Consider the following 57,543-nt stretch of genomic DNA (forward strand, 5'->3'; position numbering starts at 1 on the left):
GCATGACACGCAACTCGATATTCAAACGAGTTACTGGGAACAAAAGCTAATTAACGAGCAACCTATGCGGACCGAGTCGCCGAAATTGAACAGAAAACCGCTGATAAAAGGCAATCCATTCAGTCAGCCTATACCTCTGCATCTTTAAGCATGATCTCAACCCTAACCAGTGATGCTGCCAGTATGCTATCGGCAATGGCGAGGAGGGGAGTGCAGCATATAAAGCTATGTTTCTCGCGAGCAAAGCAGCATCTATTGCTCAGGCAATCGTGAATACCGAGGTGGCGGCAACAGAAGCCCTGAAGCTTGGTCCCATTCTTGGTATTCCTGCCAGCACAATGATTCGAGGTATTGGTTACACGTCAGTCGCCCTTATGGCCTCAACAACCATTGCCGGTATGGCACATGACGGTATTGATAATGTTCCCCGCGAAGGCACTTGGTTGCTCGATAGAGGCGAGCGCGTTGTTGATGCACGTACCAACGCGGATTTGAAGGGGTATCTATCCAGCAAACTAACCAGCGCCGGAGACAGCGCAACCACTAACAATGGTGGCAACGTGATTATCCATCAGAATATATCCGTCTCTGGCAGTGGTGATAAGGCGCTAGCGTCGGCGATGGAGCAAGCGGCCAATAAAGGGGCTACCGATGGGGCTTCACTGGCCGTCAGCAATTATTGCAGGATTTCCAGACTCGCGGACAGGCACGACGATTATTGGGCGTTTAATCCCATTTAATAAAGATTATTGCAGGAGATATTTATGCAAGAGAAATTCGTTATTAAAAATACCGCCGGTTTATATATCGGAAATATGATTATCGGCACTGATGTAACGTTTGTGCTGAAACTCGAATTAGCGAAGACATTTGCTAATGATGTAGCAGCAAATGATTTTATCGAAAAGAGCGGCCTGGCTGATGTTGAAGTTAAAAAGGTCAATGTAATTACTACGATTGAAGAGGTGTGATTATGAATGATACTAACAACGCCATTTTAAAATCCGCCGCCATTGGCGATGGTGTTATCCATGCGAATAAACTGCGTGAAACAGAAGAACAGCGCCGCATTACAGCGATTGAAGAGCGGGTTGTTGCGCTTGAATCTGCGCTTTCGGGAGGAACTATTACTGCAACCCGTATATTGAAAATTGAAGCTAATGGTTGCGCAGGATAACCACGCAACCGGTTTATTAATTGATGTCTTTAAAATTTGTGAGGAAGTTAGCTAGATTAAGCACGTGTTTGTCATCTTTTTGAAGCTTTAATTGTTCAAGTAATGCTTTCTTTTCAACGGGATTAAATCTTGTGAAAAATAAAGCAAGAGTGAACCTCAAAGCCAAGATCTCTTCACCTAAAGATTGAAGAGAGGAACCATCAATAGAATCGGCAAACTGAATATCTTTGTCACTCATTTTTATTTCCTTAATCCGAAGGTAATCAGCCATCTCCTCCGGGGTAAACGCCTGCGCTCATACGCGGGCGGGCTGATGGGTTCCCTTGTGCTGTGCGTAATGTTTTTGCTTTTACGTTAGCCCTACAACCACGGGCTGTATAGCCTGATATTTGATCAGTTTTTCAAGCGAGGAAACATGCCTGACGTTATCGACTGGCCAGATGCTCTTGTTCCTTCATCATTAGGCTGGCGGCTGGAAAGCAACTCAAAATCATTCCGATCGCCATTCAACGGGGCGACGCAAACAGTTCGTTATCCCGGCTCCCGCTGGCGCTGCACTCTGTCATTGAACAATATGCCTGACGATAAATCCCGACGCGTAGAGGCGCTGGTGGCGTCGCTTGATGGTGAATACGGCAGAGTTAAATTGTGGGACTACGGACGGAGAGGCAGAACGCCAGCAGGATCGCCGTTGGTCGCTGAATCCGGGCAAACAGGAACAGAACTGAATACATACGGCTGGACGCCCGGCACAATAGTTCTGAAAACAGGTGATTACATCACTGTTAATGATGAATTGAAAATCATTGTGGCCGATGCCGTCAGTGATGGAAACGGTTTTTCTGTTATCAATATTGCGCCCATGCTGCGATCCTCACCGCCCGCCGACTCCCCAATAGAGATACAGAAACCCTACGGCATTTTCAAACTGATTGATAACGATCAGGGTGTAATGAATCGCGTTCCTGGTGTTTTTACAAGTACCAGCATTGAACTTGAGGAGGCGTACTAATGCTGTATTCACCATTTTCCGAGGAAATGGCCGATCTGCTGTCCAGGGATCGTGTAACGGCAGCGGTCGCCGGGAAGATTCATTTTAAATCTGGTACCACTTATGCCCATACCGGCACCGGACAGTTAACGCTGGGTGGTGAAGTTTATTACGGCGTTGGCATGTTTGGCTCTATTGATGACGTAAAAGAGGAGCATACAACCAGCCCGACACAACTCAAATTAACGTTAACGGGACTGGACACCAGCCTGATTGCAAAAACCATGAATGAGTCATGTGTGGGCCGCAATGCTGAATTGTATATCGTGGCATTGAGTGATGAGGGAGTACCTCTGGGGTACGAATTGATATTCAAGGGGCGGATATCATCAACCGGTATCAATGCCGGAGATAATAATACCGTTCAATACACCGCATCAAATGTCTTCGAAGACTGGCAGCGACCGTTTCCCGGACGATTTACCGATGAATCTCACCAGTCGGCATATCCCGGCGATCGGATATTCCGTTATGTCGCCCAGATGGCCGAACGCTCTATTTACTGGGGCAGTAAAAAAGACGCGCCGGGATTCACCTATCAGTGAGGTAGTTATGCGCCGTTATGATTGGCAAAAACAATTGATTGACGTGATCCTGGCCGCTGAAAAGCGGCCTTTTTCATGGGGTAAAAATGACTGCCTGCTGTTTGCCGCTGATTGCGTAGCCGCCATGTGTGGGCAGGATTTCGCTGCCCAATATCGTGGAACCTATGACAATGAGGTCGGCGCGAAAAAAGTATTACTGAAAACACACGGAACGCTGGAAAAAGCGATTGGCTCCTGCCTTACAGAAGTGCCGGTAAAACAGGCCCAGCGCGGTGATGTGGCAATTATTAATAACAATGGTAGCCGGTGTGCGGGGATCGTCTGGATCGGCGGCGTTTTTGCGATGGGTATTAATGGTGTGGTGCTGATGCGTGAACGTCCATTGAGCGTGTGGAGAGTTGAATAATGCCTGCTGCTATCCCGATTGTTGCAGCGGTTGCTGCTGGCGCGGCGGCTGCGGCTCAAATGTATGTTGTTGCTGCGGTAATCATGATCGCCGGTACGGTCGCATCAATGCTGCTGACAAAAACGCCAGGTGTTGACAACTACCGTAGCCAGTCAGAGCGTAAACAAGTATTGCGAGCCGCTGCCAGTCCTAAAACTGTTGTTTATGGCAAAACCATGTCGGCAGGGACACTGTTCTTTTCTGAAGAGCAATCTGGTGAACAAGACGATGGTGAATTGCTGTACCTTGCTATAACTCTCGCTGGCCATCCGTTATATCGAATCGGCGACATCTATCTTGCAGACGATCTGATTGGAACTTATGGCGGTAATGTCGGGTATGAATTTCATAACGACCGACAGACGGCAGACCCGTACTTGCTGGAAAATGCCCCGTCATGGAAAGACGATATGATCGGCAAAGGAGTCGCCTGGCTGCGCGTCACGCTGAAATTTGACTCTGAAAAATTTCCCAGTGGGATACCGAATATTAAGGTCGAGAAGTGGGGCTGGGAGGTTTATGACCCTCGCACTGGTGACACCGCCTGGAGTGATAACGCGGCGCTGGTCATCCTGCATTACTATCGTTATTACTTGAAAGTACCCGATTCGGAAATTAACTGGGAACAGTTTGAAGTTGCCGCAAACATTTCAGACGAATCAGTCATCCGTGGTGATGGTAATACTGAGCGCCGTTACACCATAAACGGCGAGTTTGATCTGAGCGAGAACAAATCAGCAATTCTTGATGACATGCTGGCATCATGTGCAGGCGAGCCAACGTACATCGGCGGGCGTCATGGCTTGCTTGTCGGCGCATATTACGGCCCGGCCGTTGAGGAAATTCACGAAGGGCAACTGGCGGGCGATATCGAGATCATGCCGGAGGTTTCCCAGTCTGACCGGGTAAACACGATTAACGGCACTTTTATCGATCCTGAACAATCCTATTCAGAGGCAGATTTTCCGGCCGTGTCGGTGCCTGAATGGGTTGCAGAAGACGGCGTTGAAATATCTCAGGATATGAAGCTGCGCTTTGTTATCAGTGAGTTCCAGTCTCAGCGCCTGGCTGATATCAAGCTGAAGCGTGCACGCGTCGCGCGTACAATTAATCTGCCAATAAATTTGAGCGGCTACCGCTACCGCCCAGGTATGTACGTTAAATTGTTTTTGCCATCGCTGGGTATTGATGGTGTTGAAATGCGTGTAGCTGACTGGCAGTTCAGTATTCAAAACGGTGTAAAACTTACGCTGAAACAAGAGGGCGCGGATGTTTGGAATGATGCGATTGGCAAACTGATAGATCGTGCTCCGCTGACCAACCTCCCTAATGGTGCGCCGGGTGCGCCAGAAAACCTATCTTATTCTACACAGATCATTGCAGACGTTGTTCAGGGACTGTTGACATGGACGACGCGGGAAACAGTTGCACACTACAATGTGCTGTTTATCCAGAATGGTGAGACGATCTACACCGCTCAGGTTCCCGGCACGCAATGCCGTGTGACTGGACTACCGGAGGGTGAATACATAGCGGAAGTTCGCGCAGTCGCGATGAATGGTGCCCAATCTGTTCCTACCTCCATCACGTTTAAAATCAATTCGCCGGCCGCGCCAGATCGTGTTGATGTAACGCCGGGGTTATGGTCTGTTGAGTTGCATCCGCGAGTTATTGCAGGACTTCCAGTTGGTACCGTGTTTGAGTTCTGGTTTTCAGTGGATCGTTTGAGCGATATCAGCTTGGTTGAAACCAATGCCAACTATCTGGGGCGGGGGGCGTCATACACCAAAGTTGGGCTGAAAGAGGTCGGGAAGGTTTACTGGTTCTATGTGCGTAGCGTGAATTCATATGGCGCATCTGCATTTGTAGAAGTTGGCGCCAGTGTTGACAGCGATGTGGCACCGATATTTGAAGAAGCTGTCGAGGTGGTTTTTGAAACAGACGCGTGGAAATCTTTAACTGGTCAGGTTGACGAGCAGGGCAATAACATCAGTCAATTGAAGGATGGTGTAGATGCCCTGGCACTTGGAGTTATCGAAAACACACTAAACATTACTGAAACCCGTAATCAGCTGAATGACGCAGTTGAGTCTATCAGCACAAACATTACGAACACTCGCACAGAACTGGAAGCCGCTGATGCATATCTGACTCAGCGCGTTGATGGATACATTGCTGAAAATGATGGACGTGTGGCGCAGGTCATCAATGATGTTACCACTGTAAAAAATGAGCAAGAGGTACAGGCTCAGGGACTGGATGCCGTTGTTGCCAAATCTGATGATAACGCAGCGCTGATCGCCAGCGAAACAACCGCACGTATTGCCGGTGATGAGGCCAACGCACAAGACATCGCTACGACGAGAGCGACATTAGCGGACAATACCGGCCGGATCACGTCTGTTGAACAAGCCCAGGCAACAACCGATAGCGCCGTCGCTGCTGTAAAGCAGGACATCGTTGCACAGGCAGGGCGTATTGACGGTCATGACCAATCCATATCTCATTTAACGACTGAGCAGCAGTCTCTGGCAAACCAGCAAGAGACAACGGCCAGCGCGGTAACGGGCCTCACGTCTGAGTTCAACAGCAATAAAGCTGATGTTAATCAGTCACTGCAAACGCTGGCGACGAATGACGCGGCGCAGGCACAGATGATTAACGGCCTACGCGCTGACACTGATGATAACAGCGCTTCTATAACTGAGTTGTCTGAAACGGTGGCTGGGCATGACAGCAGCCAGGCCAGTGTTAAACAATCATTAGAGGCGCAGGCGCGGGCTCAGATTCAGGATGCGTTAAACGGCACGGAAGAAGCGCAGCAGCGCCGCCAGAATGTTGCCAAAATCACCACTCAGCAGGAGGTGCAAGCCGATGAGCAACAGGCGTTGGCACGGGAACTGACGCAGATTGAGACGGAGTTTAACGGCCAAATTGCATCAACTAACGCAGCATTGCAGCAAGAGTCGCTGACGCGCAGCACAGAAACAGCGGCGCTCAGTCAGCAGACAAATGCGCTTAGTGCTCGCATGAGTAATGCCGAGTCCGATATTGACGGAACCGCTGATGCGCTATCAGCAACACAGGCAACGGTGACGCAGCAGGGGCAGACAATCACGTCTCAGGGCCAGTCTATCAGTCAGATGTCTGCAACTATTAACGGTGTTAGCGGCGTTGCTAATGACGCACAGAGTAAAGCAAACGCTAACGCTACGGCGTTACAGCAGACGAACGCGACGGTCACTCAACACGGAAACACATTAACGGCCCAAGCTACACAGATTAGTCAGATTACGGCCAGTGTTAATGGAGTATCAGCGGAAATCAATGACGTCAGCAGTATTGTTAATGGCATTGATAATCAACTGAGCGCGTTCCGTACAATTAAAATCGCCGTGGATGCAAATGGTCGTCAATATGTCGCCGGTATCGGTCTTGATGTCTCTAATTCAACTGCAGGGATGCAGAGCAATATTATTTTGCTGGCTGACAGAACATCAATAATGACCAACGCCGGTGGTACGCCGACGATGATATTTACGACGCAGGGTGCTCAGGCAATTTTGAATAGTGTGATCATCGGTGATGCGACAATTAATTTTGCAAAAATCGCCAATGATATTCAATCATCGGTCATGGGAGCGAATGGTCAGCCGCTATGGAAACTGGATAAAAATGGTTCCCTTACCATGGTGGGCCCCAATAGCGGTGATGGCTATCTGACAATAAACGGTAATCTGCTACAGGTATTCGACGGAACAGGGTTCTTGATAGCAAGATTTGGGATATGGAGTTAATTTTATGCCATCAGGCTTACAAATATTTAATAAAAACGTTGCTAACCCTAGCATTCCGATACTGGATATTACGTCGCGCTGTCTTAATGTTCTTGGAGAGATTAGCACCGGTCTATGGGCCGGTCGTAACACGTGGGATCATCCGCCTACTTACTATGAATCGAGCAATTACACTAGTGAAAATATATTCACGTGGAGAACGATCACAGTGCCTGAGTTTTCACTCGGCGACCCCTATTATAACGTTAGTCTGAAGCTGTACGATGCAATTTTTAATCCTAACAATCAACCGGTCCAGAATTGGTTGATACCTGGCGTTTTCTCAAGTGTGGCCTCCTTGCAGGCGTGGGCTAGGGGCGAAAATCTGAATATTTACCACTCTATTTGTACTCCTGACGTTGAAATCACCGGAACTACACTCAGATATAGATATATGCCAGAGTGGAGGGATAACATTCCTGGCGACTATAACGGTATCATGATAGGTGGATTTAGAATAACGTATGGGGTTATCTGATGCCTGGCGGAACTCAAGTATTTAATAAAAGCAGAACGTTACAGCTCACAAATAATGACTTACCGTATGTTTTGTTAAAAAGTATGAGAATTACCAGTACAGCTCAATGGAATAATCAGGATCAAATAAGTTCATTGTCTAATCCAAAATTTACATTGCCTCAAAACATTCAAATTTATAGCGATATTATTTTTTTTATACGTGCAAATGGCTTTGATGCAAGGTGTACTGTCGATCCCTACGGCGGCGTATTTAAATGGCATGACTTAGTGTTACAACCTGGTCAATACATTGACATATATGCATTTTCGCGATTTAGACCAACCATACAAAGCACTCGTGGTATGCAATTATTTTATCCGGGGAAAGGATTGGTTTTCGATGGCTCATGGTATCTTCTGAATATTGAAAAAGTGTACACCATACCAGCATATAAACCGGATTACTCAGCTAACGGAGGAGTAACTACATATAATATAGCAACCGAATACACAGATGCTAATTACGCAGTTGGCCTGTCCACATTTAAACAAATTCATCATAAGTTTAGCGGTGCCGGCGGTCTTTTATCTACGCAGTTACAGAATTGTGTGTGGATGCAAGGAAATACCATAAAAGTGAATTACGTCCCTTTATACTCTGACGTAACAGGAGGATGGACGGGAATAATAGGGTTTGCGCAAAGTAGTGCAACATACGCCTACGTGATTAACACTACAAATTTACCTCTTCCATATAGCATCAATTAACTAGCCGCCTTGTGCGGTTTTTTCGTCTGGAGAAAAATTATGCCAACTTATCGGACAGGCACCGCCACGCTTACTAATGGCTCAAAAACAGTAACTGGTTCGGGAACACAATGGGCTAATGCAATTAACGGCGTATTTCCGGGAATGATGTTTATTGGTCCAGATGGGAAAATAAACATTATTGCCACTGTCGCGAGCAGTACGTCATTAACGCTGGAGGATAATTACACAGGTTCCACGGCCAGTGGGCAGGCGTACAAAATCATTACGACATATGAGGGTGATATTAGCCAGTTCTCAGCACGTTTTACTGCGCTGTTAGCGCGTTTTGAGGGTAATTCTGACGTTCTCTACACCTGGCTGACGTCTACTGCTGCGACAATGACGTGGACGAAAGCTGATGGCACGACTGAAACAGTAGCGACGTTATCAGCGATAACAGCAACTGTTCCAGTCGCTCGTGGGGGAACTGGTGCAACGACAGCTGCGCAGGCTCGCGCAAACCTGGGTTTGGGTTCAATAGCTGTTTTGAATTCTCCTTTGCCGAAAGCGAATGGAGGCTCAGGCACAGTACTGGGGGCGTTCGGTAATCTGGAGCCGCATGCAGAAACAGATATGGCATCATTACTTGCATATCTGGCATCAGCGGATCAGAGAAACAATCTGGCCGGGTCTGTTTCTGTAAACAATGTCTGGAAAACAGTACTTAGCGTTAGACATAGGGCGGGTCTTACCGATGGGACTGCCTACGGGTGTGTACTCGTAGATGAAGGTATGACAACGGTGGGATACGGAAATAACTTCGCCCTATATAAACAAGTAGCAAATACGTGGCTCGCGCCAGTGTATTTGTGGCATAGCGGCAATTTAGTTAAGCAAGCTTCGACAACTGATGCTACAGCGGGCGCTGTCATGATTAACGGTGCTTGGGGGCTTGGTTCCGCCCCTCTTACGTTCCCCAACGCAAACAATGCGATGAATCTTTCGACAAGTAGCCCGTTGTTTATTCGTTCATCTGCTGTCTCGTCAGAAAATTCTAATTGGCCGACCTCTGCTATAGCATGGAGAGGAATACAGATCCCGTGGGATAGCGCAGCGAGATCTCAAATTGCTATCGGATATTCAAGTAACGATGTTGGATTATATGTAAGAACGAGAACGGCAGCAGGGAATGAAAGCCCGTGGTATCGAGCACTAACAAGCAATATATATACTGTTGATGCAAACGGATTTATTAAAACTGCCTCACCGGTGGTTAAACTTTTTAGCGATGGTTCTATTGAAGCAAACGATGAAGCAACAGGCGTAACGGCAGAGAAAATAGGAATTGGTGAATATAAGATATCTGGGTGCTTGGGATTTAATTCTGATCCGGCGTGGGGAGGCATTGATGGCGGCATCGAAATCCCTCTTGATGCCAATAAACAACCTCTCATCTGGGTTAATTCGACTGTTGACGCTGACGGCTCAATAATCATCTGCACATATCATCGCACACATCCTGATGCGCCAGAATTTGCACAAAATAACATCGAGGGTGTAGAGAGCGGCCAGCCGATCGATATTCCTGCAGGTCGCTGGATTGATGTTCGCGTTCAGATGCCTGGTTCTGATGAACCAGAGTCATTGCTATCTGAGCCATCAGAATCAATGTCTGAATAATCAGGCTCTGGCGCTGCTGGCATAGATAAACGTAGATCTATCCAGCGCCCGACTGGAATATCCATCAATTCCCCGGGCACAACATTTCCCGTCTCAACATCAAACCGGCGCTTACTGACGTGTACAGTAATATCGCCGTTCTCCGCTGTTTCTGTTTCAACAAAACAGAGACGGTTGCCGTTCACGTCTTGCGGGATTTCAATTGTCCAACCTGATTCCGCGAGCCCTAAGGAACCCGTAACGAGATAAACGCCCGTATCTTGGCGCTCCGCCGTTACTCCTTCTGCCTCATTATTTACGGCCCCACACCCAGCTATATTAAAACCAACTGACCAATTGTCTAACATTTGTTCAGGGGTGTTAGCAAGACGCAATATTGGTGATGCTGATTTTAGGAACCCATTCGAATCGACCGTGTACTGATTGGATAGCAAAACATTTAGCCACCCATTATTCATACTGGATCTACGTGTATGGACTCGCATACGCACAGCTGCGAGCGATGTAGCGCACAATACAACAGTAGTCGCTGATGCTGAGCCATCAACATTAAAAGCCGCATGATACCCTGTCCACGCCACATCATTAGTGGGAAACCCGGTATTGCCACCAGTAGATCCGATAAACCCGCATTGAGGGGAACTAACAAACGCATCGAATGATGAGGATGTCCTATTAATGCCTCCGACACCCCAGGCACCATTTATCATCACCGCACCGGCTGCCGTATCAGAAACTGAAGACTGCTTAACTAAATTGCCGCTATGCCACAATGCTACAGGTGTTGACCAAACGCCATTCCACTGCTTGGCTAACTGGAATGAGTTATAATTATTTTGATTCAATCCTGCATCAATCAGGGCAAATCCGTAGTTGTATGCTGATGCTGCTACACTCCCCCCTCTGTGCCTGACGCTCAAAAATGATTTGTATGCTGAGTTGACGTTAGCTGATCCAATTGAAGAGTTTCCTGTGTTAGCCAAACCGGCATAAAATTCTGCATCGTCAGCATAATACGTTGTTCCATCTGTATTGGTCCCATCAATATTTGTTGGGGAGCCTAGTGTTGTTCCAGAGCCGCCGTTAACTTTCGGCAAAGGAGAATTCAAAACAGCTATTGAACCCAAACCCAGGTTTGCGCGAAAAACGCGATAAAAATACAATCAGTAATTTCAAGGAATTGCGAAATGCTGATCGGCTATGCGCGGGTATCAACAGGGGATCAAAACCTCGATTTACAGAAAAATGCGCTGGACCGCGCAGAATGTGAACAGATATTTGAGGACACGGCCAGCGGAAAAAATGCTAAGCGCCCAGGTTTGCGCCGCGCAATTCGGCGCCTGAAACGAGGCGATACGCTGGTGGTCTGGAAACTGGATAGGCTGGGCCGCAGCGTGCGTGACCTGATCACGATGGTTTCTGATTTACAGTCGCGGGGCATTCACTTTCGCAGCCTGACCGACAGCATTGACACATCAACGCCAGCTGGCCGTTTCTTTTTTCACGTTATGAGTGCGCTGGCTGAGATGGAACGAGAATTAATTATTGAGCGCACACGCGCTGGTTTAGCCGCAGCAAGAGAGCAGGGTAGGATCGGGGGCAGGCGCCCGGTAATGACGCCAGATGTTATTGAGCATGCCAGGCAGATGTTGCAGAACGGCGCAACACGGCGTCAAGTTGCGGAGATTTGCGGCGTGACGGTGAAAACGATTTATAAATATTTCCCTGCCGGTAATTGATCGCTATAACCGATCAATTAACCCAAATCGATCTGTATAAACGTTTATAAAATATACAGATCAGGTGCCATGATTGTGGTGATGAAAAACTATAAAAACGGCACTAGGGGAAGCGCCCATCGGTAACTCGATGGGCTTTTTTATATGTAATCAAGCAAAAAACGACAGGCGGCCAGCGATGATGTCGAGCGCGTCTTCAAGAGTAGGAACAGGATCAATATGAATCGCTGGCGCTTCGTTTTCCCCGATGTGTACCGCGATATAAAAACCGCTATCTTCTATAACCACATATGAGCCGGCGGGGCATGCTGTTAGCATGTCGTCTTCGTCGAGTATGCAGATCGTCGTTCCGTGATAATCGATTTGTCTCACCGTGTTTCAGCTCCAATCTCATGCATTACCAGTCATTAATTTCATTAGTCTCAGGACACCAATAGGACACCTTGTTTTTATAATTAATTGTTTTTATTTGTATATATCATCTATCGAGCATCGGCGCAATGGAGAAACGTTGGTGACGGTATTTCTGCGGATTATCTGTATTCATGCTGGTTCAGGCTGGTTTTTTCCGTGGTTATATCTTTGATGGTTCTGTCGTATTTTCGCTTTATCCGCACCGTTGCATCGCTGCCATTGCATGGGGATCTGAAAGAGAAAGACACTATTAACGCTTACTATAACATAGAGAAACGCTCGCGTGACGATGGCGGCGCCCTGCGCCGGATGTCGGGATGGAAAAGGAATGACTTCAATAATCAATAGGATGTTTTCTATGGAAAGCGCGCATATGGAATAGCCTCTTATGGCTATTCGGATATTCTGTTTTTCATCACGAAAGATAATAAAAATATGAAATGACAGCCATGACGGTTTTTAACCCGGAATGACGCATTATCATAACCTGCCGGCATGATTGGCATAAATTGAAAAAAAGAAATTGTTGATGAGGAAATAAAGGTTTTTAGGCGAAAGTAGTGATTTACCTTTTTTGTCCTCATCTTGAGGTAATACTCATGATAGCGCTGGTTGATATTGAGCGATATTAAGTAGATATAGAATTAACAACGTCATCCAGGAAACTGAAAACTCGTGGCAACCTTCTATTCGCATGACTTTTCCTGGCGCTTTTCGAACGAAAATTTTATGAACTCTTTTGAATGTCTTTATCTGATATTCTTTGAAAATAATATCCGCAGTGCGGACAAATCATAATGATATTTTTACGAAATCTGGTTTGGCTTTGCTCTGATTTCTGAGAGCATTTGGGACAGGTGACGTCAACTGATGTGTCACGAAACATCTTAAAACCATTAAAGATAGACATATCTTTCACCGGTAGATGTATGGGTTGTAAGTATAGGCGGTTCTGTTAATGATAGCTCGTAATGGTTTATTTATTGTTCGGTTTTGCGCGGGAATATGGCGGCGATAAAAAATTCCGAGACTGACGGCAGAAAGGCATAAAGAGCAAGTCCATGATGTGATAACGAATAAAGAGAGAACCCGCGGCGTAAAATTTTCGATCGCTGTAAACTGAGCGAAAAATACCACAGAACAGCCAATATTCGACTATGCTTAAAACGGTGTCTTCTATCACCAGGAAGCTTATTCTCACTAAGAAGGAACTATTTATGTCTATGTTCAAGAAAAGCCTTGCCGTTATTTTCTCCGCGCTACTCTTATCTGCCGTTGTTGGGTGTAATACCACGCGTGGCGTTGGTGAGGATGTTGAAGCCGGCGGGAACGCAATACAGCGCAGCGCGCAGTAAACGCGCAGAGCTTCTGTGCCGGGAGCGAGTTATACCGCTCTCGCTAAACGTCTCATGATTAATTTCATCGTAATCATTTGATTTTTTGACCCGCACCGAGTTTGTTTGCTAATAAGCATTGTAATGCAATCACCATCTCCATTCTCTGAATGGCCGCGTAATATGCATATCCTCCGCCGCAGGGGGAATACCATGATTAAATCACTCAATCTCGGCCTCCTGCCAAAACAGCCGAAATAAAAGACGGACAGGGTTAAGCTAACCCTGGCTGCAATATTTGCTGTAAGCGGGCAGGGATATTTTGCGCATACTGTTGCAACTGGGCGATAACAGTATCGACCAGCGCGGAAGCCGGACGGTGCAGCGGACGAATTATGCTGACGGTAAAAGGCACATCAATACTGAAAGGGCGTACCACCACGCCGGAAGCGGCGTAGTCCAGCGCGGTCAGCGGATTAACGATCGAGATGCCCACGCCCGCGCGCACCATGGCACACACCGACGCCGCGCTGTGAGTCTCCAACACCATCTGACGAGAGACGCCTTCCTCCCTAAACAGCTTATCCAGCAATTGACGATAGCTGTCGGCGCTCGACAGGCTGATAAAAGGTTCGCCGGCGAAATCGGCGGGGGAGAGTACCGTTTTGCTTGCCAGAGGATGCCGGGCGGGAAGGACGCAAACTTCGTTTAGCATCATCAGGGTCTGGCGTTCGGTACCGGCGGGCGTTACGCTATTTTCGGTGAGCCCCAGATCGTGTCGCTGGGCGGACAGCCATTCCTCCAGCAGCGGCGACTCCTGCGGAATAATGTGCAGGTTGAGCGACGGGTAGCGGGTCAGCAGCGGTTTGCACACGTCAGGCAGCAGCGACTGCGAGAATACCGGCAGACAGGCGATCGAAAGTTGCGCCTGCTGAAAGCGGCGAATATCCCCGGCGGCGTTGATAATCCTGTCCAGGCCGTAATAGGAGCGCTGAACTTCTTCAAACAGCTGCAGACCCTGGGCGGTTGGATAAAGCCGCCCGCGCTGGCGTTCAAACAGCGTCATCTGAATCAGTTTTTCAAAGCGGGCCAGCTCGCGGCTGACCGTGGGCTGAGAGGTGTTCAGCAGCGCCGCCGCTTCCGTCAGATTGCCGGTGGTCATTACCGCATGGAAAATTTCAATATGTCGCAGCGACACCGCAGCCATGGCGCATCCTGTAAGGTTAAAAAACCATATCAAAAATGAATAGAGTATCGATATATAGATATTTTATTACCAAATTGGTCATTGTCATACTGCATCTATTAGTTAGCCCACTTTTTACTAAAAGATTTTTCCGGGAAACACGATGCCACACGATCTGAATGATACCACCCATGCGCTGAATGCACGGAATCTGCGCCAACTCCCCGCTCGTTTCGGCTGCCCGGTCTGGGCCTATGATGCGCAAACCATTATGGATAACATCGCCAAACTGCGTCAGTTCGATACCATCCGTTTTGCGCAGAAATCCTGCTCCAATACGCATATTTTGCGTCTGATGCATCAACAGGGGGTCAAAGTGGATTCCGTGTCGCTGGGGGAAATTGAGCGGGCGCTGGTCGCCGGATTTGTACCGGGAACCGCCGATCACCAGATCGTTTTTACCGCCGATCTGTTGGATCGCCCAACGTTACAGCGGGTCACGGAGCTGAATATTCCGGTGAATGCCGGCTCGGTGGATATGTTGCAACAGCTTGGTGAACAGTCGCCGGGGCATCCGGTGTGGCTGCGCGTGAATCCCGGCTTTGGTCACGGCCACAGCCAGAAAACCAATACCGGCGGCGAGAACAGCAAGCATGGCATCTGGTATGGCGATTTGCCGCAGGCGCTGGCGCACATCCAACGCTATCGGCTGAAGCTGGTGGGTATTCATATGCATATCGGTTCCGGGGTGGATTACGCGCATCTGGCGCAGGTCTGCGACGCGATGGTGCAGCAGGTCATTACGCTGGGCCACGATATTGAGGCGATCTCCGCCGGCGGCGGCCTGTCGATTCCTTACCGCGATGGCGAAGAGGCGATCGATACCGAACACTACTATGGCTTGTGGAATCAGGCGCGTGAAAGAATTGCGGCCCATCTGGGGCACCCGGTCGAGCTGGAAATTGAACCGGGCCGTTTCCTGGTGGCCGAATCCGGTGTACTGGTGGCCGAAGTCCGGGCGGTGAAAGAGATGGGCAGCCGTCATTTTGTCCTGGTGGACGCCGGCTTCAACGATCTGATGCGTCCGGCGATGTACGGCAGCTATCACCATATTTCGCTGCTGCCGGGCGACGACCGCGATATCAGCCAGGCGCCGATGCGCGACAGCGTAATCGCCGGGCCGCTGTGCGAATCAGGCGATGTCTTTACCCAGCAGGCCGGGGGCGGCGTTGAAACTATCGCGCTGCCGGATGCGCAAGTCGGCGATTATCTGGTGTTCCACGATACCGGCGCTTACGGCGCGTCCATGTCATCCAATTACAATAGCCGCCCGCTGTTGCCGGAAGTGTTGTTTGAACAAGGAGAGCCGCGGCTCATCCGCCGCCGCCAGACGCTGGAAGAACTGCTGGCGCTGGAGAAGGTTTAAACGTAACGCGGCAAACCGGCGCAACCTAAAACGTTCACCCGTTTGCCGCAATGATGATCACCTTGAAAAAGGCGCAAGGATGAACATCTTTCACGATGTTTTCCGTATGGCATGAACAATCTTCTCGATGATGACAACAAATACCAACGCCACAACACTATTAACGGCCAGTGCCGTTATCAGCAACGCGAAATCGTAATCACCGCCAGTACATTGAATGGATGATGCTCGGCACATCCGATCAATGGACATAAGAATGCTATCGGCCAGGTTTAACAAGATCCTGCTTCTGACCAAACAAATGGTGATAGCGACAAAGAGAAGAGGATAGAGGATTTTTTTACCTAACATAGCATGGCCCCGTAACTGAACCTTTTACCGTCACCGTTCCATATGTCATCAGATTAGCGCCATTAACCTTGCGCTTTTGTACCCTGAGTAAGGAATTACGAAATGACGTGAATTCGGTACTGCGGAAGAAGGTGATACAGCCCCATGATGTACCGGAACCATCCGACCTTAGCGGATGAATCCTGAAGTTTGAGCGTTGGACACCGCTGATAAAGGTATTGTCATCAATGCTTCCATCATCCCTGTATAGAGCAAACCATGTGCTGTGATCGTTTCCTGTTGCAAAATCCTTTGCCCATGTCAGCAAACGGGATTTCCACGGTCCTTCGGGACGATCGACAATCCAGTATCGACCATTAGGAATCGCTGAGTGGTCTATGAATGAACATTCCGCACGGTTGGTGAACGGCATGTCGCCACTGAAAACTTCAAAAGCGCCGATGCCTGGGCATTGTAGATAAAGCTTCTTCCTGTCGGTTGAAATCTGGTCGAAATCGAGTAAGCAATCGATCATAATTCCCTTTCCTTACGGTATCCATCTAATTTTAAACAGGATATCACTCTTTCAGCTCGGTTTTTTCCCAGAAATACGCGGTTATCGCCATTTTTTTGCCATTGCTGATGTGCGCCTCTCTTGTTAACTAGGTCGAGATATTTCCGCCCTGAGCCTGCATGTTGATATTCAATTGGCCACCGGTGGTCAAGGTTAAACTCTGACCGGCGAGAGTTGCAACTCTTCTCTGCTGCCGAGTGCGATAAGCGGGAAAATGTCCGGATGACGCCATGAATTTTACGCAAAGGTTCACGCGTATCTGGTAGGCCGAATGTATTGATTTTCGGAGGATTGAAAGCGAGGATTGCCGTACGATTGAGTATTCGTGCGGGATTGAGATCGTCGGCCTCACTGGTAAAGGTAATTCGATAATTTTTACTTAACTTTTTCTGTGCAGTGAAGTGCAATAAAGAAAGTGGAACGGTAGTGTTTTCTAATTTGAAATGATAGCGTGAATGTGAGTTGATTTCACTGCTAAGGCTATTAATTATAGCTCTATCCATTCTGTGATTCCTTTTCATATCCATTGAAACCAATAAAATGCGGGCTATCATACGGGTGAAAAAACAATATGTCATTATCTAAACAATTAACTATTTTTTATGATAACCCGAGTTTGCGGTTGAAGACTGCAAGGCTAATCTTCTTGCCGTAGTTGCGTTATGGCGCGTGTGGCGATGACGGTGGAGAACAAGTGGGAGTTATATCGGCGGCGGCCTAAAATATCCGGCATTTTCGCCACGTTTATACCATAAAAAGCCGTAGCGCATATCATTAGCCCCGGTTTATTACATGACGCCGAAGATATTTACAGTTGGTTTCATTTCGAGCAGAACTCTTTCGATTAGGCGCTGGTTTCTTTTGCTCGGTATCTTTAGAGTATCAATTCCCAGAGGTATTGATTGGTGATATATCAATGTGCTCTGTACATTGACGCATTTGATTACACCAACCTACGCGGATGCGTAGGTTTTTTTTTGCCTGTCTTTTTTATCTTGCCGCCCGCCTGGCTTCTTTGCTTTCTTGCTCCGGGCAATGGGTTAGCTGGGATTTTACGAATTTTCACGTTGGTTGTTTTTTAATCAAACATTACTTGCATCACAAATAGAAAAGAAACCGGCCTGCTCCCTTGTCACGGAATTGACCGTTTAAATAGCTGGTGCTAATTTCTTCTCATGCATAAGGCTTGTTACCGTTCGGCGGGCAAAACTTAAGTGCAGAGACTTAGCGTATGTATTACATCACTGTATTACATAGTGTCTGGTTCTGTATTTTGGTTTTGCCCGTTTTTATTTATAGGGGACAAGGGTGATGAAGATAAGGCAGATCCTGAATAATAATGTCGTCAGCGTATTGGACGATCAGGGTCAAGAGCTGATCTTAACCGGTTGCGGGCTGGGTTTTAATTCAAACTGCGGCCAGCAGGTAGATGCATCACGTATTGAAAAAATATTTCATTTACAAGACAACGCTATTTCAGCGCGTTTTAAAGATCTGGTTGATCAGGTGTCGCTAGAGGTCATACAGATCACCGACGACATCGTAGAGATGGCAAAAACGCAGCTGCAGCAAAAACTTAGTGAAGGCATCTATGTCACTTTGGCCGACCATCTTAACTTCGCGCTGCAGTGTCAGCAGAACGGCGTCACGATCCAGAATCCGCTGCAATGGGAAGTTAGCCATTTTTATAAAGACGAGTATGCGGTAGCTGAAAAAGCGTTAGATCTGGTGTTTGAACAGTTTCAGGTGGTATTGCCCAAGTCCGAGGCGTGCAGTATTGCGCTGCATATCGTCAATGCTGAATTGAATGACAATATCGGTAATATAAAACAGATTACCCAGTTGATTTATCAAGTGCAGAATATCGTTAAATATTATTTCCGTGTTTCGTTGGATGAATCCGGTTCTAATTATCACCGTTTTATTACCCATCTTAAGTTTTTTGCTCAGCGGGTGATTGATGGCGCAACGCTGGAAAATGATGATGGCGATTTATTTAATATGGTGCAACAGCGCTATCAAAAAACATTAGGCTGCGTTGAGTATATCAACGCCTTTATTAATAAAAATTATCAACACAACATGAGCAATTCGGAGAAACTCTATCTGACCATACATATTGATAATATGATCCACAGTTTACACCATTCCAAATAGGCTTGTTACTGTTAAATCAGGCAAACCCCAGAGGAAACAAAGCGCCGCGGTAAATCATACCGTGCGGTTGTTGATGAAATCTTATGATTTCTTTCTGGACAGAGGAATAACCATGAATTATCAGGACACGGCAAAACGGATCGCTGAATTAGTCGGCGGAGAAAAAAATATTCAGCACGTTTTCCATTGTATTACCCGTTTACGTTTTCAGTTACGGGATATGGCTCAGGCCGATAAAGCTGCGCTGCAACAGCTTGATGGCGTTATTGGTATTAATGTGGCCGGCGATCAGTTTCAGGTGATTATTGGTAATGAGGTCGCGGATGTTTACCGTGCCCTTATCCAGCGCTATCCCGCATTGTCTCAGAAAACGGATAATCCGCAGCAAGGAGAAAAACGTAATCTGATTTCCACCATGCTGGAGTCGTTATCCAGCATCTTTTCACCGATTATTCCGGCGATTGCCGGCGCCGGGATTCTAAAAGGGGTGCTGTCGCTGTTTATCGCGTTACAGTGGGTATCGCCGACCAATCAAACCTATTTGATCCTCTCCGCCATCAGCGACGGAGTATTCTTTTTCATTCCGCTGGTGCTGGCGTTCAGCGCGGCCAATAAACTGGGTTGTAATCCGTATGTGGCGGTAGCGCTGGCCGCCACCCTGTTTCACCCTACGCTGCTAAAACTGTTTCAGCAGGGTGGTTCGATTTCATTTATCGGGCTGCCGGTGTCGCCGGTGTCTTATTCGTCCTCGGTGATCCCGATTCTGCTGGCGGTGTGGCTGATGTCATACGTTGAGCGTGCCATCGATCGAGTTATGCCGGGCATGCTCAAGACGATGTTTGTCCCGCTGTTTACGCTGCTGATCGTCGCGCCAATTATGCTGATAGCAATTGGACCTCTGGGGATCTTTGCCGGCAACTATCTGTCGACAGGGGTAGTTTGGCTGGTGGAAAACATGGGGCTGCTTGCCGGGTTGATTCTGGGCGGCACGCTTTCCCTGATTATTATCACCGGTATGCACTATGTGCTGATCCCTATCGTGATTAATAACATCAGCAAGATGGGATTCGATCCGTTAAAAATCATCTTCTATGTCGCCAACCTGGGGCAGGCTGGGGCGGCATTCGGCGTGTTCCTGCGCTCGCGTAATAAAAAAGTGAAATCGCTGGCGTTATCCACCAGCCTCACGGCGGCGATGGGAATTACCGAGCCTGCCATGTACGGTATCAATATCCGCTTCAAACGTCCGTTTGCCGCCGCGTTAATCGGCGGCGCCTGCGGCGGCGCTTTCGCTATGTTCTTCGGGGTGAAAACCTACGCCTTCGCGTTAAGTGGTTTGCCGGGGTTGCCCGCGTTGGTTGGCCCCACCTTCCTGTATGCCCTGGCGAGTCTGGCTATCTCCTTTAGCGCCGCGGCGATCGTCACCTGCCTGCTGGGGTTTGAGGATCCGGTTGAGCAGTCGGCGCCGGATCTGTCGGCAAGCGCTGAAGCGCCGCCGGTCTTGGCCGGTAGACCGGTGCAGGCGGGGCAAACCGTCGGCAGCGTAAAACCTTTGCTGCTCAGCCGACATGAGGAACAGCTCTTTGCGCCGATAGACGGACGTATGGTTTCCCTTGATCACTTAAGCGACCCGATCTTTGCCGACGAGATGTTCGGCAAGGGCATCGCCGTTTATCCCGCCAACGGCGAACTGGTGTCGCCGGTTAACGGACGAGTGGAGTCGGTGTTTGAAACCTGTCACGCCCTGGCGCTGAAAAGCGATACCGGCGCGGAAATACTGATCCATATCGGCATTGATACCGTCAAACTCGGCGGGCGGCATTTCACCAGTCATATTCAACCGGGGCAGATGGTCGAGGTCGGCGATCCGCTGGTGAGTTTCGATCTGCCGGCATTGCTGGCGGAAGGCATCGATCCCAGCGTGATTGTGGTCGTTACCAACACCGAATGTTATGGCGAGGTCAGCTCGCTGGTCGAGGGCGACGTCCATTCACGCGAAGCATTTCTGAAACTGACCGCCGCAGCGGCATAGGGGCGACAACATGACATTTTCAAAACAATTTCCCGATGATTTTCTCTGGGGCGGGGCAACGGCGGCCAACCAGTTGGAAGGCGCCTGGAACGAAGGCGGCAAAGGGCTCTCCGTTTCCGATGTTTATACCTTTGACAGCAAAACGCCCAAAGAACGCTGGCTCGATCAGTGGTTATTCATGACCCATCGCCAGGTGGCGCAGGCGCAGGATGCAAACAGCGCGAAGTATTATCCCAAGCGCAAGGGCATCGACTTTTATCACCGCTATAAAGAGGATATCGCGCTGTTCGCCGAGATGGGTTTTAAATGCTTTCGCATGTCGATTGCCTGGACGCGCATTTTCCCGCGCGGCGATGAAACTGAGCCGAACGAGGCGGCGCTGGCGTTTTATGATGATGTGCTGGATACGCTGCTGGCGCACAACATTCAGCCGATCGTCTCCCTGTCTCACTATGAAATGCCGCTGTGCCTGGTAACGGAATACGGCGGCTGGCCGAATCGTCAACTGGTGGACTTTTACATACGTTTCGCCACCACGGTGTTCGAACGCTATCGGCATAAGGTGAAATACTGGATGACGTTTAACGAGATCAACTGCGTGAAACATCACCCTTATGTCAGCGTGGGCGTGATTGAGGAGGATCACCCGCACCTGGAGCAGGACAAGTATCAGGGCGCGCACCACCAGTTTGTCGCCAGCGCGCTGGCCACCAAAGCCTGTCATCGGATCATTCCCGGCGCGCAGGTGGGCTGCATGATCAGCTATCAGATGCTGTATCCCCACACCTGTCACCCGGACGATCTGCAAGCCTGTGAAGAGCAGCAGCGGGTATCGCTGTTTTTCAGCGATGTGCAGGCGCGCGGCTACTACCCGGCCTATACCGATCGCATGCTGGCGGAAAAGGGCGTGGTACTGAAGAAAGCGCAGGGCGATGACGAAATCCTGCGCCAGTATCCGGTCGATTTCGTGTCATTCAGCTATTACATGTCCAGTACCGTCAGCGCGCATCCGGAAGCGCTGGAGGGCGTCACCGGCAATTTGATCACCGGCGGCATCCGCAATCCCTACCTGCCCAGCAGCCAGTGGGGCTGGCAGATCGACCCGAAAGGGCTGCGTCTGGCGCTGAATCAGCTCTACGACCGTTATCAGAAGCCGCTGTTTATCGCGGAGAACGGGTTGGGCGCCGTCGATACCGTCAATCCTGACGGCACCATCGACGACGATTACCGCATTGACTACCTGCGCCAGCACATCGAGCAGATGAAAGAGGCGCTGGGCGATGGCGTCAAACTGTTCGGCTACACCTGGTGGGGGCCGATTGATGTGATCAGCGCGGGCACGGCGCAGATTTCGAAACGCTACGGTTTTATCCATGTCGATCAGGATGATGACGGCAACGGCTCGCAGCGCCGTTCGCGCAAGAAAAGTTTCCACTGGTATCGGCGGGTGATCGCCTCCAACGGCGAACAGCTGGCGGATTGAAAAAACAGGCGCGCGGCGGGTCAAACGCGCCTGGCCGCCGCCTCTATGCTGAATGTGATGATGAGGTATTCGTATGGCACGTTTTCCGAATGATTTTCTGTGGGGTGGGGCGATTGCGGCCAATCAGGCCGAAGGCGCATGGAATGAAGACGGCAAGGGGCCGTCCATCGCCGATGTGGTGCGCGGCGGCGTAATTGCCGGACAGGCGGATGACGCGATCGATTCGCACCTGTACTACGCCAGCCATCAGGCGATCGATTTTTATCACCGCTATAAGCAAGATGTGGCGCTGTTCGCCGAAATGGGTTTCAAATGTTTTCGCACCTCGATTGCCTGGTCGCGCATCTTCCCGCAGGGGGATGAGGCCACGCCGAATGAAGCGGGGCTCCAGTTCTACGACGACCTGTTCGACGAACTGCTGAAATACGGCATTCAGCCGGTGATCACGCTGTCGCACTATGAAACGCCGCTGGCGCTGGCGACGCGCTACGGCGGCTGGGAAAGCCGCAAGCTGGTGGAGTTTTTCAGCCGTTACTGCGAAACGGTATTCCGCCGCTACCGGCACAAAGTGAAATACTGGATGACCTTCAACGAACTGAACAATATGAACCGCATGTCGTTCGCCACCGGCGCGATACGGCCGCCGCAGGAGCGGTTATTGCAGATGGTCTATCAGGCGAACCACCATATGTTCGTGGCTAACGCCATCGCCAATAAGCTGTGTCATGAGATCATTCCTGACGCGAAGATTGGCTGCATGCTGTCGCTCAGCACCGTTTATCCCTATCGTTGTCATCCGGATGATGTGTTTGAAACCTATCAGTTGCGCCGCCGTTCGCTGTTTTACGCCGACGTGATGATGCGTGGGGGGTATCCGGCGTACAGCCGGCGGATGTGGCGCGACTACGATATTGCGCTGGTTATGGAACCGGGCGATCTAGAACTGCTGGCGGCCTACCCGTCCGACTATCTGGGGTTCAGCTACTATCGCAGCGCCACGCACAAGGCGGGCGAACTGGTGCTGTCGGATACCGGCGGCATCACCGGGCTGGAAAATCCGTACCTGGAGAAAACGGCGTGGGGCTGGCCGATTGATGCCAAGGGGTTACGGCTGGTGTGCAATGAACTGGCGGATCGTTATCAAAAACCGTTGTTTATCGTGGAAAACGGTTACGGCGGCGCGGATACTCCGGCGGCGGACGGCACTATTGAGGATGATGAGCGTATCAGCTACGGCCGCCAGCATCTTCAGCAAGTGGCGGAAGCGATCGCCGACGGCTGCGACATTATGGGATATACCTGGTGGGGACCGATTGATATCGTCAGCGCCGGTACCGGTGAGATGAAAAAACGTTACGGCTTTATTTATGTTGATAAAGACAACGATGGCAACGGCACGCTGGCCCGTTCGAAGAAAAAGAGTTTCGGCTGGTATAAACAGGTCATCGCGTCTAACGGCGAGCAGCTTTAGTGCTTAGGGTTGTTTTCGATACACCAATGCAGGGGCTATGACGGCGTTGACCGTTACCCGGCGTAAAAATTATGCTGAGGAGAGAGCAGACTTAGGGTGAGCCGCATGGACGCGGGCCGCCGCGTTGCATCCCTTGCTGTTATGCCTGATGGCGATCACGCTGCGGCAAACCGGAGAAAGCGGTTTGCCGCACCTGTGCATTTCGCTATCTGTCGCATCAGGCTCCGTTCTTTCATATCTCCATTCTGGCGCTGGAAAATACGAACTATCCTAATAAGTTACGATATCGGACGCCATATTCGGTTATTCTGGCGATAAGCCGATCCCTATAGTATTTTGAACGCAGATATTCATCGGTCTATACCCAATAGATTTCGAGTTGCATCAAGGCGGCGACCGACCGAATCCCCAGGAGCTTACTCAAGTAAGTGACTGGGGCGAGTAAGGGAAGCCAACGCAGATGCGGCTCGAAAGATGAAGGGTATATTAGGAGAAGACATGATCTATACCCTGTTGCGCTGGGTGTTCAAACGGCTGTATCGCATACGGATTGAAGGCGACAGCCGTAATTTTCAGCAGTCTAAACTGTTAATTACCCCTAACCACGTATCTTTTCTGGACGGCGCGTTATTGGCGCTGTTTTTACCGATCAAACCGGTATTTGCGGTTTATTCCACGATTTCCGAGCGCTGGTTTATGCGCTGGCTGAAACGCTATATCGATTTCGTGCCGTTGGATCCGACCAAACCGTTGGCCATTAAGGGGTTGATTAAGGTGATTGAGCGCGGGCAGCCGGTGGTGGTGTTCCCGGAAGGCCGTATCACCGTGACTGGCTCATTGATGAAGGTCTACAGCGGCGCCGCGTTTGTGGCGGCGAAATCCGGCGCAACCATTGTTCCCGTGCGGTTGGACGGCGCTGAATTCACGCCGTTCGGGCGTCTGGCCGGCGTTTTTAAACGCCGCTGGTTCCCGCAGATTACCATAAAATATTTGCCGCCCACCACACTGCCGATGCCGGCAGCGAACAGCGCCAGAGAGCGCCGTATTCTGGCGGGAGAACATCTGCATCAGATCATGATGCACGCCCGTATGGCGAGCCGCCCGCAACACACGCTGTATCAGGCTTTTCTGGCCGCGCAAACCCGCTACGGGCGCCGCGCCCGTTGTATTTCGGATATCGCGTTTAAGGAAGACAGCTATCAGGGATTACTGAAAAAGTCGCTGGGCGTATCGCGCATCTTGCAGCGTTTTACCCGTGAGGGCGAGCACGTCGGCATGCTGTTGCCGAATACCACGATTACCGCGGCGGCGATACTGGGAGCGTCATTGCGTAACCGGGTGCCGGCGATGCTGAACTACACCGCCGGGGCGAACGGGCTACAAAGCGCCATGAAAGCCGCCGCCATCAGAACCATTGTGACTTCCCGCCAGTTTCTGGAAAAGGGCAAGCTGACGGCGTTGCCACAGCAGGTCAGCGACGCCAACTGGGTCTATCTGGAAGATTTGAAAGATACCGTCACGCTGGCCGACAAGCTGTGGATCCTGTTTCATCTGCTGTTCCCGGCGAAAGCCATGCTGGCGCAGCAGCCTGACGATTCGGCGATGATCCTGTTTACTTCCGGCTCCGAAGGGAACCCGAAAGGCGTGGTGCATTCCCATGACAGTCTGCTGGCCAACGTTGAGCAAATCCGTACCGTGGCGGATTTTACGCCGCGCGACCGTTTTATGTCGGCGCTGCCGCTGTTCCATGCGTTTGGTTTGACCGTGGGTCTGCTGACGCCGCTGATGACCGGCGCCCGCGTGTTTCTGTACCCCAGCCCGCTGCATTACCGCATCGTGCCGGAACTGGTGTACGACCAGAACTGCACCGTGCTGTTCGGCACCTCCACTTTTCTGGGGCACTACGCGCGCTTTGCCCATCCGTATGACTTCGCCCGCTTGCGCTATGTGGTGGCCGGGGCGGAAAAACTGTCTGAGGGCGTGCGTCAAGTCTGGCAGGACAAGTTCGGCATTCGCATTCTGGAAGGCTATGGCGTGACGGAGTGCGCGCCGGTGGTGGCGATTAACGTGCCGATGGCGGCGAAACTCCATACCGTCGGGCGTCTGCTGCCGGAAATGGAGTCGCGGCTGATGACGGTGCCGGGCATCGAGCGCGGCGGGCGTTTACAACTGCGCGGACCGAATATTATGAAAGGCTATCTGCGCGTTGAGCGCCCCGGCGTGCTGGAAACACCGGCGGCGGAAAATGAGCAGGGCGAGCTACAAGCCGGCTGGTACGACACCGGCGATATCGTCGAACTGGATGAAAACGGCTTCTGCGCGATTGTCGGCCGGGTAAAACGCTTCGCCAAACTTGCCGGTGAAATGGTGTCGCTGGAGAGCGTTGAACAGTTGGCGCTAGGCGTGTCGCCGGGGGCGCAACACGCCGCCAGCGCCAGGAGCGACAGCAGTAAAGGGGAAGCGTTGGTACTGTTTACCACCGACAGTCAGTTAACCCGCGATCGCTTGTCCGCACAGGCGCGCAGCAGCGGCGTGCCCGAACTGGCGGTGCCGCGTGATATCCGCTATGTGAAAGCATTACCGTTACTCGGCAGCGGCAAACCCGATTTTGTCACGTTGCGCCAAATGGCCGAACAACCGGAGCAGGCAGAATGAATCAGACGCCACAACCCGAAACGCGACTGCTGTCGCGCAGTATGAATGCCGTCATTATTGCGCAGTTTTTTTCCGCGTTTGGCGATAACGCGCTGTTGTTCGCCACGCTGGCGTTAATCAAAGTGCTGGTCTATCCCGACTGGAGTCAGCCATTCCTGCAAATGGGCTTTGTGGCCGCTTACATCATTCTGGCGCCGTTTGTCGGTCAGGTGGCGGACAGTTACGCCAAAGGTCGGGTGATGATGTTCGCCAACAGCCTGAAGTTACTGGGAGCGCTGGTGATTTTTATCGGCGGTAATCCGTTTTTGGGCTATACGCTGGTGGGCGTAGGAGCGGCGGCCTATTCGCCAGCCAAGTACGGCATTCTGGGGGAAATTACCCACGGCGACCAGTTGGTGAAAGCCAACGGCCTGATGGAGGCTTCGACCATTGCCGCGATCCTCGTCGGATCGGTGGCGGGGGGCGTGCTGGCCGACTGGAACCTGAGCGCGGCGCTGGCTATCTGCGCGGTGGCTTATGGCATCGCGCTGGGGGCAAACATGCTGATCCCGCGGCTGAAGGCGGCGCGTCCCGGACAGTCCTGGCATCCGGCCCATATGACGCGCAGTTTCTTTTCATCCTGCCGGGTGTTATGGCGCGACGGCGAAACCCGCTTTTCGCTGCTCGGCACCAGTATGTTCTGGGGCGCCGGGGTGACGCTGCGCTTCCTGCTGGTGCTGTGGGTGCCGCTGGCGCTGGGTATAACCGATAACGCCACGCCGACATTGCTTAATGCGATGGTGGCGGTGGGGATCGTACTGGGGGCCGGCGCCGCCGCTAAACTGGTGACGCTGAAAACGGTACAGCGCTGTTTGCCCGCCGGCGTACTGATCGGCGCGGCGGTGGTGATTTTCACCCTTCAGCACAACCTGATCAGCGCCTATGCGCTGCTGATTTTGCTTGGCGCGCTGGGCGGCTTTTTCATCGTGCCGCTGAACGCGCTATTGCAGGATCGGGGCAAGGAGAGCGTTGGCGCGGGCAATGCCATCGCCGTGCAGAATCTGGGTGAGAACGCGGCGATGCTGCTGATGCTGGGGCTCTATTCGCTGGTGGTGAAACTCGGCGTATCGGTTATCACTATCGGTATTGGTTTCGGCGTATTATTCACGTTCGCCATTGGGTTATTATGGCTCTGGCTGATTTTCACAAAGCGGCGCGAGCGTTTATAAACACGCATGCCGCGGCGCGTTGTTTAAGCGAATGGCATAAGCCGTTAGGATAAGCGAATGCATGGCAAATAACGGCAGGATAGAGGCGGGTATGAATCTGATATGGCATGACTGGCGGGTCGATGACCTGAATGTTTATTCACTACATGACATTCTGGCGTTACGCAATCAGGTATTTATCGTTGAACAAAACTGCCCTTATCAGGATCTCGACGGCAGGGATCTGGCCGACGGCAACCGCCATGTTACGGCCTATCATAATGGCAAACTGGCGGCTTATGCGCGGCTGCTGGCGCCTTCTCCGGCCAATGACGCCGTCACTATCGGCCGGGTGATTGTCGCGCCCGCCGCCAGAGGACAACATCTGGGGCATCAATTGCTGGAGCATGCGCTGCTGGCCTGCGCCCGCCACTGGCCGCAAAAGCCCCTTTACCTCTCCGCGCAGGCGCACTTGCAGGATTTTTACGCCGGTTTCGGTTTCGTCGCCACCGGCGAGGTGTATGACGAAGACGGTATCCCGCATATTGATATGCGCAACACCGTTTAGGTTCGCGTGTTATTTTATGGCCGGGTCTTATCGCAGTCCGAATCCCGAAAAATAGAGCGGCGCCGGCGAATCGTGGGGCATATCGCCGCGCTGTTGCTCCACTGCCGCCATCGAGGAGGGCAGCTCGAACGGCAGCCGGGCGGTATAGACCCTGTCATCCAGCAGCGAGCGCAGCAGCACTTCGTCGCGGACGCCGAAATTCCCCAGCAGCACGGCCGCCTTATCCTCGATCGCGGTCAGGATCGCCGGACGATCAAGATAGACGGTCACCACCGTAGGCACGTGACGGGCCGCGGCGAGGATCGCCCGATATTGCGGATCGTTCGGCTTGAAGTCCAGCGCGCCCTCGTGGTACATGGCGCCGAAGAAAAAGTTTTTATGCGGCTGTTCATAAGGGGCGTTGACGCGCACCAATGCCACTTCCGCCTGTTCCGGGCGCTCGACTACCGTCAGGCCGGCGTTCTGCACCGCCTTGCGGCTCATCCCCCAGACATAGATTTTCGCGCCTGGCTTCAGCGGCAGCACGCCATCCCGTTTTTTCAGCAGTACCAGCGAGTCGTACTGCGCCCGATCCGCCTGCCGCTGCGCCTCCCCATCGTTCAGCACCCGCTCCGCCTGTTGCGGATCGACGAACGGTGCCTCGAACTGCCCCAGCAGGAACTTCTGCTCCAGGATGCGCAGCACCGATTGGTCAATGCGCGCCTCCTTCAGTTTGCCCTCGCGCACGGCCTGCACGATGATCGACGAGTCGTCCACACCGCCGAACTGATCCACCCCGGCCTCGACGGCCTTAACGAAGCGCTCCGCCACCGACAGGCGCTCCACGCCCCAGGGGATGCCGATGTCCACGCCGGGGTTTTCACCGGGCGGATAGCCCGTTATGCAGGTGCCGGCGCAGTCGGCGGTGATCAGCCAGTCGCTGACGATCACCCCGCGAAAACCGTACTCGCCGCGCAGCACGTTCTGTAGCAGGAATTTGTTGAAGCCGGCCCCCACCTGTTCGATAGTGGTGCCCTTATAAACCGCGTTCTTCAGGATGGGATAAGTCGGCATCACGCCGGCTACCCCGGATTCGAACGCCCCGGTGAAAGGATAAATATGCTGCTCCAGCGCCTGCGCATCTTTAAACGGCGCATATCTGCCGTAGTAGTGGTGGCCGTCAAATCCCTTGTCCGATGCGCCGTACCCTACCCAGTGCTTTACCACCGCGCCGACGCTGGCGCTATTCAACCCGTCGGCGCCGTTCTGCATCCCGGCGACGTAGCCCCGCACCATTTTTCTTACCCGCTCCTTATCGTCGCCAAAGGTGCCGTCGATGCGCGACCAACGCGGCTCCGTAGCCAGATCCGCCACCGGCGACAACGCCTGGGTGATGCCGACGGAGCGGTACTCCTGGCGGATGCGGTCGGCGTAATGCCGGATCAGCTCCTCGCTGCCGATGGCGGCCATTCCCGGCGGGGCCGGCCACTGGGAAAAACCGGCGGGCGACGGCGCGGCGTCTATGGCATAGGTATAGGTATTGCGCGGATCGACGCTGATGGTCAGCGGGATCCCCAGGCGGGAGGCTTCGGCGATCTCCTGCAACAAATTATTCTGCCGGGCGAACTCCGCGGGCGCGGCCTCGTTCAGGCGGGTAATAAGGCTGTTCACCTGCTTGTCCGCCACCAACCGACGATTGGCGTCCAGATCGTAGGCGGCGCCGCGGCCGATGGGATCCCCGGCGGAGGGGGCGGAAGCGTGCATCATCATGCCGGCCTTTTCCGGCAGGGTCATGCGGGACAGCAGATCCCGCGCCCGCTCTTGCGCCGGCAGGCGCCAGTCCTCGTAAGGCGACAGCTCGCCGTCGCGATTCAGATCGCGGAATTGCAGCCCATCCCGCTCGATGATTTTTCCTTCGCGCCAGGTTAGTGCCGGTTGCGCCACCGCGACCGGTACGGCGCAGCACAGCATCCCTAACGACAGCATCGTTTTCTTCATGTCCCCATCCTTTGTCTGATAAAAGATAAAAAAACGCGTGGAGCGTTTTTAACGTCGCTTACGGCGGTCCGCCCCAAAAAAAAACCTAAACGCCGCGACGCATCGTTCCCCGCGGGGGAGCAATACATCGAGATGTTTAGGTTTTGCCTGAATAAACCCTGCAACTCGAAATCTATTGGGTATAAACAGTTACAATCCTGACGCCGTCCGGTGCGAACGGCCTGAGTGACTATAGCAATCCGGCAAGGGAAAACCGTGAACGCATTCACGATCCGTCCCGCGCTGCGCCCGATTAAGTCGTCTGCCTAAAACATGTTTTTCCACAGGCCGTGCCGGTTGCAATATGCGTAGGCGGTGAATCCCCGTTTGCAGTTAAACTTGCACTGGCTGCCTTTGCATACCGCGCGGTCGCAATAGACGTAGGCATCGCTTTCCGCCAGCGAAAAGATCGCTGAAGGCTTGTCGCCCGGCGCGATGAATTTGATTTGCCCGCCCCGGAATGTGTAGAGATAAATCCATTCCAGATGATGTTCACCGTCCATCGGATGCGGTGGCGCGCCGACGGTGACGGATAGCGCGTTGGATTCAAACCCGCCGGATACCACCATGGCGGGCAGGTGCTGTTCGGCTGCGGCATCTGTCGGCTCGTGTGGTTTCAATTCGACCATCGGCTCACCGCAGCAGATGATGGATAACGTGCCCTGTCCCGCGTATTGCTGCACCAGCAGCCGGCGGCAGCGTGAGCAACGATAAAAGGCCGGTGCGGCAGTAGAGAATGTCGGCTTGGTGCTGTTTCTGACGCGAGTTGAGGTTTTATGTCCGACGCCGCGCCCGTCCGCATTTTTGTTTCTGGTTAACATAAACGCATCCTCCACTATGGTGAAAAAAAGGGGGAGGGCGTAATGACGTTTTCCGCCGGGGTGTGTTGGTCGTCCAGTCCGAGACGATGAATAATATCCTGGCGCAGCAGGTATTTTTTAATCTTGCCTGAAGCGGTGCGCGGTAAACGATCGATGACCACCACATGCTCGGGATACTTATATTTTGCGACGCGTTTACGGCTGAAAAATGTAATGATGTCATCCAGCGTTAGCGTCCGGTACGGTTCCTTCAATACGATATAGGCGCAGGCGCGCTCGCCTAACCGCTCATCGGGCATGGCGACTACGCCGGCCTCGCGGATCCGGGGATGTTGCAGCAGAATTTCTTCCAGTTCCAGACTGCTGATGTTCTCGCCGCCCCGCACGATCACATCTTTCTTGCGTCCGGTAATTTTGATGTAGCCGTCCTCATCCATGCGGCACAGGTCGCCGCTGTAGTACCAGCCATCTTCGTCCAGCGCATTGGCCGTTAATTCCGGCTCATCCAGATAGCCCATAAAAACGTTTGGTCCGCGGGAGGCCTCTTCCCCTTCTTCTCCGAATGGCACCGGTTGCCGGGCCTTATTGACGACTTTGACTTCCACGCCGGGCGTGGCGGTTCCGTCGGTATTGATGATGCGCGATAGCGGCGCGCCGGGTTTTGCCACGGTATGAGGCGCGCTTTCCGTTGCGCCGTATACGCTGAAAACCGGGATCCCCGCCTGCAAACACTCTTTGATGATTTTTTTCGGTATCGTCGTACCGCCGCATAGAAAAAAACGCAGTGAAGACAAATCGTAGCGGTGCTGTTGCAGGGTACACAAGACGTCATACAAAAAGGGCGTCGCGCCCATAATGCAGGTGCATTTTTCCCGCTCCAGCAGCGTCAGGCATTGGGCCGGGGTGAAGATATCAAGCAGGACGCTGCGGGCGCCGATGATAAAAGGCGCGGTGACGCCATGTAAAAATCCCGTGGCGTGCGCCAGCGGGGCGGGCATCAGAATGGTATCCAGCCAGGTCAGGTTTAGCGTGGCGCAATAGGCGCGTTCGCCGGCGAGGATATTATTGTGCGTCAGCATCACCCCTTTGGGAAAACCTTCGGTGCCGGAGGTGAATAACACCGCGGCAAGGCTGTCGCCCTGGGTCTGAATGCGGCGCTCCAGCGGAGGCGTCTCCCGCAGGATCTGACTTAACGACACCCCGGATTCGGCTGGAGCCAGCTTATCGACGGCGACAACCTGCTGTAAGTCGGGCAACTGAGCGCGCAGTGGGGCGATGACGGACGTCGGCGCGGCGTTTTTAAACCGTGTCGGCATAAATAACAGGCGCGCCCGGCATTTGTTGAGTATCCAGGTGAGTTCGGCTTCGCGGTAAGCGGGAAGCAGCGGAACGGATACCGCCCCGACTTTCAGACAGGCCAGATAAATAAGCGTGAATTCACACCAGCCGGGAAGCTGAAACGCCACTCTGTCCCCTGGCTGTATCCCCGCGTCGAGAAGGTAAGACGCGACGCGCGCCGCCGCGGTATCCAGTTCCGCATAAGTATATTCGGCGCCCTGATTATCGGTTACGGCGACTTTTTCCGGCGCGGTGATGGCCGACATATGCCAGTAGTCCGCCAGCGACGCATCGCCCCAATAGCCCATTTTCCGGTACTGCGTTCTGCGCGCCGGATTAAATTTGATGGTGACACTCATCAGTAGGTTCTCAGTTATATCCCGTTATCTTTCACGTTGCCGATGTAGCGGTTTCATACGTCTTGCCGGTTATTGGGTATATACCGTCGTCGTATTTTGCTTTTTGAGATACATCGCCAACGCCCCGAACAGCAAAGGCAATGGCAGAAACAGAAAGACATCGCTGAACGACCAGTTGGCGGCCAGCATCGCGGAACCGATGCCCGCGCCGCTGATCGCTCCCAGCCGACCGATCCCCGTGGCCCAACTGACGCCGGTCGCACGCATGAACGTGGGGTAAAAGTGGGCCGCCAGCGCATAACATCCTGGATTGATGCCGTTGATCGTGAAGCCAAGCAGCAGCACCAGTGAACATAACAACGGCAATGTTGGCATGTGCAGGCCTAATAGCAGCGCGCCGCAGGCTCCGCCCAATAGCGTCAGCGCAATGGCCCGGTGTTTCCCCCAGCGATCCATTTCCAGGCCGATGCAGAAATTGCCGGCGATGCCGCCTACCTGGAATATGGCACCGATGATGACCGCCTGAGATAACGTCAACCCCGCATCCCTGACCATTAATGGCAGCCAGCTCGACAGTAAATAAACGCTGAATAAACCGATAAATAGGGTGGCCCAGATAGCCAGCGTGCCGGCGGCATATGGCGCGTGAAAGAGCGATCCGATGGCGCTTTTCTGCGTGATTCGCGGTTCGGAATTGATGAATCGGGTATTGGCGTCGGCGACCTGGGGAATAAAGCGGTTAAGCAGTCGCGCTAACCGCTGTTGATATCGGGTATGCAGGACCAGAAAACGCATGGACTCGGGTAAATACAGCAGCAGGACGACGGTCAGCATCAGCGGCAGCACGCCACCGGCAAGGAATACCGAGCGCCAGCCGAACATCTCGATCAGCCGTTCGCTCGCCAGCCCGCCGAGTGCGGCGCCAGTATTAAATCCGCAGTGGATGGCGGTCGACATATGTGAGCGGCAGCGTTTAGGCGCGTATTCGGCGACCAGCGTCGTGATGTTGGGCATGGCCGCGCCCAGGCCGAGCCCGGTGAGAAAACGAAAGATAATCAGACTGAGCAGATCCCACGACCAGGCCGAAATCAGGCTGCCGATGCCGAAAAACAACACTGAACCGACAATCAGCGTCTTACGTCCATGGCGATCGGCCAACGGGCCGGAAATTAATGAGCCGCAGGCCAGTCCTAGCAGTCCGCTCATCATGACCGGGCCTAATTCATGGCGGGAAATTTGCCAGTCATCGATCAAGGCCGGGGCAATAAAGCCCATGGCGGTCACATCAAAACCGTCGACGGCCAGCGTAATAAAACCCAGAAAGATAATCAGCCATTGCCGTGGGGTAATGGGCTGAGAATCTAAAATGGTACTGATATCAATTTGTTTTTGACCAGACATACCCATCTCCATTCGTTGTTGTTTCAGTCGATACGTCATGGTGGTGTTTATTGGGTTAACGTCGTGCAATACGTAGCGGGAGCGGGCCGTCAGCCAAAACGGTATTCGATGCCAAACGTACCCTGCGGGTATTCCCACTTCTGGATAATCGAATCACCGCACAGCACCCGGCATGTGCCGCACTCCAGACAGCCTGCGTAGTCAAAATGAACATTGCCTTCGGCGTCCTGTTTATACAGGCCGGCGGGGCAGGCGATGACCAGCTTTCTGAATTGAATCGGATCGGGCGCGTCAACCAGCAGGATATGCGGATTGCTTTCATCAACCCGGAACTTATTGACCCCCAGTTTGATATCGACATTGACATTGTTCATAGCGCACGTACTCCATTGACCCCATCTTTCAGCAGATTAAGCAGGCCGACCTGTCTGCTGCGGGACCAGATTTTGGCTAAAACGGATTGACCGGGTTGGCCGTCAATGACGAATAAATCGGACATCAGGTCGGCGGCCATGCGCGGGTATTGGTTGAATAAACGCGGGTTTTCCATAAAGGCCGGCAGCTTGCGGTAACGATGCATATCCTGCAAAACGAAGCTCTGTTCCAGTTGCCGCCGATAGTCCATCAGGCCGTCGGCGCTGAAATCCTGCGTCTGTTTGGCATTGATCGCGGTGATGGCGGCGGCTTCCGCCGAGGCGATAGCCAGATCCATACCGCGTACGGTATAGCCCAGATTCAGGCACAGGCCGGCAGCGTCTCCGACGATCATTACGCCATTGCCGACCATCCGGGGCAGCATCGACATTCCGCCTTCCGGCACCATGTGCGCGGAGTATTCCTGCAACGTTCCCCCCTGAATAAGCGGCCTAATGGTGGGATGTCGCTTAAAATCCTCCAGCATTTGCGGCACGCTTTTATGTGCCTTTTCGACATTTCCCAGCCCACAAACCAGCCCGAGAGAAAGCGTATCGCGGTTGGTATAAAGGAATCCGCCGCCCAGCAGTCCGTCCGATGGCGAACCGGCAAACAGCCAGGCCGTCCCTTCGCCGGAAGGTAAATTAAAGCGGTCTTCCAACTGTGATTGCGGCAGTGAGATCAGCTCTTTAACGCCAACCGCCAAGTGGTGTGGAGAAGGCGGCGGCACCAGACCGATATCGCGGCCAAGCAGGGAGTTGACGCCATCAGCCAGGATGACGATATTGGCCGCCAGCGTATCCTCGCCCGCCTGTACGCCGGTGATCCTGTCGCCCTCTTTAAGCAGGGCGTCAACCCGGACGCCGGCAATAAACTGCGCGCCCGCGCCTTCCGCTTTTTCCATCAGCCACCGGTCAAACTCGCTGCGCAATACCGTGTAGGAGTTTTGCAGCGGCTGGTCTGACCGCTCGGTATGAAAGTCCAGCGTGACGGCGCTTTCCGCGGTTAAAAATGAAACTTTTTCCCGCGTGACTTTTCTTTCAACCGGCGCTTCCCGCGCAAAGCCGGGCATGATTTTTTCCAGACTGTGGGCATAAAGACGCCCGCCGGTCATGTTTTTACTGCCGGCCGCGTTGCCGCGTTCTATCACCAGAACATCCAGCCCGGCTTTAGCCATCACGTAGCTGGCGATGCATCCGGCGACGCCCGCCCCGACCACGATGGCATCGAATTTTTCTTCCGACATGGGTTTTGCTCCCTGGCCCGCGACCGTTTTTATACGAGCGGACTCTTATTATTAGCGGCTTAGCCGTTCAATTAAGGCTGGTACGACCTTATAGATATCCCCGACCAGGCCATAGTCGGCGTACTGAAAAATGGGGGCGTTTTTGTCTTTGTTGACGGCGACGATGGTTTTGGCGCCGTTTCCGCCGACCATATGTTGAATCTGCCCGGAAATGCCGAGCGCCAGATAGAGATCGGATTTCAGCAATACGCCGGAAACGCCGATATAGCGTTCGCGCTCCATCCAATGTTCGCCTTCGGCGATTGGCCGCGAACAGCCCACTTCGGCCTGAAGACGCGCCGCCAGATCCTGCACCATGCGCAGATCGTTCTGCGCCGCCAGGCCTCGCCCGATGCCCACCACGCGTTTGGCTTTACTCAGGTCTACGCTGCTGGCGGGTTTTCCCCGCCGTTCCAGGCAAACTATTTCCTGCCGGGGCGTGATGTAGCCTTTCTCTGTCACCGGACAGGCGTGCGGCGTATTTTCCGGCAATGGTTCAAACACGCCGGGAGAGACGGTGGCGATAACCAGCGGCGTGTCGATGCGTTCCCGGCCAAAGGCCAATCCGCCGTACATCCGGTGTTCGGCGCAGATCCCGCCGGATTCGATACTCAGGGCGGTGACATCGTTAACCAGCGCGGCATCGAGCTGGATACTCAGTCTGGCGCCCAGCGCCTTACCGCGTTTGGTGGCGGCCAACAGGATGAGCGTGGCCGGTCGTGGATTGGTTTGCTCAAGCGTATGATTTATCGTCGCGGCAATGGTTTCCGCATAATTTTCTATCCGCTGTAGCGCCGGCATCTCGCCCAGCCAGTACAGGGTATCCGCCGCGCCCAGTCGCCGAATATGTTCGACGCCGTCGGCGTTGACCGCCAGCGCCGTAACCTGTTCTCCCAACTGGCGGGCGCCGGCCAGCAGTTCGGCATAGCGATCGTTCTTATCGCTGAACACCCATATGTTAGTCAGTTTATTCATGGCGGTTTCCTCTCTAGTTCAGCGCCTTACTCAGGTAGTCGGCCAGTTGGCTGATGCTTTCGGGTGAGTCATCTTCAATAATGATGTGTTTGCGCGCAGTCTGGGCCGGCGCAAAGACGCTGACCAGTTCGCTGTGCGGGGGCGAGGGCGTCCAACCGATGTCGTCCGGGCGCCATTGCGTCACCGGCTTTTTCCCCGCGCCCAGAATGGCTTTCATTGAAGGGATCTTCGGCACGTTAATATCGGAGGTGACGCACAGCACGGCCGGCAGCGGGATTTCCAGCACTTCCACTTCATCTTCCAGCGAGCGCTCGACCCTGACGCGGTTTTCCGTCACCGCAATCGCGCTGACGGCATTCAGGGTAGGCAACTGAAGCATTTCCCCCACCAGCAGACCGACCTGTTGGGCATACATATCGCCGGAACCTTCGCCGAATAGCATCAGATCGAATTCGATCTTGCCGGCGGCGGCGGCCAGCGCCTGCGCGGTGTCGTAAGGCAGGGCGCGTTCCAGACGTTCGTCCTGCACCAGATAAAGCTCGTCGGGGCCGCGGGATAGTAGATCCTTGCGAATTTTGGAGTTTTCCAGCAGTTTGCCGCCGACGCTGAGCGCGGCGATCCGATCGCCAGCGCCGGCGAGCTGAGCCGCCGCTTCCAGCGCATTCAGATCGAACTGGCTGATCTTGGCGCCGACGCGATCAAAATTCAGCGTTCTCTCAGGTGTGATCACTATGTCCTGTTCTTCGGGCACCAGCTTGCAACAGGTGATGATTTTCATTATTCCCCCTATCGGCTTTCGTACTGTTTCAGGATCTGGCGGGCGGAGATATACACCATGATTTCATCGGTGCCTCCGCCAATGCGATTTACCCTGGTATCCCGCCAGAATCGGGAAATACGGCTGTCGTCGGTGTAGCCCAGACCGCCCATGATTTGCATGGCGTCGTCGATCACCTCGCAGGCAGATTGCGCGCAGTAAATCTTGCACATCGGCGAGGAAAGACGCATGGGTAGGCCGCTGTCGCACTCCCAGGCCACCCGGTATACGAAGTTCTTCATGTTCTGGATTTTGATGGCCATCTGGGTGAGTTTGAGTTGGATCATCTGGAACTGGCCGATGGGTTTGCCGAACTGGATACGCTGATTGGCGTAGCGGGCGGCATCTTCAAAAGCGCACTCGGCAACGCCGAGAGAGTGTGCGGCGATAACCAGACGCTCAATCTCAAAGTTTTCCATCATATGGATGAAGCCGTAACCTTCGCGGCCCACCATATCGCTTTCCTCCACTTCCACGTTATCGAGGAAAACCTCGCAATTGCTGACCATATGCCAGCCGACTTTGTGCAGATCGTTGCGTTTTACGCCGGGAGCGTTGGGATCCAGCCACCATAAGGTAAAGCAGCGTTTGGGATCGTCCGGTTCGGGATTGCGCGCCAGCACCAGCATGTAAGGGTAGTTTTTGGCGCCGGTAATAAAGGTTTTTTGTCCGTTCAGGTAAACCTTGCCGTTTTTGCGCGTGTAGGTGGTGGCAATGCGGTTATTGTCTGAACCAGCCTGCGGTTCGGTAAAGGCCAGCGAGTAGGCGGGAATACCCGACAGACCAATTTCGGCCGTTTTCGCCAGCTGTTCCGGGCTGCCGAAGCGCTGCATATTATGAATGCACTGGCCTTCGGTCATGATGTAGGCGGGCGCGCCCATCCGCGCGATTTCCTCCAGCACCAACACCTGGGTCAGCATATCGGCGGGAACGCCGCCCAGCTCCTCAGGGATCCCTAAAAGACCGATGCCGCTTTCCGCCAATGCGGAAAAGAACTCATGGGGAAACTTGCGCGTTTCATCGCAGGTTTTGAAATATTCTTCAGGAAAATCGCGGCTGATAAGCTCGCGGATACTGGCGAGCAGCAGTTCCTGTTCTTCGGTTAGCAAAAAGTCCATGATTGCTCCTGATTATTACTGGCCTGGAAGTCCATAACGTCTCCTCATTAAAGGCTGTCGTGGGATATATTCCCTTTATCATTTTCAATGAATATTTTTTTTCGGTATTGCCGTTATTCATTGAATACTGTTATTTATGGCGATGGATATTTTTAGTGGGTTTTTAATGGTTTTATTTTCTGGTACCCGGCGAGCATAGAATAACTATTGTCGCTTAGATATAGACAATCATGACAATTACTTGGACAAAATAGACATTTCTTTTTTTATGAGATAAGGGATATAGATCATTGCTGTGAATTTTAATTATATTGATTAACATTGATTTAACCTTATATGGCGTAAATACACATTGCTAATAAATATTGATCTCTCTCGCAAAAACAGGAATGAATCATAAAAATAAATATTTAATATAAAAGTGTTTATTTTATAAATTATTGTTTTTTAATTATTTTTATTTTGTTTCCTCTAGGGCGTTTATCGCAATGTTCGATTTGTCCTGTGATTAGTTGAAAATGTCAATGTTTAAATGATGCATCCTGTTCCTATAATCTGATTATCGCCAACCATGCAGCGAATTATTTACAGAGAATAAAATCCTCGCAATGCGTGGAAACGATTAAATACCAATTTAATCACCATCATAACTTTCGTATTCACTCAATGATAAATAGAAGGTGGTATATGGCCATATTATCGCAACAAGAACTGGATGCCTTGAAGAAAAAAGTCCGTAGAGTGACAGAAACCGATCTGGAAGAATTGCAACTGGAAGTGGAAAGAACCAATGTCTTTCCTGAAGCCTATTATGATGTGTGCCGTAAAAATGATTTATTCCGCCTGGCTATCCCCGAAGAATATGGCGGCCTGGGACTGAATTGCGAACAGTTTTTCTCGGTTATGGAAGAGTTCTGCCGCGGGCCGGGCGGTATGCGAATGAATTTGCATCATGCCAACGGTCTGAACTGGCGCATCCTGCGCGATCACGGCGCGGAAGATTTAAAGGCCCGCTGGCTGCCGTTACTGGCGAATAAAGACGCCTACATCAACTTCGCGTTAACTGAGGCCGGCTGCGGTTCCGGGGCGGATATTCGCACCACCGCGGTCAGGAAAGGCGACAAATATGTCCTTAACGGCTCAAAAACACTGATCTCCCACACCGACATCTCCGATGCCAGCTATGTCATTGCCGTCACGGATGAAAATAAACGCAAAAAAGGCGGTCTGACCGCCTTCCTGATCGAAACCAACACTCCCGGTTATTACATCGATCCCATGCCGCACATGATGGGATGCCGCGGCGCGGGCCACGCCTATCTGCGCTTTGAGAACTGCGAGGTTCCCGCACACAACATTATGGGGAAAGAGGGCGACGGGCTGGATATTTTCATGGATGCGCTGGCGCACTCCCGCGCCATGATCGCCGTCACCTGTCTGGGCATGTCCCAACGCTTTCTGGAACTCGCCATCGCGCGGGCCAAAGATCGCGTGACGTTCGGTAAACCGCTGGCCGCGCGCCAGGCCATCCAGCAGACCCTTGCCGACATGGGAACGCAGGTCCATGCGCTGCGGGTGATGTTGCAGGACTGCGCCAGAAAATTCGATCGCGGCGAGGATATCGAAATGGTCTCCGCCATGTGCAAGCTGCACGGCATTGATACCGTCCGTACCGTATCGGATGGCTGCCTGGAGATCTTCGGGGGAATCGGGTATTTCGAGGATAACCCCTACGGACCGGTCGAAAGAATGTACCGCGATGCCAGAGCGTTATGGTTTGAAGAAGGGCCGCGTACCGTTCAGCGCCTGACGATTGCCCGCCCGCTGATTGCCAGCGCCGGCGTTATTGCGTGATGCCTCGCTAGCAGCGTCATCATCACCGATCACAATGGCTGCATCTCTTGGCGTCATCGCTGGTGTAGCCATTTTCGTTTTATCGCGGGAGTGGCATATGAGTACATCAATTGGTAATACACGCTGGAACATCGTGGTTCTGCTGATCATTGATTATTTTGTCATGTTTGTCGCCAGAAGCAGTATGTCCATGTGCGGGCCGGCGTTAATGCAGCAGTATGGTTGGAACGCAACGGAGTTCGGTTGGGTGTCCACCGCCTTTTTTATCGGCTATGCCGTAACCATGTTGCCCGCCGGCGCGCTGGCCGATCGCTTTGGCGGTGGCGTCGTGCTGGTGACCGGCACCCTGTGGTGGGCGCTGTTCACATTTTTAACCCCCTTTGGCTCGACGTTGGGGATAATGATGTTGCTGCGTATTCTGGTGGGCATCGGGCAGGGCGTACTGGTGCCGGCGAATTTCTCACTGCTGGCCAACTGGGTGCCGAAAAATGAATCCGGCAAGGCCACCGGATTATTGCAGGTAGGCTGTCCGGCGGGCATTGCCGCTTCGATGGTGTTTTCCGCCTGGATTATCCAAACCTGGGGCTGGCAAATGGCGTTTTATGTCGTTTCCCTGCCGGGCATCCTGTGGTGCCTTATCTGGTGGCGGTTAGGTAAAAATCGGCCGGAGCAGCATCCCCATATCACGCCTGCCGAGTTGTCTTATATTCAGGCCGGGCAAAAGATCGCCCCACCAGCCGGCGTTTCATCAAGCAACACGGACGGCGTACCGGTACTCAGTAAGCGCGATATTTTTTCCACGCCCTCGGTCTGGGGATGTTCGCTGTGCTATTTCTGCACCAACTATCTTTTCTTTCTGTTTATGACCTGGCTGCCCACCTATTTTGCCATGGGACGGGGGATTGACCTGAAGCAGAGTGCGATTTACTCCATGCTGCCTTATCTGGTGGCGATTTTCGCTTATCCGCTGGGCGGTCTGGTGGCTGATAGCGCTTCTCAGCGCTTCGGGCAAAATTTCGGCAGGAAACTATCGCCGATTCTCGGGCTGCTGCTGGCCGGGCTGTTTTTAATTCTGGGCACGCGCGCCGGCAGCCTGTGGAGCGCCGCCGGATTGATCTCCGCTTCCAACTTCTTTTTGTGTTTTACCATGGCATCGCATTTCTCTATTCCTATGGTTTTTTCCCAGAAAAATACCGGCGTACTGGTGGGGCTGAACGGCGTGTTTGGCACGGCCGCCGGCATTCTTTCGCCGGTATTTTCCGGTTTGATCATTGATATCACAGGCAAATATGAATACGCCCTGTACCTCGGCGCGACGGTCGCCATCGTCGGCGCGCTGATCATTCTGATGGTGCGTATTCAGCCAATCGAAAAAAGGGATCATCCGGTGGTTCATCAAACGCTGAGAATGTAACTTTTTGATATTTTAATAAAATCCAGATTATCTACTGAGTGAAGGAGTAAATATCATGAGACCATTGGAGGGAGTGAAAGTCGTCGATCTGACCTCTTTTCTGGCGGCGCCCACGGTGCCCCGCATTCTGGGCGACTGGGGCGCGGATGTGATTAAGATCGAACCGCCGGCCGGGGATCCCGGCCGGACGCAGGCGTCGGTTTTCAATATGCCCTACAGCGATGAGGAAAACCCGGCATTTGATATTGCCAATGCCAACAAGCGATTCCTGTGCCTTAACCTGAAAAACGATCGCGCAAAATCGATCGCCTATAAAATTCTGGCGACGGCGGACGTCATTGTGACCAACTATCGGACGAAAGCGCTGGAGCGTCTGGGTTTCTCCTATGAAGAGCTGCACCTGCGTTTTCCCGGCCTGATCTTCGCGCAGATCCTTGGCTACGGTGAACAAGGGCCGGAGAAGGATACGGCGGGATTTGACGCCACCGCCTACGTGTGCCGGGGCGGGATCCTGGGTTCCACCAACGAACGGGGCGAAACGCCGATCAATTCGGTGAATGGTTTCGGTGATTTTCAGGCTTCGATGTGCCTGGTTTCGGGCATCTGCGCGGCGCTGCTGGCACGCAATAAAACCGGCAAAGGCGATAAAGTCACCGTAAGTCTGCATCATACGGCCCTGTTTATGATGAGTATTGCCGTGGTGTCTGCTCAGTACGGCAACCGCTATCCGAAATCCCGCCGTGAAGTGGCCAACCCGTTCAACAACACCTATCAAACCCAAGATGGCCGCTGGATGGTGATCTGTATTCCCGAATATAACCGCTTTTTTAATAAATTCATGACGCTGCTTGGAAGGGCGGATCTGGTGGACAGCCCTGACTTCTGCCGGATTGACGACGTCAACCGTCATGGGCGCAACCGCGCGATTATCGATATCATCAGTGAACAGATCGCTCAGAAAACGTTGAGCGAAATGATGACCATGCTCAAGCAAAACGATTTTGCCCATGAGAAAGGTTATACGCCTGACGAGATCCTGGAGGATGAGCAGGCATGGGCGAATGACTGTCTGCGTCAGGTGACTTACCCCACGGGTAACCAGCGGGTATTGACCACGCCGCCGGTGAACATCGGGGAAATGGGGCCGGCCCGTATTCTCCCATCGCGGGCGTTGGGTTATCACTCCCGGCAAATCCTCTCTCAGTATGGCTATTCAGCGGCGGAGATTGACAGCCTTAGGGCTGAAGGCGCGGTGATCCTTCATCCTCAGTCAGAATCTGTTGAATGATGCGGCCATGCCGGCAGCAAACATGTGCATGAATACAGGACAGCCTGTCACGCGATACGGTCTACGGCGGTGGAACGATATCCGTTGCCATGGACGCGCCACATTTCATCTAAGCCGATTATCCATGAGTTTGCGGGCGGGAATATGAAGCCAATAAGTCATTGCGGTGATAACGCCACTGCTTTGATCCGCCGGCTCAAACGTCGGAAGTCCCTACTGTATTCAAGATGATTAACCGAAAGATCGGACAGATTTAAGGGGAACGCTGATGACGAACACTATTCCCGCCTATGCCTTATATGGCGAAAAATCAGAGTTAAGCTGGGAAAACTTCTTTAATGTCGAAAATATTTCTTATCGCTCAAAAGTCTATAACTGGAAAGTTAGTCCACACTTGCATGAATCATTAATTCAGGTGCTGTTTATTCAGCAAGGGCAGGTTGATGTGTTACTCAATTGCGCCCGCTTAACGGCGGTGTCTCCCTGCCTTATCCTGGTGCCCGCGCAGACCGTTCATGCCTTTCATTACACGCCGGACACCGAAGGACTGACCGTTACCGCTTCTCAGAAACCACTGGAATCAATGGCAAACCTGCTGGCGCCGAGTTTGATGAAACTGATTCACCAGCCGTGCGTTATCGCGCTGGATAAAACGGCGGGCGACAAAAAAACCGTGCTGGGTTTTTACAAAGCTATGCTGCGCGAACTTCGCGTACCGACGGTCAACCAGACGGCGATGTGTATGTCGCTGTTTACCTCGCTATTTATTTATATCTCGCGCATTAGCCATTTGTCGCTGGAGCAGCAGGAGCTCGCCACTTGTTCACGCAAGGCGGCGCAGATTAATAAGTTCCTGCGTAGCGTGGATCGGCAATTCAGGATGCGGCTTTCCGTGAATGACTATGCTTGTGAAATGGGCATGTCGCCCGGCCACCTTTCCCGGCTGTGTCGTATTGCTCTGGGGATGTCGAGCCTGGATGTGATCAATATGCGGGTGGTGCAGGAGGCTCAGCGTGAATTGGTGTATACCGCGAAAACCATCAAACAGCTGGCGGCGTCGCTGGGGTTTAACGATGAAGCCTACTTTACCCGTTTTTTTCATAAGCATACCGGCGTCAGTCCGAAACGGTTTCGCGAACTGGCGGTGCAGCAAATTGCCCTGTCGGAGGAGTTGCCGGCGGCCGACGAGTCGTCTGACAAGTCAGCTTTACAGGATGATTACGCGCAAGAGGGCGACAACGTGAAAACGACGTAATTAACGGGAATGTCCGGAAATTGATGCTGCGAGTATAAAGAAAACCCCGAGAGTATCACCTTCCCGGGGGCTTCTGCGCAGCGTATGGCTTGACGCGCAATACGCCGTTAACTGGCTGAACTGGAAATTTTACTGCCCAGTTTTTCCACATCCTGACCAAAACCGCGCGCGGTATTACAACCGCTCAATACCGAGACCATCAGCAGCGATGCTATGAGTAATTTTATATATTTCATCGTCGTCACCAGCAGATTCAACATGCGTACACTTTGTCATAACCGTACGCGGAAATTCAATCTCAGGAAGCTGAAAACGCTGACATTTATCAAAATATTCTCACCGGAGTCAGCGCGTGACTCGGCGGCGTTTTCATCGCCCCCAGTTTTGCTATATCCATCCAATATTGCGCACAGCGTCTTGCGGCGTCAGCTTAATTATTTTGTTGTTCCGCCCGCATTTTATCCCGGACTTTTTGCAGAAACTCATCGCGATTCCATTCCTGCGGCTTCCCGCTAGTTAATCCGCTAAAAACAGCTCCAGCAGCGAATTTAGAAACAGCTTGCCGCGCTCGGTAATCTGCCAGTGAGTGGCGGTCTCAATCAGGTAGCCCTGCGCCAGCGCCTGATCCAACTGCGGGCGAATCACGCTTTCATCCAGCCCGGTGTAGGCGCTGAAGTCTGCTCGCTGGGCGGCTTCCAGCAGGCGAAAACGGTTCATGAAAAACTCAAAAGGCCGGTCTTCATTCGCCACCTCATGCTGCCTGTCCAGATAATTGCCCTGCATATAGCCGCGCGGATGGCGGGTTTTCACCGTGCGCAGAATACACCCGTCGCTAAAGGTCAGCTTGCCGTGCGCGCCGCAGCCGATGCCCAGATAATCGCCAAAGCGCCAGTAATTCAGGTTGTGTTGACACTGGTAGCCCGGTTTGGCGTAGGCCGAGGTTTCGTATTGCTGATAGCCTGCGGCGCTCAGCAACTGATGGCCCTGCTCATAAATATCCCACAGCGCGTCATCGTCCGGCAGTTTTGGCGGGCGTGAGCTGAACAGCGTGTTGGGTTCGATGGTCAGTTGATACCACGACAGATGGGGGGGATTGAGCGCAATCGCCTGACGCAGATCGTCCAGCGCTTCTTCCAGCGACTGGTCGGGCAGCCCGTGCATCAGGTCAAGGTTAAAGCTGCGTAATCCCAGTCCGGCGGCCAGATGAGCGGCGCGTTTGGCCTCTTGCGGGCCGTGAATGCGGCCCAGCCGGGTGAGCTTATGCGGATTGAAACTTTGTACGCCAATCGAGATGCGGTTGATGCCCGCGCGCTGATAGCCGCTGAAGCGATCGGCCTCTACCGTGCCGGGATTGGCTTCCATGGTGATTTCGGCATCGGGCGTTAGCGTCAGGCGCGCCCGCACGCCATCCAGCAGCGATTGCATCGCTTCCGCGCTCAGCAGGCTAGGCGTGCCGCCGCCGATGAATATCGAATGCAGCGGCCGAACGCCCGCCAGCGGCAGATCGGCATCCAGATCGGCCAGCAGGTGGTCAACATATTCCTGATGCGGAATATCGCCTTTCAACGCGTGGGAGTTGAAATCGCAATAGGGGCATTTTTGCACGCACCAGGGAATATGAATGTACAGGCTGAGCGGCGGTAGCTTAAGCATGACGCAGGGCATCCAACAACAGACGCAGCGCCTGACCGCGGTGAGACAGCGCGTTCTTCTCTTCACGCGTGAGCTCGGCGGCCGTTTTGCCCAGCTCCGGTACGAAGAAGATCGGATCGTAACCAAAACCGCCGGCGCCGACGGGGTCATGCGTCAGCACGCCTTTCCAGCTACCGAGGCATACCAGCGGAGTAGGGTCTGCCGCATGACGCAGATAAACCAGCACGCAGTGGAAGCTGGCGCCGCGCTGTTCGTCAGGCACCGCTTTCAGGGTATGCAGCAGCTTGTCCAGATTCTGCCGATCGCTGGCATCCACCCCCGCGTAGCGCGCGGAATAAATGCCCGGCGCGCCGCCTAATGCATCCACCGCCAGCCCGGAGTCGTCGGCGATGGCGGGTAAGCCGGTAATCTGAGCGGCGTGGCGCGCCTTCAGGATCGCATTCTCAATAAATGTCAGGCCCGTTTCTTCAGCGGAATCGACCCCCAGTTCCGTTTGGGCCACGATATCCAGACCAAAATCCGCCAGCAGACTGGCGAGTTCACGCACCTTACCGGGGTTACCGGTAGCCAAAACCACTTTTTGCATTCCTGTTTTCCTGCGTCTTTATTGAATCAGTTCCGCGACTTCTGCCGGGATGGTTTGCGGGTTGATGATTTTAATCTGTTTATGCCGACCGAGTTCACCTTTTTCGATAATGACCAGACTTTTAGCAACCCGGAACTGTTTGGCGAGGAATTTGGTCAGATGGGCATTGGCCTGCCCATCGACCGGTGGGGCGGTGATGGCGACTTTCAGTTCGTCGCCGTGCAGTCCGATAATCTGGTCGCGACTGGCTTTCGGCTGTATATACAGCCGAATGATCAGATCGTCGTTATGGCGGGTGACGGCGCTCACAGCAAGAACCACAATCCCGGAAACAGATCCATACCCAGATAATTGAGCATATACAGGATCAGGATCACCACCATGGCGGAGAAATCGATACCGCCCATCGCCGGGATAATGCGGCGGATCGGCGCCATAAAGGGTTCCGTCAACTGGTGCAGCAGATATTCAATAGGGCTGCGGCCCTGACTGATCCAGCTCATCAGCGAGCGAATGATCACCACCCAGAAAATCAGATAGCCCGCCGATTTAATCAGGGAGATCAAACCGACCAGCAGATTCATCGGGCTGAGCGATAGCGCACCCACCTGAATCAGCAACAGCAAAGGATACTTGATGGTGGTCAGAATAAACGCCAGCAGTAGCGATGCGCTATCAATCGGGCCCAGTGACGGCAAAATACGACGTAGCGGGCCGACAATCGGCTGAGTAATTTTTACTACGAATTGCGACAAAGGATTATAAAAGTCGCTGTGCGACCACTGCATCCAAATGCGCAACAGCAATACCATCACGTAGAGGTCGACCAGCGTCTTGACCAGAAAAGTCAGGGTAAGCATAGATACATCAGTTCCTTATTAAAGAGAGTAAACGGGCGGATGATTAGCGCGTTGCATTAAAATAACTTTTCCATTTCCTGTGCGCGGTTGACCGCAGCCTGCATGGCCTCTGCCACCGTCTGCGTCAACTGGCGTTCGTTAAATACCTGTAGTGCCGCGGCGGTGGTGCCGCCTTTAGACGTCACATTTTCGCGCAGGGTCGACAGCGGGGTATCCGGGCTGGCTTCCACCAGCGCCGCGGCGCCGGATGCGGACTGCTGTACCAGCAAACGAGCGGTGTGCGCATCGAACCCCTGACGGATAGCTTCCTGCTGCATCGCTTCCATAAACAGGAAGAAATAAGCGGGCGCGCTGCCTGCGGCGGCAATCACGCCGTTAATATCCTGTTCGTTTTCCACCCAGCATACTTTACCTACGCTTTTCATCAACCCGGCGGTAAATTCACGATCGGCGGTGCTGACGGCGGCGGGGGCGTACAGTCCGCTCATGCCTTTCCCCACCAGCGAAGGGGTATTCGGCATGATCCGCACGATGTTCAGCGTTTCTCCCAGCAGCGCCTGAAAACGGGCGATGCTGATGCCGGCGGCAATCGACAACACCAGTTTGCCGGTGAAATCCACCTGCTGGCGCAGGGGCTCGCAAACGGCCGCCATCATTTGTGGTTTCACCGCCAGCACAATAACATCAGCTTCCCGGGCGCTTTGTACGTTATCCGCGCTGCTGATCACGCCATATTTGGCCGCCAACGCATCGCGGTGGGTGCCGGATGGGGAACTCAAGCTGATGTGTCGGGCGGGATAACCTTCATCAATTAACCCGGCAACAATGGCCTGCGCCATATTGCCTGCGCCAATAAACGCTATTTTACGTTGTTGCATCTATGCTCTCACTGATTTCTTGTGCTGTTAATCGTTGCCGATGCGGCTGTCGATGTCGTGGTACCGGATTATTTCGTCGACGCCGAGTAATCCCGCGCGCCGAAAATGGCCGTGCCTATCCGCACCAGCGTACTGCCCGCGACGATGGCGGCGCGCATATCATCGGTCATGCCCATCGATAAGGTGTCGATATGGGGGTAGTGTAATGTTAACTGTTGGAACAGATCATCCATTTGCCGGAAAACGGCCAACTGACGTTGGTAGTCTGTTTCAGGGGCCGGAATGGCCATCAATCCCCGCAGACGCAGATTCGGCAAGGTCGCCACGCTGGCCGCCAATGCCGATAATTCATCAGCCTTAATGCCGGATTTGCTTGGCTCGTTGCTGATATTGATTTGCAATAATACGTTCAGCGGCGGTAATGACGCCGGACGCTGTTCGCTCAATCGCTGTGCGATACGCAGACGATCCACCGTGTGGAACCAGTCAAAATTTTCGGCCACCAGCCGGCTTTTATTCGACTGTAGCGGACCGATAAAGTGCCATTCTAACTCTGTTTCCGCTCTGTTTTCCCGAAAGTAACGGATTTTGTCCACGCCTTCCTGCACATAGTTTTCGCCAAAGGCGCGTTGCCCGGCCGCGATGGCTTCTTCGATAGCGGTCACAGGTTTGGTTTTACTGACTGCAAGCAGTTTAATTGCTTCTGGTGTCCGTGCGCACTGTTGCGCGGCAGCGGCGATTTGCTGCCTGATGTCCTGTAGATTCTGCTGGATAGTCGTCATAGTGATTCGGGAGATTATCGATGAATGTGGGTGAATGGGTGTCGCTTAGTGTAAAACATAATGCATCGGATCTGCACCTGTGTAGCGGACATCCGCCGGTGTTGCGCGTTGATGGTCAGCTGCGCGCGGAAAATACCTTACCACGATTGCGCGCCGATCAACTGGAACAATGGTGCGCCGCCTGGCTTGAACCGCCCCAGCTACAGCAGCTTCGGCAATCGGGGCAACTGGATTGCGCCCTGATGCTGGCGGACGGACAGCGTCTGCGTGTGAACCTGTTCCGTCAGCGGTTGGGATTATCCGCCGCGCTGCGCATCATACCGTCAACCCATCCTTCATTAACCGCGCTGCGGGCGCCGCCGATCCTGTCCGAACTGCTTGATGGAACCAATGGCCTGATTTTACTGACCGGCGCCACCGGCAGCGGCAAGTCAACCACGTTGGCGGCGATGATTGCGGCGCTGAACCAGCGTAGCCATCGCCATGTGATCACGTTGGAAGATCCGATCGAGTTTATTCATAACAGTCGGCAGTGTCTGATCCAGCAGCGCGAAATCGGCCAGCACAGCATATCGTTCGCAGAAGCTCTGCGCGCCGCGCTGCGCGAAGATCCCGATGTGATCTTGCTGGGGGAATTGCGCGATACCGAAACGATCCGGCTGGCGCTCACGGCGGCGGAAACCGGGCATCTGGTGTTGTCCACCCTGCATACCCGCAGCGCGGCGCAGGCGGTGGACCGGCTGGTGGACGTGTTTCCCGGCGATGAAAAAACTTTTGTCCGCAGCCAGCTTGCCGCGTGTCTACAGGCGGTGATCGCGCAGAAACTGCTGCCGATGGCGCAAGGGGGCCGGGTGGCCTTGTTTGAAATACTGACGGCAACCTCCGCGGTCAGTAATCTGATCCGGGAAGGGAAGAGTCACCAGTTGCCGACGCAGATCCAGAGTGGCGCTCAGGCAGGCATGCAGACGTTTGAACAAAGCTATCAGCAACGTATCCGGGAGGGGGTGCTATCTTGACGCTTTCCACATTGTCTTGATGGCGGGGCGCTTCTGGGTCGTTTGGATCCCCGCCGCCTCAGCGTCGGCTGCCCAGCCACTGCAATGTATCTCTGGCGAAGGCCATACGCTGATCTTCGATAGCCGTATTGTAGGTCACGGCCTGAGGAACCCCGTGGTTTTCGTGGGTAATGCGCGTATTGAGGTTTTTATTGAAATAATGGCGTAACGTATTTTTTATCGATTCCGGCAACGAATTGAACACGCTCTGCGACGTCGTCAGCCGATAGAAATCGGCTGGCAGTTGGTGTTTGAATTCCCGCGTCACAAACGTATCCCTATTACTTTTGTCATAATCGCCATCGTCAATTTTGGCATAGTTGCGCTGGTGAAATTGATTCATCGCCTCTTCACGCGACGCCATTGCTTTCACATCATGCAGAGAAAAAATTTTGCAGCCGGAAGGCGATTTTTGAACCGAGGTGAATAACACCGTTAACGCGGCGTCATGGTCGGTGATATGTTCCGCAATGTCAGAGTCCGTAAACGCAGAGGCATAGGCGTCCACTACCACCAGCGAGATCTTATTATTTTTCTTCTCCGCTTCCACCGCCACGCTATGCGGCGGTTCATTAGGTTCATCATCATCCGCAATGTTCATCACCGCACGCCATTTGGTGTTGTTGTCCATCATACGCAGCGCATTTTTCAGTTCGTCGCCATTCGTTGCAGAAATACTCAACAGGCCGATCTGTAGATGATGTTTATCGTTTTGCGCCATGATGAGATATTTTTGCAGGGCGCTTTCTTCCGTTCTGACATTCGGCTGAATGGAATCACTAGCGTGACTCTCCAGTTTATTCAGATAGTTGTTCAGCTGCTTTGTTACCTGCCGCGGGTTATAGCCTTCAGATGAACGGAGACCGAGGCCGAGGCGGCTAAACCGCGCGCTCAGGCCGGCGGACGTCTCTTTGCGGGCGGACGTGTAAGGATAAACCGCGTTTGCCGGCTGCGAAGAGGAAGATTCTTGCGGCCCGCCCGACGATTCGGCGGCGGAAGTGGCGGAAGATGAGGTGGCGTTCAGCGAGCCGGACTGCGATGGCTGAGAAGCGGTAAAAGAGGTGATAAAGGGAATTCGCATGGTAATGGTTCAGCGTATTAAGACGGATACTTTCTGTGTGTGTTGGTCTTCGCGATCGGTTCCCTCAACGTTTTAAACGCGCTGCGATGTTATTTTTCTTGCGTGTGAAAATGGTTTTGCATGCGGATAATAAAGATATATTTTTTAAAATTGTGAGTAATGTCGTTATTTTTCAGGGGCAAATGATGGGCTTTAAATTACTCGTTATTTGACCTTGATGGCTGGATTGCCATTAGTGTTCTATACGTGTGTAAATCCACACCAGGGATCTTATTATGAACGCCAATTTTAAAAACGAAATACAAACATTTGGACGCTCACTATTATTACCCATTGCGGTATTAGCCCCCGTCGGGATGCTAATGGGTATTTGCAGTGCGTTGGGGCAGGCTTATATGATCGATAAGCTGCCCTTTTTAGGTAATGTTTATTTTAAGGCTATTCTTTCTTCCGTTGGTTTAATCACTAGCGTCGTCTTTCAAAATATTCCGTTGCTGTTCGCGATGGGCGTTGCCTACGGCATGTCAAAAAAAGAAAAGGGTATTGCCGTTTTCTCATCCGTCATCTCCTATCTGACATTACTTATATCCATGCATGTCCATTTAAAACTGATGGGACAATTGGCCGGCGATGATATGGCCTTTGTCGGACAGGGGATGGTGCTGGGCGTGCAGACGCTGAAAATCGAGGCGCTGGGCGGTATTATCGCCGGTTTACTGGCGGCAAAGGTAACCGACCGTTATTATCGCCTGCAATTACCGTTAGCCTTTGCGTTTTTCAGCGGTAAAAAATCCGTGGCGATTTTATCGATAGCCTTCACAATCCCTGTCGGATTGTTAATCCCTTTTATCTGGGATGTGTTTGCCGCGGGAATGAAAAGTATTTCGACCATTATGATGGCGCCGCATATCGGCGCGGGGATTTACATGACGCTTAACCGGCTGTTGATTCCTTTTGGTTTGCATCATGTGCTGAGTTCCACGGTTCGTTTTACCGAAGCCGGCGGCACCTATTTAATCGACGGTCAAACGTATGTCGGTATTTTGCCGGCGATGAACAAAATTCTGTTTGAATTGGGGCCGAATCATCCCGCCTGGAATGAGTTTATGCCGACGTTGTCGAGTTATCTGGCTTCGTCGCAAATGCTGACCACCTTATTCCGCGTACCGGCCATTGGGCTGGCGATGTATCACATGGCGTATTTCAAGAATAAGAAATTTGCCAAAGGTATGATACTGACCGTGGTGCTCACCGCATTCCTCGGCAATATCACCGAACCGCTTGAATTCTCGTTTCTGTTTATTGCGCCCAAACTGTTTATTGTCTATGCGGTGCTGTGTGGCTTACTCACCATACCGCTGCAAATATTAGAGGTCTCCATTGGTTATATCCGCGGTACGATTTTCGATTTCGGCATTTTTGGTCTGATGTATGAAAATACGCACTGGGTAAACCTGATCTTACTCGGCGGTATTAACTTTATCGTCTTCTATTTCGTCTTCCGCTGGGCAATTGGCAAATTCGATATAAAAACGCCAGGCCGTGAAAGCGAGATGGCGGACAGCACCCTGTTAAATAACAAAGAGTATGACAAGGTAGCCCAATTGGTGATTGAGGGGCTAGGGGGCAAAGGGAATATCAAGCGGGTGGAAAACTGTGTTTCCCGTCTGCGCGTCGATCTTCATAATCAGAAATTGCTACAGATGGCGTTGCTTAAAGACGCCGGTTCCATGGGGACATTTATTCCGTCCAGCAACCATGTTCATGTTGTATTCGGGCCGCATGTGGAGTTTGTCCGTAACGCGGTAGATGATGTTTTAGCCGGAACCAGACAAGATTAAGAGGGACGGACATGCGTGCACTGTATGATTCAAAAAGCAAAACCATCGACCATAAAGGGATGAAAGATCTCTTTACCCACGAGGCAAGGGTGCAGTCATGGCTCGATATCGAGGCTGAACTGGCGCTGGCGCAGGCAAAAGTGGGCATGATCCCGCAATCGGCGGCGCGGAATATTGCGGCCAACTGTCAGCTGGAACGTATTGATCTGGCGGAAATCGAGCGTCTGATGCAGCGGATCGGCCACGGTTTTGTTCCGGTGATTAAAGTGCTGGTCAAGGCCTGCGACGCGGAAAGCGGCAAGTATGTGCATTATGGCGTGACGACGCAGAATATTCAGCAAACGGCGCATTTGTATCTGGCTAAGCAGTTCCATCAGAAACTGATGCAGTTTGTCGACGATGTGTTGCTCAACCTTGCCCGGCTGGCAACAGAACATAAAAACACCCTGATGGCGGGCCGCACGCACGGCAAACATGCGTTGCCGATCACCTATGGCTATAAGGTTTCGGTATGGATTTATGAACTGTTGGGCGCGGTGGAGCGCATGCAGGAAGCGGAGAAACGGGTATTTACCGTGATGATGGGCGGCGCGGTCGGCGCGTTTCATGCCACCGGCGAGCCGGGGCGCCGCGTGCAGGATCTGGTGGCGGAAGCGCTGGGTATGCACTCGATGCCTGTTCCTTCCCGTAACGCCAGAGTGTATCGGGCGGAATACATTTCGAATCTGTGCCTGTTAGCGACCACGCTGCATAAAATTGCCGAAGAGGTCTATCAGACCTCCTGCGAAGAGTTTGGCGAGGTTTCCGAAGCCTTCGCCAAAGGAACGGTCGGCAGCAGCACGATGCCGCAGAAGGTCAACCCCAAACTGGCGAAGGGGATTATCGCCAACGCGCAGAAACTGTATGCCGTGCTGACTTCGTCGCTGTATGTGTGTCCGCGCCCGTTTGAAGCGGATAGCTCGGCCTACTTTATCTTTGATGCCAACCTACAGGAGAGCATGGAGCTGATGGCGGAAATTATCCTGCGCGCCGAAGAGTTGACTCGCACGTTGGTGATCGACAAGGCGCGGATGCGGCAGAACGTGATGCTGACTCACGGGTTGATCAACAGTGAAAAAATCATGATGAAGCTGGTAGACAAACTGGGCAAGGATCCGGCGCATGAGCTGGTTTATCACATGGCGATGCGCAGTACCCATGAAAATATTGAATATCGCGAGGTGCTGGCCAATGACCCGGTTATCGCGGCGAATTTCAGCGCCCAGGAGATCGCCGAACTGCTGGATCCCGCGGCTTATACCGGCCTATGCGCGGTACTGGCGGAAGAAATGGCCGCACAGGTATTTAAGCGCGTATCGTGATTTACCGGATCTGTTAAAACTTACCCGTGGTGATAACAGGGGAAACGTGGTGCGAGGCGGACGCTTGACGACGCTTCGCACGGGCGTTTCGTGCATTAAACAGGGCGCTTAATACCGTTGAGCAGGCAATCAGATAAAAAAGTCAGAGTAATGCTGTTCCAACCAGCGGCGGCGTTGATGCTGGTCAAACCCGGCGGTTTCTTGCAAAAAGGCCTCAAGCGGAATTTTCTTTTTAGCATGGGACAGCCCCTGCTTACTCAATAACGCAATATCATCCTGAGTAAGATAAAAATTCACTTTGCTATAATCCAGCCGGTAGTATTTCAGATAGTTGGATATTTTATTGGTGAAAGTAATTAATAAGTCGCAGGGTAACTGATTAAGACGCTGTAATTCATTGATGTTAACGCAGTCAATAATCTCAATATGAAAATGGGATTTAAGCACTTCTTTAAAATAACCCACTTTACTTTCAGACGAATTAGTCACGATGATGACACGCTTCTTCGGTTCGCTGTAGATGCGATTTTGCAGCTCATATTTTTTCAGAATTAAAACCAACGTCGCCAGATGAATGGGCGAAAATGTTGTCTGGTAGTGCTGTTCAATCGGTGCGGTAGCTTGACGAACGCCATGATATAACGCGGCATAATGGGTCTGTACATCGTGCAGTTTTTTATCATCGAAATAGAGATTGAATTTATTCTGGACGATGGCCGAATAAATGAACTGATACAGCTCGGCAAAAAAGGGATGGCTGTTATGAATTTTTGTTCGCAGTAACGGAAAAAGGGCGGAACATAATTGCCGTACATGGCGGATCAGCGAGGGATCGTAGACATTGAACGGCCGCCGGGCAAAGGTCAGGGATGAAATCAGCAAATTCAGAAACTGGTTTTCATCGTGTTGCTCCAGTAGTGAAAAATCCAGTGACTGGATAAATTCAAGCCGTTGACCGTGCGCGATCGCATGTCCTCGCCGGATACGGTGCAGGGCGATGCTCATATAAACCAGAAAATATTTCTTGCTGTTATAGCCTAGCTGCACCACGGGTGCCAGCCGCTGCTGGTAAAGCGCCGCCGCCGTCTCTATTTCCGGGGCGCACTGTGTTAAAAACTGCAAGGCGATCGATTTGTTGATCGGCTCATTGGCTTGGTGGGGCACCAGCCGATGGTCTTCTCCGAGCTCTACGGTTTTCAGAATAATCATGCAGATAGCGATCCGCAGCAGGGTTTCATCGCCTTCCAGCCTGGAACCTTGTTTGGGAATACTGGTTATAGTGAGGCGGTTGGTCTGCAAAAAGCCTTGCAGCGTCTGATTATCATTTTTCAGCGTAGTGGGGCTGACGTGGAATTTCCGGTAATACTCGCTCTTGTTCACCACATCCTGTAGGCAAAGCGCCACGCTCAAATCTCTGATGCGTTCATCCGGCGTAGTGAGATAATGGTTGAACTGAATATGTTCGAGAAAATCAATATATTCCCGATAACTCATGGCGGTGGTAATAAACTGATTATCAATATGCAGATGATAATCAGGCCGGAGCTGTTCGTTGATCTCTTTCATGGTCCGTTTCAGCGTGGATAACGTCTTGGCAAATTTCGTTATGGCCTCTTCAATCGCCAGCGGACTGTGTTCCTGCACATATTTCAGAAAAGTGAGATCAAAACTATTCATTCATGTACTCATGAGGATGATTGATTCGCAACGATCGATACGGGCGGTATCAACAGCGATTTTACTAATAATAGTTTCCCATAATCCAAAGTGAAAAAAATGATACAGATCGAATAATTAAACATGCGCTGAGCTAAAACCGGTTCGTCAAATCGGGTTCGGGATAATACGAAACACTACAGCAATCACATATAGCGATACAGCCGCTCTGTATGCAATTTTCTATATTAGTAAGGTGTTATTGAATAGGCCGGTTGGAATCGCCGAACCAGCATATGGCGAACACTAATCGCATCAAATCATTGCAGTAATTAATAAAGACAAAATATCGCTGTGATGTTATTACCGGAACAGCGACATCGATTATTTTTTTGAGGGGTTATCTTCCGGGCGATCGATCTTGCAAAGGCAACCTGGTGTGACAAGGGGATCTGAACGACGGCACCGGGACTTCCCCGGATGCCGTCAACGTAATAAGCCGATGGGCGCTACACCTGAAACAACGACATTGAACGAATAAGCTGCTGTGATTGCTCTTCCAGTGATTGGGTGGTGACGGAGAACGATCTCACTAACTGGGTATTTTGCTGTGCCGCTTTATCGATTTGCGTGAAAGCGAGATTGACCTGTTCAATACCCCGGTACTGTTCTTGCGTGGCGTTGGAGATATTTTTCATCAGTTGGGTGATGCGCATGATCGCGCCGTCCATTTCGTCCATGGTTTCGCCGGCGTGTGAAGCCAGCTCCAGTCCTTCGGAAATGCGCGTTTGCGAATCGGTGATCAGGGCGCGGATCTCTTTGGCGGCCTGCCCGCTGTGCTGCGCCAGATTGCGAACCTCTCCGGCGACGACGGCGAATCCCCGGCCTTGTTCGCCCGCGCGGGCGGACTCTACCGAAGCGTTCAGCGCCAGAATA

54 protein-coding genes (1 of these 54 only partly in view) are annotated in these 57,543 nt (G+C 52.4%); 27 read left to right on the forward strand and 27 right to left on the reverse strand.

The genetic code is table 11. From position 1 onward, the window contains the following. The first annotated feature begins 227 nt into the window (after positions 1-227). Genes ACN28R_RS00005 through ACN28R_RS00015 form a run of 3 tightly spaced genes read left to right on the forward strand, consistent with a single transcriptional unit; the run spans position 228 to position 1,177 of the window. Positions 228-740, forward strand: coding sequence for a hypothetical protein (locus ACN28R_RS00005; RefSeq protein WP_095833209.1), 513 nt, complete (start codon positions 228-230; stop codon positions 738-740). Between the two features lie 24 nt (positions 741-764). Next, positions 765-971: a hypothetical protein gene (locus ACN28R_RS00010; RefSeq protein ID WP_095833210.1), complete on the forward strand. Its 207-nt coding sequence runs from the start codon at positions 765-767 to the stop codon at positions 969-971. Between the two features lie 2 nt (positions 972-973). Next, positions 974-1,177 (forward strand): hypothetical protein, encoded by a 204-nt coding sequence (locus tag ACN28R_RS00015; RefSeq protein ID WP_095833211.1) that lies wholly within the window; start codon positions 974-976, stop codon positions 1,175-1,177. Positions 1,178-1,193: 16 nt separating this feature from the next. Here the strand turns inward: ACN28R_RS00015 and ACN28R_RS00020 are convergent, their stop codons facing one another. After that, positions 1,194-1,415, reverse strand: a complete 222-nt coding sequence (locus ACN28R_RS00020) for a hypothetical protein (protein ID WP_145957947.1) — start codon at positions 1,413-1,415, stop codon at positions 1,194-1,196. Between the two features lie 177 nt (positions 1,416-1,592). Between ACN28R_RS00020 and ACN28R_RS00025 the strand changes: the two genes are divergently transcribed. The 6 genes from ACN28R_RS00025 to ACN28R_RS00050 all read left to right on the forward strand — a co-directional run bounded on the left by ACN28R_RS00025 (position 1,593) and on the right by ACN28R_RS00050 (position 9,943). Continuing rightward, positions 1,593-2,189, forward strand: coding sequence for a hypothetical protein (locus ACN28R_RS00025; RefSeq protein ID WP_095833213.1), 597 nt, complete (start codon positions 1,593-1,595; stop codon positions 2,187-2,189). Then, a complete protein-coding gene (locus tag ACN28R_RS00030) occupies positions 2,189-2,773 on the forward strand; it encodes a hypothetical protein (protein ID WP_095833214.1) in 585 nt (194 codons plus the stop codon). Before ACN28R_RS00025 ends, ACN28R_RS00030 begins: the two co-directional genes overlap by 1 nt. A 7-nt stretch (positions 2,774-2,780) precedes the next feature. Next, complete coding sequence (locus tag ACN28R_RS00035; protein ID WP_095833215.1) at positions 2,781-3,179, forward strand: DUF6950 family protein; 399 nt, start codon at positions 2,781-2,783, stop codon at positions 3,177-3,179. Next, entirely contained in the window at positions 3,179-7,015 is a 3,837-nt protein-coding gene (locus tag ACN28R_RS00040) for a phage tail tip fiber protein (protein ID WP_095833216.1), read from the forward strand. The genes ACN28R_RS00035 and ACN28R_RS00040 overlap by 1 nt, the downstream gene beginning before the upstream one ends. A gap of 516 nt (positions 7,016-7,531) precedes the next feature. Further along, complete coding sequence (locus ACN28R_RS00045) at positions 7,532-8,281, forward strand: hypothetical protein (protein WP_095833218.1); 750 nt, start codon at positions 7,532-7,534, stop codon at positions 8,279-8,281. 39 nt (positions 8,282-8,320) lie between these two features. Continuing rightward, positions 8,321-9,943, forward strand: a complete 1,623-nt coding sequence (locus ACN28R_RS00050) for a phage tail fiber protein (RefSeq protein WP_095833219.1) — start codon at positions 8,321-8,323, stop codon at positions 9,941-9,943. On the opposite strand, the gene ACN28R_RS00055 is transcribed toward ACN28R_RS00050, so the two are convergent. Next, positions 9,877-11,106 carry a phage tail fiber protein gene (locus ACN28R_RS00055; protein WP_145957948.1) on the reverse strand — a complete coding sequence of 410 codons (1,230 nt, stop codon included), beginning with the start codon at positions 11,104-11,106 and terminating at the stop codon, positions 9,877-9,879. The two genes, ACN28R_RS00050 and ACN28R_RS00055, sit on opposite strands and share 67 nt — an antisense overlap. Positions 11,107-11,130: 24 nt before the next feature. Between ACN28R_RS00055 and ACN28R_RS00060 the strand changes: the two genes are divergently transcribed. Further along, positions 11,131-11,682: a recombinase family protein gene (locus ACN28R_RS00060; RefSeq protein WP_095833220.1), complete on the forward strand. Its 552-nt coding sequence runs from the start codon at positions 11,131-11,133 to the stop codon at positions 11,680-11,682. 150 nt (positions 11,683-11,832) lie between these two features. On the opposite strand, the gene ACN28R_RS00065 is transcribed toward ACN28R_RS00060, so the two are convergent. After that, complete coding sequence (locus ACN28R_RS00065; RefSeq protein WP_095833221.1) at positions 11,833-12,054, reverse strand: hypothetical protein; 222 nt, start codon at positions 12,052-12,054, stop codon at positions 11,833-11,835. Positions 12,055-12,252: 198 nt separating this feature from the next. Between ACN28R_RS00065 and ACN28R_RS00070 the strand changes: the two genes are divergently transcribed. Further along, on the forward strand, positions 12,253-12,444 hold the full coding sequence (locus ACN28R_RS00070; RefSeq protein WP_145957949.1) for a hypothetical protein: 192 nt from the start codon (positions 12,253-12,255) through the stop codon (positions 12,442-12,444). A 379-nt stretch (positions 12,445-12,823) separates the two neighbouring features. Here the strand turns inward: ACN28R_RS00070 and ACN28R_RS00075 are convergent, their stop codons facing one another. Beyond that, complete coding sequence (locus tag ACN28R_RS00075; RefSeq protein ID WP_335634467.1) at positions 12,824-13,006, reverse strand: YnfU family zinc-binding protein; 183 nt, start codon at positions 13,004-13,006, stop codon at positions 12,824-12,826. Between the two features lie 313 nt (positions 13,007-13,319). Between ACN28R_RS00075 and ACN28R_RS00080 the strand changes: the two genes are divergently transcribed. Beyond that, on the forward strand, positions 13,320-13,451 hold the full coding sequence (locus ACN28R_RS00080; protein WP_048639809.1) for an entericidin A/B family lipoprotein: 132 nt from the start codon (positions 13,320-13,322) through the stop codon (positions 13,449-13,451). 253 nt (positions 13,452-13,704) lie between these two features. On the opposite strand, the gene ACN28R_RS00085 is transcribed toward ACN28R_RS00080, so the two are convergent. Beyond that, positions 13,705-14,637, reverse strand: a complete 933-nt coding sequence (locus tag ACN28R_RS00085) for a LysR family transcriptional regulator (RefSeq protein ID WP_095833223.1) — start codon at positions 14,635-14,637, stop codon at positions 13,705-13,707. 142 nt (positions 14,638-14,779) lie between these two features. On the opposite strand from ACN28R_RS00085, the gene lysA reads away from it, so the two are divergent. Further along, positions 14,780-16,042, forward strand: a complete 1,263-nt coding sequence (lysA, locus tag ACN28R_RS00090; RefSeq protein WP_095833224.1) for a diaminopimelate decarboxylase — start codon at positions 14,780-14,782, stop codon at positions 16,040-16,042. A 90-nt stretch (positions 16,043-16,132) separates the two neighbouring features. Here the strand turns inward: lysA and ACN28R_RS00095 are convergent, their stop codons facing one another. Genes ACN28R_RS00095 through ACN28R_RS00105 form a run of 3 tightly spaced genes read right to left on the reverse strand, consistent with a single transcriptional unit; the run spans position 16,133 to position 17,449 of the window. Beyond that, a complete protein-coding gene (locus ACN28R_RS00095) occupies positions 16,133-16,393 on the reverse strand; it encodes a hypothetical protein (protein ID WP_095833225.1) in 261 nt (86 codons plus the stop codon). Then, positions 16,383-16,907: a DUF2778 domain-containing protein gene (locus ACN28R_RS00100; protein ID WP_095833226.1), complete on the reverse strand. Its 525-nt coding sequence runs from the start codon at positions 16,905-16,907 to the stop codon at positions 16,383-16,385. The genes ACN28R_RS00095 and ACN28R_RS00100 overlap by 11 nt, the downstream gene beginning before the upstream one ends. Continuing rightward, positions 16,904-17,449, reverse strand: a complete 546-nt coding sequence (locus ACN28R_RS00105) for a hypothetical protein (protein WP_095833227.1) — start codon at positions 17,447-17,449, stop codon at positions 16,904-16,906. Before ACN28R_RS00105 ends, ACN28R_RS00100 begins: the two co-directional genes overlap by 4 nt. An 808-nt stretch (positions 17,450-18,257) precedes the next feature. Between ACN28R_RS00105 and licT the strand changes: the two genes are divergently transcribed. From licT to ACN28R_RS00140, 7 genes are all read left to right on the forward strand, one after another. Then, the gene (gene licT / locus ACN28R_RS00110) at positions 18,258-19,103 is read left to right on the forward strand and encodes a BglG family transcription antiterminator LicT (RefSeq protein WP_095833228.1); all 846 of its coding nucleotides are present in this window, start codon (positions 18,258-18,260) and stop codon (positions 19,101-19,103) included. A gap of 112 nt (positions 19,104-19,215) precedes the next feature. Next, the gene (locus ACN28R_RS00115; RefSeq protein ID WP_095833229.1) at positions 19,216-21,135 is read left to right on the forward strand and encodes a beta-glucoside-specific PTS transporter subunit IIABC; all 1,920 of its coding nucleotides are present in this window, start codon (positions 19,216-19,218) and stop codon (positions 21,133-21,135) included. A 10-nt stretch (positions 21,136-21,145) separates the two neighbouring features. Next, positions 21,146-22,618: a glycoside hydrolase family 1 protein gene (locus ACN28R_RS00120; RefSeq protein WP_095833230.1), complete on the forward strand. Its 1,473-nt coding sequence runs from the start codon at positions 21,146-21,148 to the stop codon at positions 22,616-22,618. Between the two features lie 73 nt (positions 22,619-22,691). After that, positions 22,692-24,089, forward strand: a complete 1,398-nt coding sequence (locus ACN28R_RS00125; protein WP_095833231.1) for a glycoside hydrolase family 1 protein — start codon at positions 22,692-22,694, stop codon at positions 24,087-24,089. Positions 24,090-24,587: 498 nt separating this feature from the next. Beyond that, on the forward strand, positions 24,588-26,744 hold the full coding sequence (aas, locus tag ACN28R_RS00130; protein ID WP_095833232.1) for a bifunctional acyl-ACP--phospholipid O-acyltransferase/long-chain-fatty-acid--ACP ligase: 2,157 nt from the start codon (positions 24,588-24,590) through the stop codon (positions 26,742-26,744). Further along, positions 26,741-27,952 carry a lysophospholipid transporter LplT gene (gene lplT, locus ACN28R_RS00135; protein WP_048637567.1) on the forward strand — a complete coding sequence of 404 codons (1,212 nt, stop codon included), beginning with the start codon at positions 26,741-26,743 and terminating at the stop codon, positions 27,950-27,952. Before aas ends, lplT begins: the two co-directional genes overlap by 4 nt. A gap of 91 nt (positions 27,953-28,043) precedes the next feature. After that, positions 28,044-28,499 carry a GNAT family N-acetyltransferase gene (locus ACN28R_RS00140; protein ID WP_095833233.1) on the forward strand — a complete coding sequence of 152 codons (456 nt, stop codon included), beginning with the start codon at positions 28,044-28,046 and terminating at the stop codon, positions 28,497-28,499. A 27-nt stretch (positions 28,500-28,526) separates the two neighbouring features. On the opposite strand, the gene ACN28R_RS00145 is transcribed toward ACN28R_RS00140, so the two are convergent. The 9 genes from ACN28R_RS00145 to ACN28R_RS00185 all read right to left on the reverse strand — a co-directional run bounded on the left by ACN28R_RS00145 (position 28,527) and on the right by ACN28R_RS00185 (position 39,043). Next, entirely contained in the window at positions 28,527-30,476 is a 1,950-nt protein-coding gene (locus ACN28R_RS00145) for a glycoside hydrolase family 3 protein (protein WP_095833234.1), read from the reverse strand. Between the two features lie 305 nt (positions 30,477-30,781). Beyond that, positions 30,782-31,336: a desulfoferrodoxin family protein gene (locus tag ACN28R_RS00150; RefSeq protein WP_095833235.1), complete on the reverse strand. Its 555-nt coding sequence runs from the start codon at positions 31,334-31,336 to the stop codon at positions 30,782-30,784. 14 nt (positions 31,337-31,350) lie between these two features. After that, entirely contained in the window at positions 31,351-33,033 is a 1,683-nt protein-coding gene (gene fadK / locus ACN28R_RS00155) for a medium-chain fatty-acid--CoA ligase (RefSeq protein ID WP_095833236.1), read from the reverse strand. Between the two features lie 69 nt (positions 33,034-33,102). Beyond that, the gene (locus tag ACN28R_RS00160; RefSeq protein WP_095833237.1) at positions 33,103-34,434 is read right to left on the reverse strand and encodes an MFS transporter; all 1,332 of its coding nucleotides are present in this window, start codon (positions 34,432-34,434) and stop codon (positions 33,103-33,105) included. Positions 34,435-34,523: 89 nt separating this feature from the next. Then, positions 34,524-34,808 (reverse strand): ferredoxin family protein, encoded by a 285-nt coding sequence (locus ACN28R_RS00165; protein ID WP_095833238.1) that lies wholly within the window; start codon positions 34,806-34,808, stop codon positions 34,524-34,526. Next, positions 34,805-36,094, reverse strand: a complete 1,290-nt coding sequence (locus ACN28R_RS00170) for an FAD-dependent oxidoreductase (protein WP_048637572.1) — start codon at positions 36,092-36,094, stop codon at positions 34,805-34,807. Before ACN28R_RS00170 ends, ACN28R_RS00165 begins: the two co-directional genes overlap by 4 nt. Before the next feature lie 51 nt (positions 36,095-36,145). Next, entirely contained in the window at positions 36,146-37,108 is a 963-nt protein-coding gene (locus tag ACN28R_RS00175) for an FAD-binding protein (protein WP_048637573.1), read from the reverse strand. A 13-nt stretch (positions 37,109-37,121) separates the two neighbouring features. Continuing rightward, positions 37,122-37,886, reverse strand: coding sequence for an electron transfer flavoprotein (locus tag ACN28R_RS00180; protein WP_095833239.1), 765 nt, complete (start codon positions 37,884-37,886; stop codon positions 37,122-37,124). Positions 37,887-37,894: 8 nt separating this feature from the next. Further along, on the reverse strand, positions 37,895-39,043 hold the full coding sequence (locus ACN28R_RS00185) for an acyl-CoA dehydrogenase (RefSeq protein WP_095833240.1): 1,149 nt from the start codon (positions 39,041-39,043) through the stop codon (positions 37,895-37,897). A 687-nt stretch (positions 39,044-39,730) separates the two neighbouring features. On the opposite strand from ACN28R_RS00185, the gene ACN28R_RS00190 reads away from it, so the two are divergent. From ACN28R_RS00190 to ACN28R_RS00205, 4 genes are all read left to right on the forward strand, one after another. Next, complete coding sequence (locus ACN28R_RS00190) at positions 39,731-40,897, forward strand: acyl-CoA dehydrogenase family protein (protein ID WP_095833241.1); 1,167 nt, start codon at positions 39,731-39,733, stop codon at positions 40,895-40,897. Positions 40,898-40,994: 97 nt separating this feature from the next. Continuing rightward, positions 40,995-42,311 (forward strand): MFS transporter, encoded by a 1,317-nt coding sequence (locus ACN28R_RS00195; protein ID WP_095833242.1) that lies wholly within the window; start codon positions 40,995-40,997, stop codon positions 42,309-42,311. Positions 42,312-42,366: 55 nt separating this feature from the next. Next, positions 42,367-43,599, forward strand: coding sequence for a CaiB/BaiF CoA transferase family protein (locus ACN28R_RS00200; RefSeq protein ID WP_095833243.1), 1,233 nt, complete (start codon positions 42,367-42,369; stop codon positions 43,597-43,599). A gap of 268 nt (positions 43,600-43,867) precedes the next feature. Then, positions 43,868-44,854, forward strand: a complete 987-nt coding sequence (locus ACN28R_RS00205; RefSeq protein WP_095833244.1) for a helix-turn-helix domain-containing protein — start codon at positions 43,868-43,870, stop codon at positions 44,852-44,854. Between the two features lie 107 nt (positions 44,855-44,961). On the opposite strand, the gene ACN28R_RS00210 is transcribed toward ACN28R_RS00205, so the two are convergent. The 7 genes from ACN28R_RS00210 to ACN28R_RS00240 all read right to left on the reverse strand — a co-directional run bounded on the left by ACN28R_RS00210 (position 44,962) and on the right by ACN28R_RS00240 (position 49,613). Beyond that, positions 44,962-45,090, reverse strand: coding sequence for an entericidin A/B family lipoprotein (locus tag ACN28R_RS00210; protein WP_095835687.1), 129 nt, complete (start codon positions 45,088-45,090; stop codon positions 44,962-44,964). A 280-nt stretch (positions 45,091-45,370) separates the two neighbouring features. Next, on the reverse strand, positions 45,371-46,507 hold the full coding sequence (hemW, locus tag ACN28R_RS00215; protein WP_095833245.1) for a radical SAM family heme chaperone HemW: 1,137 nt from the start codon (positions 46,505-46,507) through the stop codon (positions 45,371-45,373). Continuing rightward, complete coding sequence (gene rdgB, locus ACN28R_RS00220) at positions 46,500-47,093, reverse strand: RdgB/HAM1 family non-canonical purine NTP pyrophosphatase (RefSeq protein WP_095833246.1); 594 nt, start codon at positions 47,091-47,093, stop codon at positions 46,500-46,502. The genes hemW and rdgB overlap by 8 nt, the downstream gene beginning before the upstream one ends. An 18-nt stretch (positions 47,094-47,111) precedes the next feature. Further along, entirely contained in the window at positions 47,112-47,402 is a 291-nt protein-coding gene (gene yggU, locus ACN28R_RS00225; RefSeq protein WP_095833247.1) for a DUF167 family protein YggU, read from the reverse strand. Further along, on the reverse strand, positions 47,399-47,953 hold the full coding sequence (locus ACN28R_RS00230) for a YggT family protein (RefSeq protein ID WP_095833248.1): 555 nt from the start codon (positions 47,951-47,953) through the stop codon (positions 47,399-47,401). The genes yggU and ACN28R_RS00230 overlap by 4 nt, the downstream gene beginning before the upstream one ends. Positions 47,954-48,009: 56 nt before the next feature. Then, positions 48,010-48,831, reverse strand: a complete 822-nt coding sequence (gene proC, locus ACN28R_RS00235) for a pyrroline-5-carboxylate reductase (RefSeq protein WP_095833249.1) — start codon at positions 48,829-48,831, stop codon at positions 48,010-48,012. A gap of 68 nt (positions 48,832-48,899) precedes the next feature. Continuing rightward, positions 48,900-49,613, reverse strand: coding sequence for a YggS family pyridoxal phosphate-dependent enzyme (locus ACN28R_RS00240; protein ID WP_095833250.1), 714 nt, complete (start codon positions 49,611-49,613; stop codon positions 48,900-48,902). Between the two features lie 20 nt (positions 49,614-49,633). On the opposite strand from ACN28R_RS00240, the gene ACN28R_RS00245 reads away from it, so the two are divergent. Next, positions 49,634-50,629, forward strand: a complete 996-nt coding sequence (locus tag ACN28R_RS00245) for a type IV pilus twitching motility protein PilT (RefSeq protein WP_048637587.1) — start codon at positions 49,634-49,636, stop codon at positions 50,627-50,629. A gap of 58 nt (positions 50,630-50,687) precedes the next feature. On the opposite strand, the gene ACN28R_RS00250 is transcribed toward ACN28R_RS00245, so the two are convergent. Beyond that, the gene (locus ACN28R_RS00250; RefSeq protein WP_095833251.1) at positions 50,688-51,749 is read right to left on the reverse strand and encodes a YopJ family acetyltransferase; all 1,062 of its coding nucleotides are present in this window, start codon (positions 51,747-51,749) and stop codon (positions 50,688-50,690) included. A 275-nt stretch (positions 51,750-52,024) separates the two neighbouring features. Between ACN28R_RS00250 and ACN28R_RS00255 the strand changes: the two genes are divergently transcribed. Then, entirely contained in the window at positions 52,025-53,590 is a 1,566-nt protein-coding gene (locus ACN28R_RS00255) for a PTS transporter subunit EIIC (protein ID WP_048637589.1), read from the forward strand. 11 nt (positions 53,591-53,601) lie between these two features. Next, positions 53,602-54,951, forward strand: a complete 1,350-nt coding sequence (locus ACN28R_RS00260; protein WP_048637590.1) for a class-II fumarase/aspartase family protein — start codon at positions 53,602-53,604, stop codon at positions 54,949-54,951. A 129-nt stretch (positions 54,952-55,080) separates the two neighbouring features. On the opposite strand, the gene ACN28R_RS00265 is transcribed toward ACN28R_RS00260, so the two are convergent. Further along, complete coding sequence (locus ACN28R_RS00265) at positions 55,081-56,628, reverse strand: PRD domain-containing protein (protein WP_095833252.1); 1,548 nt, start codon at positions 56,626-56,628, stop codon at positions 55,081-55,083. A gap of 488 nt (positions 56,629-57,116) precedes the next feature. Continuing rightward, a protein-coding gene (locus ACN28R_RS00270; protein ID WP_095833253.1) for a methyl-accepting chemotaxis protein crosses the window boundary here: on the reverse strand, positions 57,117-57,543 show its 3' end. The gene runs 1,130 nt beyond the window's last position; the window shows 427 of its 1,557 coding nt (coding positions 1,131-1,557); its start codon lies beyond the right edge, outside the window; it ends in the stop codon at positions 57,117-57,119.

Origin of the sequence: Brenneria goodwinii (assembly GCF_002291445.1) — a bacterium.
Taxonomy (GTDB): Bacteria; Pseudomonadota; Gammaproteobacteria; order Enterobacterales; family Enterobacteriaceae; genus Brenneria; species Brenneria goodwinii.

What these genes read in the sequence shown, in the direction of transcription:
- ACN28R_RS00200 (WP_095833243.1), top strand. Translation starts at nt 42,367, where the DNA reads ATGAGACCATTGGAGGGAGTGAAAGTCGTCGATCTGACCTCTTTTCTG.
- rdgB (WP_095833246.1), bottom strand. Translation starts at nt 47,093, where the DNA reads ATGCAAAAAGTGGTTTTGGCTACCGGTAACCCCGGTAAGGTGCGTGAA.
- ACN28R_RS00115 (WP_095833229.1), top strand. Translation starts at nt 19,216, where the DNA reads ATGAATTATCAGGACACGGCAAAACGGATCGCTGAATTAGTCGGCGGA.
- ACN28R_RS00050 (WP_095833219.1), top strand. Translation starts at nt 8,321, where the DNA reads ATGCCAACTTATCGGACAGGCACCGCCACGCTTACTAATGGCTCAAAA.
- ACN28R_RS00020 (WP_145957947.1), bottom strand. Translation starts at nt 1,415, where the DNA reads ATGAGTGACAAAGATATTCAGTTTGCCGATTCTATTGATGGTTCCTCT.
- ACN28R_RS00025 (WP_095833213.1), top strand. Translation starts at nt 1,593, where the DNA reads ATGCCTGACGTTATCGACTGGCCAGATGCTCTTGTTCCTTCATCATTA.
- proC (WP_095833249.1), bottom strand. Translation starts at nt 48,831, where the DNA reads ATGCAACAACGTAAAATAGCGTTTATTGGCGCAGGCAATATGGCGCAG.
- ACN28R_RS00105 (WP_095833227.1), bottom strand. Translation starts at nt 17,449, where the DNA reads ATGGATAGAGCTATAATTAATAGCCTTAGCAGTGAAATCAACTCACAT.
- aas (WP_095833232.1), top strand. Translation starts at nt 24,588, where the DNA reads ATGATCTATACCCTGTTGCGCTGGGTGTTCAAACGGCTGTATCGCATA.
- ACN28R_RS00120 (WP_095833230.1), top strand. Translation starts at nt 21,146, where the DNA reads ATGACATTTTCAAAACAATTTCCCGATGATTTTCTCTGGGGCGGGGCA.
- ACN28R_RS00040 (WP_095833216.1), top strand. Translation starts at nt 3,179, where the DNA reads ATGCCTGCTGCTATCCCGATTGTTGCAGCGGTTGCTGCTGGCGCGGCG.
- ACN28R_RS00060 (WP_095833220.1), top strand. Translation starts at nt 11,131, where the DNA reads ATGCTGATCGGCTATGCGCGGGTATCAACAGGGGATCAAAACCTCGAT.
- ACN28R_RS00085 (WP_095833223.1), bottom strand. Translation starts at nt 14,637, where the DNA reads ATGGCTGCGGTGTCGCTGCGACATATTGAAATTTTCCATGCGGTAATG.
- ACN28R_RS00250 (WP_095833251.1), bottom strand. Translation starts at nt 51,749, where the DNA reads ATGCGAATTCCCTTTATCACCTCTTTTACCGCTTCTCAGCCATCGCAG.
- ACN28R_RS00095 (WP_095833225.1), bottom strand. Translation starts at nt 16,393, where the DNA reads ATGTTAGGTAAAAAAATCCTCTATCCTCTTCTCTTTGTCGCTATCACC.
- ACN28R_RS00175 (WP_048637573.1), bottom strand. Translation starts at nt 37,108, where the DNA reads ATGAATAAACTGACTAACATATGGGTGTTCAGCGATAAGAACGATCGC.
- ACN28R_RS00160 (WP_095833237.1), bottom strand. Translation starts at nt 34,434, where the DNA reads ATGTCTGGTCAAAAACAAATTGATATCAGTACCATTTTAGATTCTCAG.
- ACN28R_RS00010 (WP_095833210.1), top strand. Translation starts at nt 765, where the DNA reads ATGCAAGAGAAATTCGTTATTAAAAATACCGCCGGTTTATATATCGGA.
- ACN28R_RS00005 (WP_095833209.1), top strand. Translation starts at nt 228, where the DNA reads ATGTTTCTCGCGAGCAAAGCAGCATCTATTGCTCAGGCAATCGTGAAT.
- ACN28R_RS00245 (WP_048637587.1), top strand. Translation starts at nt 49,634, where the DNA reads ATGAATGTGGGTGAATGGGTGTCGCTTAGTGTAAAACATAATGCATCG.
- ACN28R_RS00075 (WP_335634467.1), bottom strand. Translation starts at nt 13,006, where the DNA reads ATGTCTATCTTTAATGGTTTTAAGATGTTTCGTGACACATCAGTTGAC.
- licT (WP_095833228.1), top strand. Translation starts at nt 18,258, where the DNA reads ATGAAGATAAGGCAGATCCTGAATAATAATGTCGTCAGCGTATTGGAC.
- lysA (WP_095833224.1), top strand. Translation starts at nt 14,780, where the DNA reads ATGCCACACGATCTGAATGATACCACCCATGCGCTGAATGCACGGAAT.
- ACN28R_RS00230 (WP_095833248.1), bottom strand. Translation starts at nt 47,953, where the DNA reads ATGCTTACCCTGACTTTTCTGGTCAAGACGCTGGTCGACCTCTACGTG.
- ACN28R_RS00125 (WP_095833231.1), top strand. Translation starts at nt 22,692, where the DNA reads ATGGCACGTTTTCCGAATGATTTTCTGTGGGGTGGGGCGATTGCGGCC.
- ACN28R_RS00260 (WP_048637590.1), top strand. Translation starts at nt 53,602, where the DNA reads ATGCGTGCACTGTATGATTCAAAAAGCAAAACCATCGACCATAAAGGG.
- ACN28R_RS00015 (WP_095833211.1), top strand. Translation starts at nt 974, where the DNA reads ATGAATGATACTAACAACGCCATTTTAAAATCCGCCGCCATTGGCGAT.
- ACN28R_RS00080 (WP_048639809.1), top strand. Translation starts at nt 13,320, where the DNA reads ATGTTCAAGAAAAGCCTTGCCGTTATTTTCTCCGCGCTACTCTTATCT.
- ACN28R_RS00045 (WP_095833218.1), top strand. Translation starts at nt 7,532, where the DNA reads ATGCCTGGCGGAACTCAAGTATTTAATAAAAGCAGAACGTTACAGCTC.
- ACN28R_RS00240 (WP_095833250.1), bottom strand. Translation starts at nt 49,613, where the DNA reads ATGACGACTATCCAGCAGAATCTACAGGACATCAGGCAGCAAATCGCC.
- ACN28R_RS00035 (WP_095833215.1), top strand. Translation starts at nt 2,781, where the DNA reads ATGCGCCGTTATGATTGGCAAAAACAATTGATTGACGTGATCCTGGCC.
- ACN28R_RS00150 (WP_095833235.1), bottom strand. Translation starts at nt 31,336, where the DNA reads ATGTTAACCAGAAACAAAAATGCGGACGGGCGCGGCGTCGGACATAAA.
- ACN28R_RS00030 (WP_095833214.1), top strand. Translation starts at nt 2,189, where the DNA reads ATGCTGTATTCACCATTTTCCGAGGAAATGGCCGATCTGCTGTCCAGG.
- ACN28R_RS00190 (WP_095833241.1), top strand. Translation starts at nt 39,731, where the DNA reads ATGGCCATATTATCGCAACAAGAACTGGATGCCTTGAAGAAAAAAGTC.
- ACN28R_RS00195 (WP_095833242.1), top strand. Translation starts at nt 40,995, where the DNA reads ATGAGTACATCAATTGGTAATACACGCTGGAACATCGTGGTTCTGCTG.
- ACN28R_RS00255 (WP_048637589.1), top strand. Translation starts at nt 52,025, where the DNA reads ATGAACGCCAATTTTAAAAACGAAATACAAACATTTGGACGCTCACTA.
- ACN28R_RS00210 (WP_095835687.1), bottom strand. Translation starts at nt 45,090, where the DNA reads ATGAAATATATAAAATTACTCATAGCATCGCTGCTGATGGTCTCGGTA.
- ACN28R_RS00140 (WP_095833233.1), top strand. Translation starts at nt 28,044, where the DNA reads ATGAATCTGATATGGCATGACTGGCGGGTCGATGACCTGAATGTTTAT.
- ACN28R_RS00165 (WP_095833238.1), bottom strand. Translation starts at nt 34,808, where the DNA reads ATGAACAATGTCAATGTCGATATCAAACTGGGGGTCAATAAGTTCCGG.
- fadK (WP_095833236.1), bottom strand. Translation starts at nt 33,033, where the DNA reads ATGAGTGTCACCATCAAATTTAATCCGGCGCGCAGAACGCAGTACCGG.
- ACN28R_RS00180 (WP_095833239.1), bottom strand. Translation starts at nt 37,886, where the DNA reads ATGAAAATCATCACCTGTTGCAAGCTGGTGCCCGAAGAACAGGACATA.
- ACN28R_RS00265 (WP_095833252.1), bottom strand. Translation starts at nt 56,628, where the DNA reads ATGAATAGTTTTGATCTCACTTTTCTGAAATATGTGCAGGAACACAGT.
- ACN28R_RS00145 (WP_095833234.1), bottom strand. Translation starts at nt 30,476, where the DNA reads ATGAAGAAAACGATGCTGTCGTTAGGGATGCTGTGCTGCGCCGTACCG.
- ACN28R_RS00205 (WP_095833244.1), top strand. Translation starts at nt 43,868, where the DNA reads ATGACGAACACTATTCCCGCCTATGCCTTATATGGCGAAAAATCAGAG.
- ACN28R_RS00100 (WP_095833226.1), bottom strand. Translation starts at nt 16,907, where the DNA reads ATGATCGATTGCTTACTCGATTTCGACCAGATTTCAACCGACAGGAAG.
- ACN28R_RS00170 (WP_048637572.1), bottom strand. Translation starts at nt 36,094, where the DNA reads ATGTCGGAAGAAAAATTCGATGCCATCGTGGTCGGGGCGGGCGTCGCC.
- hemW (WP_095833245.1), bottom strand. Translation starts at nt 46,507, where the DNA reads ATGCTTAAGCTACCGCCGCTCAGCCTGTACATTCATATTCCCTGGTGC.
- ACN28R_RS00185 (WP_095833240.1), bottom strand. Translation starts at nt 39,043, where the DNA reads ATGGACTTTTTGCTAACCGAAGAACAGGAACTGCTGCTCGCCAGTATC.
- lplT (WP_048637567.1), top strand. Translation starts at nt 26,741, where the DNA reads ATGAATCAGACGCCACAACCCGAAACGCGACTGCTGTCGCGCAGTATG.